Origin of the sequence: Parasediminibacterium schistidii (genome assembly GCF_046546515.1) — a bacterium.
GTDB lineage: Bacteria > Bacteroidota > Bacteroidia > Chitinophagales > Chitinophagaceae > Parasediminibacterium.
Genome location: NZ_JBKHKJ010000004.1, coordinates 1 through 57,671 on the forward strand (window position 1 = coordinate 1; position 57,671 = coordinate 57,671).

Here is a 57,671-nt window from a genome sequence, read left to right on the forward strand (position 1 = left end):
AGCCGGGAGAGTAGGTAGTTGCCATATTTATTTAGCCCCAAGCATTTATTTGCTTGGGGCTTTTTTTGTTTTGTAATATGCCAAAATAGTTAAAACTGTTGATGGCTATAGGTAGAAGAGTAGTGAAAAGTATTAAATCGGCTTTTTAAATGTCCCCTGTTATTTCTAGAGTTTTATTTTTAGATATTGCCATAACAATCGCTAAGGTACACCCACCTATATCTTTCTTTATTTGATGCTCCCAAAACCTTAGGACGGTATAACCTTTAGAAAATAAGTATTCATTGCTTTCTTTGTCCCTATCTATATTCCTTTCAATTTTTTGTATCCAATACTCAGCATTTGCGTTTAGTTTCTGCTTCTTTTCTGCCCATTGGTAACCATGCCAAAACTCGCCATCCACAAAAACAGCCACTTTATAGTTTTGGAAAACAATATCGGGACTGCCTTTTAGTTTTTTTACATGTATCCTATACCTAAACCCAAGTTTCCACAACTCTTTTCTTAAAGCCAGTTCCGGCTTTGTATGCTTGCTCCTGATTTTGCCCATTAGTTTAGAGCGTTCGGCAGATGTATAAAAATTGAATTTTGCCAATGGGGTAGTAATTTATTATCGCCACAAAGTCTTGAAGACGCAAAAACACTAAGAAATATAAAGAAAAAAGTATGCTAAAATAGATTGATAAATAAATTTTAGCTTTTTTTTTTACTTTATAATTAGTCTTTTAAAACTTTGTGCATCTTTGTGTCTTAATGGTAGATTAACGAAACTTTCACTTAATAGTGACAATTTTTTTATTGCCCACCCCGGTGTTCTTCGGGGCGGCCACTTACATTGCCATGTGGAGCTGGCATTTGTGGGCGAGGTGCTTGTTGTTGTGGATGATTTGCAGGAGCTACAGGTCGAGGCATTTGCTGAGGGTGTTGTGGCTGTGGAGATTGTGTTGTAGGCCTTGGCATTTGCTGAGGGCGTGGTGCCTGTGGCACTGCTTCATGGGGTGTTTGTGTTACAACATGCGGCTGTGGTGGTGGTTTAATACCACCGGTAACATGCTGGTGATTATTGCTATTACCATTTGGTGTAGTACCAAAAACTGCTGGTCTGTGCGGATTCCCATTTGCTTGTGTATTTGGGTTTGCCCCAACTTGTGTATGTGGCTGGGCAGGCTTTGGGTTATTGACATGAGCATTTATTGGATGCCCTTGCTGGTTAAATGGCCTGCCTCCAATCCTGTTCATGGCAGGCGTTTCAGGCTTGCCATGATTCACGGAGGCAAACAGGCTTTTATCTTGCCTTGCCATTTGCTCATGCGAGGCCTGGCCTGTAGTAGGGTTTATATGATGTTCCCGCATGGCATGTTGCTCGTGTTCATTTGGTGCAGCATGAATGCCTCCACCACCGTTATAACTTATATGGTTGATGGTAGTATGGTTTATAATTACTGTTTTATCTATATAAGTGTTGTGTACTACAGTCCTGTTTACGTTTACCACGGCTGTATTGTACCTAAAGGCATTGCCCTCCCACCGACCTCCGCTAAAACCAGAACCCCAATACCCAAAGCCATAGTTTACACCGCCATAAAAACCAACCTCCGATCCCCAGTACCCACGGTGCCAACGATAAAAGCCGTCTTCATACCCCCAATAATTGGGTGTCCATAAATAACCTATATGCGGTGGGCGTACCCATACTCCGGGCACCCAGTAGTAATCTCCATCTTCATACGCCCAGTAACCAGGAGTCCATAAATACCCATCGGCAGGACAGGGGGGCTGCACATATTCGGGCAATTCAGGAGGTGCTGTATTGGCTGAAATATTGATGTCAACACTTACCTGCGCAAATGATGTTGAAACCAGTATAAACATAAAGGCTGCTAGGGCTAACAATGATTTTATTTTTTTCATGGTATTATTTTAAGTAATGATAAAGGGTTCGCTTTAGTGTTTTGGTAAAGAGATGCAAACTGTGTGCCTTAAAAGAATATAAATATACGGCTACTTCACTTTCAGCCTTGGGTGCTTAGTTTTAACCAAAAGGTTCACAAAATTTTAAGTTAGTGGCTATTATTATCATGGCTTGCTTTTTAATTTTAAATCAGATAATAAATTTCTAACTTTTATTAAAAAATCTTTCCCGGGGTCTTCTTTTTCCGTCAAATAGCTGGGGTTTGTTTCTTTCCATAAACTGGAATACCTAAACGCTACATATTCAGAATGCCCAATCAGATAGGTTATTTTGTATTTGGAACACAAAAGCCTAACCAACCCTTCGTTTGCCTTTACTTGCTCGTTGGTAAGGGGTTCTTCTTTGCTGCCAATATTTTCAATGCCTATTGCACAGTAGTTTAGCCCAATGATATGCCGGGCAAACAAAGTATCGGGCATTAAATGATAAATAGTCCCGTCCCTGTCTATCAAATACTGGGAAGAAACATTTAGCCTGCTTTCTTTTTTATTGAACGGCCTTCCATTTTCTATAGTGCTGCTGTTGAAATAATTGAAAATACTGTTTACGGTGCCTCCGTCCGTGAAGTGCAAAACAATAATTACAGGCTTAATGGTTGGCCTGTCTTGGATAATGCAGTGCCTTTCTTTTAAGTATTGCAAGCTTAAAGCCTCCCTTTCCTTGGGATACGCCAATGGCTTTTCAATAATATGTATCGAATTGGTATCTGCCGCTTTTGATAGTGTAGGGGTTGATAGGTACTTAATCTTGGCTTGACTTCTTGCACAAAAGCTACAAAGCAACCCTAGTATAAAAGCCATTAATATTTTTTGCATTCCTCCCTATCTTTTGATGAAGATAAGAAGGCATTTGTAGATAGCCCAAAATTGGGGAAGTAGTTGAATTAATTGTTTATGCAATAGTTCTGTACCAGTTTGCAACTGTAAAAATTCCAGCCATTTATGTATGTACCACGTGAACAGAATGCACGCCCAACTGCATTTTTTCAACAGGTATTATATATTTCGCAGATTTATTTGTACCTTGCACTTAGCGTATTACAAGCCTTGCGTTATTTAGGTATTTGCAAACGGTAGCCATATTATTTCAATCATTTTATTTTTTTTGTAATGCAGTACAAAACATCAACAGGGGACGAAAAACAATTCAGGTGGTCCAACGAATGCGAGCCTCACAAAATGCGGACAAGGGAAATTATTAACGACCATCCCGAAATAAGGGGGTTGATAGGGCGCAACCCTTATACGTTTCTAGTAATATTGCTTTGTATTGCTGTGCAAATTGGGTTGGCTATTGCTTTAAAAGACGCTGCATGGTGGTTAGTAGTACTAGCTGCCTACTGCATTGGGGCGTTTGCTTGTCACACGCTTTTTGTTTGCATACACGAATGTGCGCACAACCTGTTGTTCAAAAAAAGGATACTCAATACACTTGCCGGCATACTGGCCAACTTTCCATTGGTTTTTCCTAGCTCTGTTTCTTTTCAAAAATACCATTTAAAGCATCATGCTTTCCAAGGCGTGGAAGCCATGGATGCAGACATGCCCTTTAGATGGGAAGCTAAGCTGATAGACAATTCGGCTTTAGGAAAGGCTATTTGGCTATTGTTCTACCCAATATTCCAAGTGATGAGGCCTTTTCGCCTTACCAAAGAAATATCACTTTTTGATGAGTGGACGGTTGTAAACTGGGTAACACAAGTTGCATTTATGGGTGGCATCATTTATTTTTTTGGTATGCACGCCGCAACCTACCTTATCGCAAGTTTTTTCTTTTCTATAGGGCTGCACCCATTAGGCGCACGCTGGATACAGGAGCATTTTCTTACCCACGGCGATGAACAGGAAACCAAAAGCTATTATGGCCGTTTAAACAAGGTAAACCTAAACGTGGGCTATCACAACGAGCACCACGATTTTCCATCCATACCTTGGAATAAACTGCCGCAAATAAAAAAGATGGCTTCAAAGCATTACGACAACCTAGGTTACCATACCTCTTACACAGCATTGCTGTTCCGCTTCCTGTTCGATAAAAATCTTTCCGTTTATTCACGCACTGCCCGCACTAATAGGGGCAAGCAGAAGAAAGAAACTGCCAATATTTCTTCAAAAGCAATTGTAAATGCTGGGCAAGCGGTTTTGTAGTGTAAACACCCTGTTTTGTGTAAATCCATACAGCAGCTCAAATCACTGAAAGGTTCAGGGCATAAAAAACATCAAAATCCTCTGCATCCTTTGGTATGGATGGCTAACAGGTGCATAAAAATCTCCCAATAAGCAACTGATGGTTAGCTCGAAACAATCAATTTATATATAATTAATGCTATTTATGCATTCATTTTAAATTGGTTGAATACGCAGAGGTGCTGCTGTACAAGGCTTTAGTCTAGTAGTCTTTCTGGGCAAGATGTTAACGAAACGTATCTTGCCTGAACAGATTACTTGATTTCATAATCCGCTGCCACACGCCCAAAAAGAATGGCTGTTAATGCATGCCTGTGGCGTGTTCCCTTCGCTCAGCTCTGGCAGCCATTTCCAGTATTGATTTCCACAGCTAGGCACAAAATTCCAAATTGCTTCTCTTCTAAACAGAAAAATAAAAGGTACTACTCACCACATCGAATATTCTTTTTTAGCCACGAAGGCACAAAAATACAAAGAGGTACGAAGAAAAAAGAAGTTTAAAAGACATTGATAATATAATTTTTCTTCTTTTTTCTTTTCTACTTCTTCTCTTAAAACTTTGTGCCTCTTTGTGTCTTCGTGCCTTCGTGGCAGATGAAACAAACTTGCACCTGAGTAGTAACAAATAAAATTCATCTAATCCCAAACCACACAAACCAACTTTATTTAGCTGTACCATAAAAGCAGCTTTTTATCAATATTCCAGCTACTTTTTCTTTAAATCCAATTGATGAAAACAATCATCCACACTGGTACATAGTTTATAGGGTTTGCCATCTGGTAAGGATGGTATAGGGTTCCATGCAGTTGAAAGAAATGCCATCGTCCAATCATTATGCGTTGTGCAATAAGGTAATTTGTCGCTAGCCGATGAGGGGTCTATCCAATAGCGGGTAGGGCAATATTCATCTCCTCCAAAGCTATCGTCTGGTCCATGGTGATGATGTATGTGAGTGGCATGTCCCAACTCGTGCGTTACAGATATAATTAATAGTCTGGAATTTAAGGTAGTTACATTCTGTTTTATTGTGTTGCTTAAAGTTGCCGCATCTATATGGTAGTTATAGTTTGTATTAGCATGTGCTATATGTTTTATCATGCCATGCTCATAACAAACATCGGGTGCGCTTCCATCTTTCTGTGCAGGATTGCAGAGCGGGTGTACTCGCTTTGCTGCGGTTAATATCTCTAATTCTTCTATTTCCTTTTGTTGGATAAAAACATAGTTTACATCTGCAGGAAAGAAAGCACCATCATGTGTCTCATCAAATTTTTTATCATACAATGATTTTGTGTACCCTAGCGAGCCAATTTTTACTATAGGTCCAGTATATACATCTATTACCACTGCAAAGGTTTTATGTTCTAGTGGGCTATTAAAATTGATCCAACGGCGGTACAAAGAGGTGGCACCTGGTTCAAAGGCGGCATATTTATCGTATAAAAAATGATATGTTTTTATATGGTTGAAAGTAGTGTATCCTTCTACTCCCTTGCGTACCTCATCGCTATATTCATTTTTGGCAGCAATTGTAAACAGCTCTTTATCATTGGGCGATAAACGCTTGTATAGCCAATTATCGTCTGCATCCTTTACTGCAAAACCGCGGTATTCATCAAACAGGGCAATATCATCTCCATCATTACCATTAATTGGTTTTTTATCTTCATCCCATTCTTTATACAGTTTGCGGTCATATATATTTATATCTGGCCTTTTCTCCCAGGCATCGGCTATTTGATTGCCATTTTTATCAAAGGGAATAGTGGCAGTAAAGCCATTGTCGTAATTATTTACAGCCCTTAGTTCTTTACCATCTTCCTGAAAAGTAACATCCGCAATCAATTCGCCGAAGGCACCATAATCTTCACTTTTTACTACCGCAACTACATTAGCGCCATTGGTTGCTTTTGAGCTGATGGTATTTGATTGTATATCCAGATTATCAAAATCTGCTTGGTGTGCGGTAAGCGAATTATCCCACAATAAATCTTTTTTGGTATCAGGATTATTGCTTAAAGTAGGGTAGTTACTACAAATGCCTTTATAGTTAGATACATTTACCAATGAATATTTTACCTTAAATGGGTGGCTACTACTAACATCTACCTTAGGGTGGGCTTTATCTACAATAATGGTTTTAAAGCTAGTGGTGGCTATGTTTTCTGGTGGGGTAGTGCCTATTTGGCTGCCTTGCGGTATCCAGTTTTCATAATCAGTTTTAACTACTGGAACAATGTAAGCAATATACTTAGAGGGAACAGGGTTGCCGATGGTGCAGTTAAATGATTGTGTTACGCCATCAAAAGTGCCTGAATAGCTGATGCTAAAACCATTGGCTGTTTTGGTACACTTGCATATATTAACATGATCATTAGTTTTATTAGGTTTTTCGCCGCCGGGCGTTGTCCAACTTGCAGGGTCGTTAGATCCACCAAAATCAAGCATTGATACACCTCTTTCCGAAGGTTTATCTTGAGGGTTTATAGTACCTGCATCTGCCCCAACTACAAATTGGTTGGATAATGGGTTGTAATAAAAATTAAAAATGAAAGTGTTGTTAGATACGCCTTTAAAAGTGCCCACATGTTCCTGAACGGTAGTAGAACTTGCAGAACCAGAAAGGTTATGATAAGAGCCAACTGCAAGCTGATTATTACCGCCATCTGGCAGTTCATTACAAACTACCCGTACAATGCCATTTTGTTTAAACATATACGCAGTAGCAGTAGAACCCTGAAATTGACTACTAAAGTGAACGTTTGGTTCTGTTCTAGTAGTGGTACAGCTAAAGGATACAGACACTTGCGATGTATCAATGTGGGCAAAAGGGTCTATCGATAGTTGTGCCGCATAAGGCAAGTTAACTAAACCTGGTTGCAGTACAGGGTGCTTGCTTCCTTCTTTACTGGCATTTATTATTGCTTGGTCTTTGCCCATCATCTGTAAACGAAACTTATTTTTATCTTCTCTAGAAGTAGAAGTATCCATGCTTTTTTTCAGTTGCTTCAATTCTTCTATCTTCTTATTTTTCAGTTTTTCTGCGTCTGCTGGGTTTGTTGGTAGGCTACCGCCAGTTGCTGGGTCCATTGTTGATTTGCCTGTAATTATTTTTTGTAGTTCAAGTGCATATTTTATCTTGTCTTGCGGGTTGGTGGCCTCATCAATCAGTTTCTTATACTTTGCAACTGTTTCTTCCATTTGTGGGCTCATTTGTGCATTTGTTTTTGTAAACACAAATAGTAGCAGGGTTAATAAAAGGAGTAGTTTAGACATAATTTACATGATTTTATATTTGCCGATAATGAATTAGACCAAATAAATGTACTACTTTTTACAAAAAGTTGGTTTGAAGCTATCGTTAAGAAGCGTTCAGCCTTAACTTAAATCTGCCTACTCAATCCTATGTCAATACATAGCTGCTTATGAATATAAGAATAAGCCATAATTATCTTAATATAATTCAAAGCGGGATTGGTTCTTGCCCAGCTAATGCAAGTCAAATAATCGGGGTTCCCTCCTCTTAACTACGGTGCCTTCACAATTCCCCTCACGAGGGGTGGCCTAAGGCCGGGGTGGTTACTCCGCTACGATAACCCATCCAACGCACAAAGGCAATAATTCATTTTGGCAGGTTGCCTGCAAACAACAGAAATACTACATTTCGGTTAGGGTTCTCCTGCGTTGAAAGAACGTGGAGACCGAAGCGAAGGCACACGCGGCACGCCGTGCGCCAGCAAACCTAATTATTTCGGCTCGTGCGCTAGCGGGGAGGGCGGAGGTTTATTTTTTTCTATTTCCCTTTTTTTGCCTATAACTTATTGATATTCAATCTTTTATAATTTTTTAGCCTCGTTTTTTATGATAATTTAAGTGAATTTTATGATAATGTATTGATAATGGAATGATAGTTTTATGATAATAAGCTAATAATTTATGGATAAGAAACTATTAAGATTTGGATGGTGGATTATCATTTTCCCTAGCCAACCATCTGATGCAAGAGGCAAGGCCAAGGTGCCGCTTACTGTAAAATTGGCATGAATAGGTATATAGCCCAAAATTAAAATCCTATATGGGGGAAATATGCCCCCATGAGCATCCAAAAATGCCCCCATATAGGATACTGAGCGAAGGCTAACAAAGGCAGCCAAATTCCCCTCACGAGGGGTGGCCGCAGGCCGGGGTGGTTACTCCGCTACAATAAGCCATCCAACGCATAAAGGCAATAATTCATTTTGGCAGGTTGCCTGCAAACAACAGAAATACTATATTTCGGTTAGGGTTCTCCTGCGTTGAAAGGACGGGGAGACCGAAGCGAAGGCACACGCGGCACGCCGTGCGCCAGCAAACCCAAATTATTTCGGCTCGTGCGCTAGCGGGGGGTGGTGGTTTATTTTTTTTCTATTTTCCTTGTTTTGCCTATAACTCATTGATATTCAGCTGTTTATGTTTTTTTAAGCCTCGTTTTTTATTATAATTTAAGTGAATTTTATGATAGTTTATTGATAATGGAATGATAGTTTATTGATAGTAAACTGATAATTTATGGATAAGAAACTGATAAGATTTTGATAGTGGATTATCATTTTCCTAAGCCAACTACCATCCGATGCAAGAGGCAAGGCCAAGGTGCCGCTTACTGTAAAATTGGTATGAATAGGTATATAGCCCAAAATAAAAATCCTATATGGGGGAAATATGCCCCCATGAGCATCCAAAAATGCCCCCATATAGGATACTGAGCGAAGGCTAACAAAGGCAGCCAAATTCCCCTCACGAGGGGTGGCCGCAGGCCGGGGTGGTTACTTCGCTACGATAAGCCATCCAACGCAAAAAGGCAATAATTCATTTTGGCAGGTTGCCTGCAAACAACAGAAATACTACATTTCGGTTAGATTTCTCCTTCGTCGAAAGCGCGGGGAGACCGAAGCGAAGGCACACGCGGCACGACGTGCGCCAGCAAACCCTAATTATTTCGGCTCGTGCGCTAGCGGGTAAAACTTCAAGGTTATATACGCAAAAAGCAAATAAAGCATTGCGAATAAAACACAACCACCCTAACAACAACCGCAATCCACTAACATACGTATTTGCAATATGGCTGGCTTGACGGAACACACTCGGCTTTTATACCTTCTTTAAACTTTTGTTCCCGCAGACAGTACAATATTGGTCAGTAGGTTATATATTTGAACTTTAGGAGCAAGTATTAAGCTTTAGTTTTCGTCTGACCCAGCGCTATTTTCAGCCACAATCGCAAATACCTGTTTGCTATGATGCTATTACATACCAAATAAACAAAACATGAAACTTAGTGTATTCAAAAAAGCATTTAATAAAGATATTAATATTATAAGAGTGTTATTTGTGGCTCTTTTTGTGGGTTCTATTGGCTTGTCATTTTGGATTTCGAAGAATAAATACGCTGAAACAGCTGAAGTAGTTAAAGTTGCATTTAAACTCCGTGACAGTGTAATTGAAAAGGCTATTCTTGCTGATACTTCAAAATCACAGCCAATAACTAAATTAAGGGAGCAATATTTTGCAATTGCAGAAATTAAGAAACCATATTTTTTTATGGCACAGCGATTCACTTCATATGGATATACTTTTACAATTTTCTTTGCATTGTCATCAATTTTATCAGGAATCTTGGGTTTTCTTTTAATAAAAAAAGGATGGGACAGTACAGAGAGTTTTTACTTAAAAGCATCTTTTCTAATAATTTTCTTTTGCTCAACCCTTTTTGGAATTTTGCCTAATGTTTTTAACACAAAAGAAAATACCAAAAATAATTTAACCAAGTATAATTATTTTAGTGGGCTTCAATTAGATATTTATGATTTAGTAAAAGATAATCATGGGTTTATTAAAAGAAATACACCAGGGTCATTAGATAGCCTTAATTTAACCATATCCTCAATCACAAAAAGTATAAAGGAAAATCAGGATTTGTATTTTGATACTTATATTGATAAAATACCGACAGATGTTAAACCTTTAAAGTAAAAGCATACAACAATCAATTTTAGTTATAGGGGCAGACAACAACGGCGAGGAACGGAGGGAAGACTAACAATGGCAAAAAATATTTTTCAGGAAAAGTATTTTTCAAAGCTAAATTTTCTATATTCGTTTTAGAAAAGCCTTTACAGCAACACTAATTATAAAAACCGATAACCCAAAAACTGCTTTAGAAATATGGCAACATTTACAACAAACCAATCAACTGGATATTCTTTTGCAATTTCCCCTATTACAAATAGACATGGCACTGTGGCAGGCTCAATGGAGTTAAGCGTTGCCAACACTGGCTACAGCCACCACGTCAATATATTTGCCTTCTGTAATCCCCACTTTGGTATCACCCCCAAAGACATAGACGACTCAACAGCCAAGCATCACCCTCACTGGCCTACTCCATCTCCGCCGCCTACAAAAGCAGCTACTATGATTTGGTTTGGGGCAGTATTGTGAGTAAGATGGTGGGGATTAGGAATTTGTAGTAACAAATCAGGAGATTTGTAAACACAATGGCGTAGTCGGGAGACTCTACGCCGAGCGAGGACGATAACAATTTTATTTATACCACAGCAACAATAGAAGATGAATTTGCTTTAAGAAAGCTTAACTATAATCTGAAACGGTTATATAAATTTAAACAAGCAAATAGGTTTTAATTATTGAGCAGATAAACTCTTCTAAATCCTGTAAGGGCCGGCATTGTTGAAAAAGAAGAAGCATATTTAAATAGTAGTGCAGGTGATTTTTTGGGTATAAGAAAAGGGAAATTAGCACTGAACTATTATGAATAAATGGTTGATAGAAGTGTTTATAAGGATTACAAATCCTTTGATAGGGGTTCGTGATTGCAAATCACGAACAGCGGGTTACATCAATTAAAAAATTGGAATTAGTTATGAATAACATACTCCCCGAATTTTATGCAGATATAAAACAAATCTCTAAAGCAATTAAAGCAAATAAGTTGGTTGTTTTTGTTGGAGCTGGTGTTTCGATGAATGCAGGAGTACCCAGCTGGGTTCAGTTGATAGAACAACTCAAAAAGGAACTACCTGAAAATAAAAGTGAAAATGACTATTTAAAAATTGCTCAACTATACAAACTTTCTAGAAAGCCAAAGGAATATATTGAACGTGTCAGGGAAATATTGAAATATGAAAGAACAACTTATAATGAATTGCACAAAGCAATTTTTGATCTCAATCCTTGCCATATAGTCACAACAAACTATGATGATTTGTTAGAACAATGTGCCTCATCAAATAATTTATTCTATTATCCTATTATAAGAGACAGAGACTTGCCTTATGCAACCGTTGAAAATTTTATTATCAAAATGCACGGTGATTTATGTGAAGGGAATATCGTATTGAGTGAAGATGAATACTTAAATTATGAATTAAATTTTCCATTAACTGAAAATTATGTAAAGTCTTTATTTTCAACCAAATTGATACTTTTTGTTGGGTTCTCTTTTAGTGACCCAAACCTTAAAATTATAACAAACAAAGTAAAAAATATTTTAGGCAATCATTTTCAACCAATGTATCTTCTGAGTACTGGAGGGGTAGATAATTTACAATTAAAGTACTATGAGGAGAGGGGCGTTAAAATTGTTGATTTTAGTCATGAAAGCATCAAAGAGGTTATCTCGAAAAAAGATATAGATACAGGTAGTCTAAAGGATGAAAGAGGCAAACAACTTTATAAAATGCTACATTTCATTTCTTCATTTGACATTGTAACTAATGAAACAAGTCACCAACCTTTTTTTGAACAGTTTATTTCTTTGTACGATTATAATTTCTCGGAATTAAATTTTGTTGGTAAAAGTGAACTAGTAAAACTTTTACCAAATAACCCAGATCCACTTTATTTAGATTCACTTTTCCCTTTCACATTATTTATAACCAACAATGAAGCCCGCCCATTACTTGAGCGTATAAAAAAGATTACTGAAACTAAGCTGCATCCAGATTCATCTGATATGAATTTCTGGCCATTTTTTTTTAATATAGTTAAGAAAAATTTAGTTTTTGATATTCGTTTTCCTAGAGATGAGAACAGCTTGAATAATGATTTTGAATCAATTGATTTAAGAAATCTTTTGGATGACAATAAGCAAGATTCTATTGATGACTTATATGAGCTAAATTTCGACAAAGTAAAAAAGAGAATTGAATATTTACAGGTAATTCAAGTAAATGAAGTTTCAATTACGCATTTAGAATTACCCTTTTTATTATACAAGTTAGGTAAATATTATGAATCATATTTGATTTATAAAACCATTGCTAATAAATACTGGAAGCAGAAAAAGTACGTTCTGTTTTTTCTAAGCATGATAAATATAAAGAATCTAAAGGACAAGATTCAACATAGGTCTGTAATTGATGGTATCCTTAAGCAAAAGATTTTAAAAGAAATTGACAATATTGATTTAGATACTTTACTAAGTCGCTTACCAATAAATAATCCCAAATTAGAAAAAATATTAAGAGGGATTTTAACCTATAAATTTGTTTTAGATACTACAAACGAGGTAACTAAACTTAAAGAAAAAATTCTTGAAAGTAAAAGGCTAAATGAAACTCCAGGGAGTTTTTCTTTAAATAATCATGATTTGGAATTGTATAGCCAAATTGGTAATCTATGGACTTTTTGTAATAGCAATTTTGTTATATCAGAACATTTCTCAGAAAACGTAGAGGCTTATAAAAATGCCGCAGCAGCATTTCTGATTAAGAATAGTGTAAAACCAGCCAGTGGAAATGGGTTAGCTGATAATGCCGAGATATATAATGTATTTAATCAGTTTCATCTTTTATTAATTTCAATCTACTTAGAACCTAAGGAACTTATTAATTGCTTTAGAAAATATGAAATCACTAAACCTAAGTATAATGAAAAAGCGAAGGAGTTTTTGCAAAACGTAATAAAAAATGGATTTGAAATCATCATTAAGAATCCAGTAGATACATTTGGGTTAGAAAGAAGTAGTTATCTTTATATTCAGCTACAGAATGCACTAATCCTAACATCAACTTCTGAAATAAATAATGATGAGATAATAGAGATATATTCAAAAATATCGAAACTAAGTTACAGGGAATTTCATTCAATTATAGACGGCTTAACTTATTATTCATATAAAACGCTTGGACTTATTGATAGTATACCTCTTTTAGAAACTCTTTTGACCAATATTTTCAGATATGGTCTCTTACCTTCTTATAGAAATCATGAAACTATTATAATAAATCTACTCAACAGAATTTATGAAATTGATAATGAGTATAAATTGAGTTCAAATTTAATATTGGATGAGCTATTTTCTATACATATGTTATCAAATACCTATGAAACTCAATTTCTCTTTAAACTTTTAAAGGTATTGCCAGAAGCGAGGATCGAATTCTTATTAAATAACGTTACACAAAGGTTAGAAGAAAAAATGGACTACCACCTGTTTCATTTAGCAATTGCTTATGAAATAGGATTAAATCCTGAATGGGAAAAAAAGTTTATTGCTGAATCTATAAACAAATTCAACAGTAGGAATATTAAAGAATCGTCCTCACAAGATGAATGGCATTTATTTTCTTTATTCAAGATGTGGAAGAAATATAAAGATTCAGATGATTTAAATGATGTACTTGAATTATCGGCTAAGTTTCCCTTTCTTGCGTTTTTAATTGACCCACAAAATTTTGACTATGAGGTTAATACATTCCAGTTAGATTGGTTATGGTATTTAGCTGATGACAATAATGAAACTATAAAACAACTAATCAAGCTTCCTAAGCTTAAAAACTATTTGAAGAATAACTTAAAAGAATTAGAAAGAGATAAAGAATTGATGAAGGTTGTTTTGGATACCATCTAGTGGTGTTGTGTTTAGATAGTCCACGTCAATCGCTAATATTTACTAGGGCTAGCGCCCAGCTAGTCCACGTTAAAAGTCGTTTCGCTGGTGCGCCCAGCTAGTCCACGTAAAACTTCGTTTTGCTGGCGCACGCCTGTGGCGTGTGCCATTTGCTAAGGTCGTTCTCACTGCGAGAGTCCACATGAAACCTAGTTTTGCCGTGCTGGGCAAGATGTTAGCGAAGCGCATCTTGCCTGAACAGATAAATGGGATTTCCCGTGCTGGGCGCCATGTTGCGAAGGGCATGTCGCCTAAACAGATAAAAAGGATTTCTTAATCCAAAAAGCCATTAACTCTTGTAAGGAATATAAATGGATAAAACGATTGATCTTTTATATCTCCTTGTTTTTATGTACGCACAGTTAATAAATGCAAGTGTTTTAAGAAAAGCAATGCTTAAAAGTTTTTGCCAACCCAATATGTTTGCATAATGGCAAATAATGAATTACATAAAACATACCTTTTTATAGATGAAAGCGGAGACCCTACTTTTTATGGCAACCGCAAAAAACTATTGGTTGGCACGGAAGGCTTTCAGCCCTACTTGATAATCGGTATGATAGAAACTAGCGATAGAAAAGCACTACGCAAGGCAGTTGTCAGTTTCATGGAATCCATTAAAGCAGATTCTTTATACAATACTATTCCCTCTGTTGCCACAGATAAAGGCTGGTACGTTCATGCCCGTGGCGACCATCCAGAAATCAGGGCAAAATTCTTTGAATTGCTTCGTAATTTAGATGGTTACAAAGCGCACATAGTTATCGCAAGGAAAGACCTGAATATTTTCACTCGAAAACACAACACCAATCAAACCGAGTTTTATTTTGATGTCTTGCACCATTTATTAAATGGAAGGCTAACTGATACTAATTGCCAATACAATTTATACCTTTCTCAAAGAGGTAAAAATTCTTTACAACGTTTTCAGAAAGCAGTTGACAAAGCTTTACTGGCAACCGGATCTAAAACAAAAGAAAGTATAAAATACAATCTCGAAATTGTACCAAGCAAAGACATGCCAGAACTAAGTATTATAGATTATCTGATGTGGGCAGTACAAAGAAGTTTATTACAAGGCGAAAGCTGTTATTTTGATGCCCTAAGAAGTATATATGAAACCGTTTTGAATTTGTACGAAGAGGAGTAAAAATAAAAAAAGCTAAAAAATCTTTTTGCCCCCGTGCCAGTACTGGCAACACCCATCATGGGATGAGATATGTAGGCTCAAAACTCCTTAGCATTGCAAATATACAAAAGCTCACTGCAAATAAAAAAACAATCTTACATTTCTCAGCTTGGCGTAAACTCCTGTCTATGTCATAGCGTTTGCAAATCTCCCGATTTGCGTCTTCATAAAACCCAGACAGCTCAATAGCTTATAGCATTTGGACGGTTCATCTACCAATAGTACAGTAATAATTTTTTCAAAATACTAATATATTTAGTTTATCTTCGTGCAACATTTAGCTTAAAGCATAGAGTCAAAACAACCCAAGCCAAATTGTAGTTCTTTTTTTACTAATATTAATATAGTTGTAGTGCCAAAATTTAATGCTTCATTTTTCACTCATAAATCACTCACTTTTTCTCACAAATCACTCATAAATCACGCACAAATCACTCAAAAAGTACGCACAAATCACTCACAAAACACGCACAAAAATTTTAAGTTATTGTTGATAATCAATGGTTTACATGAATAGCATCGATTTTTGAAAAAAAACGAAAGTGTAAAAACCCCACAAAAATGGCAAAACTGAAACTATTTTAATAAAAAGCAAGATGAAAAAGATATTATAAAAAATATGTAAATGTGCTGCTCTACGAGGCTCGTAGCCCTATGCCATTGCGTATAGCAAAATTATCTGTTTTCATTTTTTTGGCAACATAGAAACTTTATCTTTGGTGCAGGTCTATAAACGGTAAACTATAAACCCAATATTGCTAATGAACGAAAAACTACTACAATTTATCTGGCAATTCCAATACTTCAATAGGGATGCTTTGCAGGTAGAAAATGGCGAAGCCCTAAGCATCATCAAAATAGGGTTGTTTAATAAAAACCAAGGCCCAGATTTTACCAATGCCTCCATTAAAATAGGGGAGGTGCAGTTGGTGGGCAATATTGAGATACATACCCTTTCGTCCGATTGGCTAAAACACAAGCATACTGCCGACAAGCAATATGGCAATATAATACTGCATGTGGTTTGGCAAAATGACGTGGCTATACAAGATATGCACGGCAACACAATCCCTGTCCTAGTATTGGAAAACCGTGTGCCCAAGCTACTACTAAGCAAGTACACTGCCTTGATGGATAACGGGGCTATCCCCTGCCATGGCCCTGCTTTCCCCGATTTGGACGAGCTTAGCTGGGTAGCCTGGAAGGAGCGGCTGCTGGCCGAAAGGCTAGAACGAAAAGCCGAGCATGTGCTTGAGTTATTAAAAGAATCGAACAACCATTGGGAGGAAGTATTTTGGTGGATGCTGGCAGCCAATTTTGGCGTGAAGGTAAATACGGCTTTATTCGAGGCTGTGGCCAAGACCATCCCCGTTAATGTATTGGCAAAGCACAAGCAACAAATACACCAGTTAGAGGCGTTGCTGCTGGGGCAGGCAAATTTACTGGAAGGTGAAATGGAGGAAGATTACCCACGTATGCTTCAAAAGGAATATGCTTTCCTGCTAAAGAAATACAAGCTACGCACCACCACTATCCAGCCCAATTTCCTACGGATGCGGCCTGCAAATTTCCCTACTGTAAGGCTGGCACAGTTGGCAATGCTGGTGCAGGAGTCGTCGCACCTGTTTTCCAAGATAAAGGAAATGGATAAGTATGCAGATGTGCTGGCATTGTTTACCGTAACGGCGAATGACTATTGGCACTACCATTATCGGTTCAATCAAATAACAGAATACAAGCCCAAAGCCTTGGGAACTAGCACTATCAACAACATTGTAATCAATACCATTGTACCTGTGTTGTTTGCTTACGGCATGTATGTAAAAGAAGAAAGCTATAAGGAAAAAGCAATCAATTGGCTTACGCAAGTAAAAGCAGAAGAAAATAATTTGACCAAAAGCTGGCAGGGGTATGGAACTAAAAACAAAACCGCTTTTGATTCGCAATCGCTGATTGAGTTAACCAACAATTACTGCCATCAAAAGCGGTGCTTAGATTGTGCCATAGGCAACAAAATTTTACGGGCAAGGTAAAATATTATTTTTTTTGCCACGAAGGCACGAAGACTCAAAGCGACACAAAGTTTTAAAGAAAGAAGAAAAAAGAGAAAAAGAAGAAGATTTATGTTATCACTACGTTTTAACCTTCGTTTTCTTTGTGGTTCTTCGTGTTTTTGTGCCTTTGTGGCAAAAATGCCTATCTTATGCAGGCAAAGCAGCCTGTTCCAAAATTTCGTCTAGGCTAATGCCATAATGGCTTTCATCATAAATACATTCCCCATTTTTAATTACCAAAACCTGTGGCGATTCGTGGTGTACCTGAAATACTTCTGCTATCGCAGAAGAAACAGGCCGATACTTAATAAGGTCTAAATAGTAAAAGTCTATACGCGTTGGTATTGTAGCTTTGTCTAGCCTGTTTTTGGCTACGCTGCTAATACTGCAAGATGTACTATGCTTAAAAATAACCTGTGGCTGCTGGAACGATGCTGTTTTAATATCGTCCAATTGTTCCACCGTTGTCAATACTTTCCAATCCATAAAATATTTTATATTGATTAACCCCTAAAATACCTTGGATTAGTAGTTGGGCAACCTTTGCCATAACGAGAAGACGAACAAGAAGAAACCATCAAGGTAACCCCCAAAAGAATGGCAAACAAGAAGAATACTTTCTTCATAAAAAAAATTTAAAAATGAACACTAAAAATAAATTAAAATATAGCATCTAATGAAACAAACCAATGCAATATAAATGTTTCGCTGAACATTTAACTAATTGTAAATATATGGACAACAAGAATGCCAGTTATTAAAAAGCATAGCAATTGTTACAATTTGCTTATCAATTCCTTTGCGGCACGCACAGCATCATCATTTTTAGCTGTTATGGCCAGCTCTATACATTTTTGTGCGCTTGTTTTGGCACTTGCCTTGTCGCCCATTTCTTTTTCTATCTTGGCTTTTAGCAAATAAGATCCAAAATTTGGCTGCTTGGCATTGCTGATGCTTTTGGTGATATACTCCAATGCTTTTGCATTGTCTTTTTCTATGTCAAAATAATAGTTGGCCATTGAGCCATAGGCGGGCTTGTCGCCATCTAGGCTTTTTTGTATATCAGCTTTCACCCGTGCTTTGATATTGGTAACAATAGGCAGGCTTACCAGCGTATTGCCCCACATCAATTGCAGCTCACAGGTTTCAGGAGTAATATTTGCAAACTCCATAGTAAACAATTCTACTTTCTCGCTCAATTTCATAATAGGGGCAGAAAAACGTACAATATCATTGTCTGGCTTGTAAAGCGGTGGTTGGTTCACAGTTAAATCGCTTGTGATAATCAGCGTAAATGCTTTTTTGCCGGGGATACTTAGCAAACCATATTTGCCAGGCTTGATGGCTACGTTATTAATAATAACATCGTCGCTAAAAGTGATTACAGTTGCACCGTTTGCACCTGTACGCCACACTTTGTCTATGGGCGCAAGCTCGCTGCCTTCTTTAAACACATTCCTGTTTTTCAATGCAGGGCGGCTATAGCTAAGTTCTATAGAGCCAAGGCCAAAATTTTGCTTGATGGTTTGCGTGGGGCTTGGTTGAGGCAAATTTACAGCTTGCGCAAAAGCACCAACAGTTGCAAATAAGGAAAGGATAAGCAATATACGTTTCATAAATATTTTTATTTGTGTGCAAACCTAAGCTATCAGTTTGTTTCGATAGCTATTTTAATGGTTGATTATTAACCAAATACGAAATTAAAAGTAAAAAGGTTGCCGTTCGTTATGGCAACCTTTTTGCTTTTAACAAGCAATTTCAAATACATTTATACAGTAGCAGTTAAACTAGAAATAGCATATTCCTGGTTTAGCCGGGCAATGTTTGTCAAAGAAATTTCCTTAGGGCAAGTAGCTTCGCAAGCACCTGTATTGGTACATGCACCAAAGCCTTCTTTGTCCATTTGGGCAACCATGTTGGTAACACGAGTGTTTCTCTCAGGATCGCCTTGTGGCAAAAGGGCAAGGTGCGATACCTTGGCACTCAGGAACAGCATGGCACTGCTATTTTTACAAGCTGCCACGCAAGCCCCGCAGCCAATACACATGGCTGCTGCAAAAGAAGCGTCTGCTTCATGCTTGTTGATAGGCAATGAATTGCCATCAACTGCATTGCCCGTGTTTACGCTGATATATCCACCAGCTTGTATAATACGGTCGAAAGCAGTACGGTCAACCACCAAGTCCTTGATAACAGGAAAAGCATTCGCCCTCCATGGCTCCACGGTGATGGTGTCGCCGTCTTTAAAGGCACGCATGTGCAGCTGGCAAGTAGTGTTTGCCTGCCAAGGGCCATGTGGTTTGCCATCAATATACATAGAGCACATGCCACAAATACCCTCACGGCAATCATGATCAAAGGCAATAGGCTGCTTATCTTGGGTTATCAGTTGTTCGTTCAATACATCGAACATTTCCAGGAACGACATTTCTTCCGAAATATCGTTTACCTTATAGGTTTCAAAATTACCGTTCGTTTTTGCATTTTGCTGCCTCCAAACTTTCAATGTCAGGTTCATGCCTTTATGTTCCATATGCTATATTTTTTCAGTAATAACTTTTGTTTTGTAACTTAAATGTTGTTTTCCACCTATTGTATTTATCAACTTTTTGAAATTCGTGTATCTTAAAGATTCAATTCTGTTCCTATCCTCAATAAACCTTCCGAGTACAATCCTTGCCTTGTGCTGGTAACCTGAAAACCCTTCAATATTTTTTATAGAAGAATATATCTGCAAACAGGCATCGTCCAAATCTTGATCTTTTAATTCAATCCAAAAACAAGTTTTGCGTTCTTCAATTATTATCAAATAATCGCACTTGCTGCCATCCGAATGTTTTAAAACACAATCATCTATTTTCCATTTGGAAATTGCAAATCCTGATTCATTTTGCAATTCAAATGTTAGATTATTTTCTGTTGCAACAGCTCTACTTACTATCTTTTCGTATTCCTTGCAACCCTCAAAATCCCTAAGCAGTTTCATGGACTGCAAATTTTATATCTAAAATCCTATCATAATCAGCATTCAATGCTTTACTTACCTCGTCCATTTCCTCAACCCTTATTTCCTTTAATTCCTCATCAATAATATTCCTTGCAGTTCCATCACTAAGCAACCTATAAGCACTTACATCTTCAGGATTTATCCAGTATTTTTCTTCAATTATTTTACTTACTTCTTCCTTGTGCTCCTGACCAACCTGATAAGCGTACATTAAATTGTTTAATGAAATAAGGATGTAGGGGCTATGGGTTGTTAACAAAATACTATTACCGTAGTTCATTGTCTTATCCACCAAAAACTTCATTAATTTATTCTGGGCAGATGGAAACAAGTTTAACTCGGGTTCTTCGATAATAAAAGTTTTTGCTTTCTTTCTTATTTCAGTATAATATTTAATTAACAATACAACTGGTATTGTTGATTGATAGCCACTTGCTCCATTCGATAAATTTATAAAATCATGATCTTTGTTTTTTATCAAACTCTTGCCATATACATTTTTATAAGTTATTTCTAATGGTTCAATGACTGTTTCTGATGAAAAAAAATCAAAAAATATATTCGCTGTTTTATCAAAATAATTGTATAAAAAATTGGAAATATTCGGGATACTATCTTTTCCCAATGAGAAAATTGATTGTAATCCCCTTTCTGTTGGTAAATAGAAAGGATTGTCCATAACGCTTGCCACATCGTTTAAAAAAAAACTTGTTGGTATAGCTCTTTTCATTTGAGGATAATCAGAACTCTCTTTAGGCTTAGTTATCCTTTCTAATTCAGATAAAAGGTTGGTAAATTCATTAGATATAGCTTTAAGTTTAGGCATAAAACTATAAATAGTATCAATATTAGAAATTCCTTTACCAGGGATATTTTCAGTTATTTTGATAGGTTTTTGCTCAATTACAACGGAATAATGCTTGCACTTGTAATAAATATAACTATCCTTTTTAATAGAATCATTTAAACCCCATGCACTTAGCCCCTCACGAAATTTAGCCTCACCTTGATTAAAAGGGGAATCAATTGTAATATACGAAAAATACCTGCAAACAGCCAACAACTTTGCCACGGTACTTTTACCCGTCCCCTGCTCACCAATAAACACATTAAACCTGCCAAGTTCTAGCTCGACAGATTTAATAGGTCCAAAGTTTTTTATAATCAGTGTTTCTTTCAAAAAAGCTTGTCTTTATAAAAGCAATTATACTCAAAATTACTTATAATTCCTTTGGCTTGGCTTGATTACATCATATACCAAAGGTTCCTTGTGCAGGTTCCAGTTGCTTTCGCCAGCATATTCCCAAGCGGCCACATACATATAATTTTCATCGTCCCTCAATGCCTCGCCTTCTGGTGTTTGGTATTCTTCCCTAAAATGACCACCGCAGCTTTCGTTGCGGTCAAGGGCATCTTTGCACATCAATTCGCCTAGTTCTATAAAGTCAGCAACACGATTTGCCTTGTCCAGTTCCGTGTTCATTTCTTTAATGCCACCGGGTATTTTCACATCGCTCCAAAATTCTTTTTTCAGTGCCTGTACTTCTTGTATGGCTTGCTTCAATCCTTCCTCATTGCGAGCCATGCCGCACTTGTCCCAGATTATTTTGCCCAAACGCTTGTGGAAACTTTCAACACTTTGCTTGCCGTTGATGTTTTTCAAAGTGGTAATCCTATCACTAACTGCTTTTTCTGCTTCTACAAATGCAGGGTGGTCTATTGAAATAGGTTTGTTGTAAATCTCATCTGCCAAATAATTACCTATAGTGTAAGGTATCACGAAATAGCCATCTGCCAAACCTTGCATCAACGCACTTGCACCTAAACGGTTGGCGCCGTGGTCGCTAAAGTTGGCTTCACCCAAGGCATAAACGCCGGGCAGCGTCGTTTGCAACTCATAATCTACCCACAAGCCACCCATTGTGTAATGCACGGCAGGGTAGATGCGCATAGGTACTTCATACGGGTTTTCACCTGTAATCTTTTGGTACATGTCAAACAAGTTGCCATATTTCTCTTTTACCACATCCTTGCCCATGGCAATAATTTGGTCTTCAGGAACATTGTCATTGCCTTGCTTGCTGGCTTCTATTTTACCATAACGGATAATAGCCGCTGAATAATCTAAATAAACAGCTTGCTTGCTAGTACCTACACCATAGCCAGCATCGCAACGCTCTTTAGCAGCACGGCTAGCTACGTCACGGGGTACAAGGTTACCAAAAGCAGGGTATCTGCGTTCTAGGTAATAATCCCTTTCTGTTTCAGGTATTTCGTTTGCTTTCCTGTTGTCTCCTTGTTTTAGAGGTACCCATATACGTCCATCGTTCCTAAGGCTTTCGCTCATTAGGGTCAATTTACTTTGATGGTCGCCACTTACGGGAATACAAGTAGGGTGAATTTGTGTAAAGCAAGGGTTTGCAAATGCTGCCCCTTTTTTATGTGCTTTCCAAGCAGCGGTAACATTGCTACCCATTGCATTGGTTGATAAATAAAATACGTTGCCATAACCACCACTGCACAATAATACAGCATGACCAAAATGGCGTTCTAGTTCTCCGCTAATCAAGTCACGGGCAATAATGCCACGGGCTTTGCCATCTACCATTACTATGTCCAGCATTTCATGGCGTGAATACATTTTTACATTGCCCAATGCTACCTGCCTTTCTAAAGCCTGATAAGCACCAATCAACAATTGCTGACCCGTTTGGCCTGCTGCGTAAAAAGTACGTTGAACCTGTGTACCACCAAAACTACGGTTGCTTAGCAAGCCGCCATACTCCCTTGCAAAAGGCACGCCTTGCGCCACGCATTGGTCAATGATGCTACCGCTTACTTCAGCTAAGCGGTGCACGTTTGATTCCCTAGCGCGGTAGTCGCCCCCTTTGATAGTATCGTAGAACAAACGGAAAATGCTGTCCCCATCATTCTGATAATTCTTGGCAGCATTGATGCCGCCTTGCGCAGCGATAGAGTGTGCCCTGCGTGGGCTATCTTGAAAACAAAATGCTTTTACTTTATATCCTAATTCGCCTAATGTAGCAGCCGCAGAAGCACCTGCCAAACCTGTACCTACAATAATGACTTCCAATTTGCGTTTGTTTGCTGGGTTTACCAGCTTGCAATGCCCTTTATAATCCTTCCATTTGTCGTCTAATGGCCCTGCTGGAATCTTTGCGTTTAGCATCGTATCTAAATATTTAAAATTGAAATACTATAAATGAGGTGGAGTTGATAAAACAAATAAACTGTAGGGTTTACTTAATTTAACCAATGAAAAAAGAAGCTTAGCGGCATCATTATAAACGCCAATGTTATAATAATAGAAAAGCCGTAACCTAAGCTGGTTAGCATTATATTATAACGTTTGTTGTGTACGCCAATAGTCCTGAATGCGCTTTGGAAGCCATGAGCAAGGTGATACCCCAAAGAGATGCAACCTAATACATATACAATCACTACCCATGTTTCGCTGAATTCTTCTTTCATCTTGTCATATAGATTGATTTCCTTACCTAATAAAAAGCCTTGATTAGCACGGTTAGGGAACCAAAAATCTGACAAATGGATAATTAAGAATATAAGGATGATAGTGCCTAGCAAACCCATACTGCGGCTGTACCATTTACTACCCCTGTTGCCATAGCTAACAGCGTACCCGATACTCCTTTTTTTTCTATTGGATAGTTCAAGCATCAAACCTTGGATAATGTGTAGCAACAGACCTGCGAACAAGCCTATTTCCAATATCCGGGGAACCACGTTTGCACCCATGAAGTGGGCACCTTTATTAAACATTTCCCCGCCATCGTTTGCCCATATACAGGCATTTAAACCAGCATGTACTATCAAGAATAAAATCAGGAAAATTCCGGTAAAACTCATTACTAGTTTTTTACCAATAGATGATGTGAAGGTCTCTTTCCAGGTCATTCAGCAAGTGTTTTTAGTTAACGTGTGCAAATGTAACGATACGATTAATCCTATCAACAGTTTAGTTGATGTTTATTTTCTACAACGATGCTGGGAATAATAAACTCGGCATTTTTAGTTAAACAAATAAAAAATAAAAAAAGTTGAGTAATGGAGAAAATTACAAAAATTTATAAAATATGGGGTAAGTAGTCAGTAGTCGGTCATCTGTCGTCAATTATTAAAACCCTGAAAGTGTGAAACAACTTTAGCCGCGGGTGCAACCCGTTGTATAGGCATAGTAGGGGTTTTTGATTTGGCAGATTCCCAAAAGTTGCCAAATCTCTATTCAAAAAATACTACCCCTTATACTCCCCAAATTCCTTCCTTAGCACATCCGATATTTCGCCGAGTGTGCAAAGGCTTTCTACTGCTTCTATTACTACTGGCATCAAGTTTTGGCCACTTTTGGCTGCTTGGCTAATATTGGCTAGGCAAAGCATGGCTTTTTCATTGTCTCGCTTGTTTTTGATGGCTTCAATCTTGGCTGTTTGTATTTTCCGGATGCTGTCATCTATCCTGAAAACGGGCGTATCATTTGTTTCCAAAGCTTGGAACTTGTTTACTCCAACCACAATCTGCTCCCCGGTTTCTACACCTTTTTGAAAATTGTAGGCACTCCGTGCAATTTCATCCTGCATAAAGCCTTGTTCTATGGCGGTTACACTACCGCCCATGGCATCTATAGTATGGATGATTTGCCATGCCTTTTCTTCCATCTCGTTGGTAAGGCTTTCTACAAAATAAGAACCCGCTAGCGGGTCTGCCGTGCCTGCTACTCCGCTTTCAAAAGCAACAACCTGTTGGGTACGCAGGGCTATCTGTGCTGCTTGTTCTGTGGGCAGGCTTAGTGCTTCGTCATAGCCATTGGTGTGTAGGCTTTGCGTGCCGCCCAAAACGGCAGCAAGTGTTTGTATGGTTACACGGGCAATATTGTTTAAAGGTTGCTGTGCCGTAAGCGTGCTGCCGCCCGTTTGGGCATGGAAGCGGAGCATCATTGCTTTGGGGTCTGTTGCCCCGAGGTCCTTCATAATTATTGCCCACATTTTCCGGGCGGCTCTAAACTTGGCTATCTCTTCAAAAAGGTTATTGTGTGCATTAAAAAAGAAGGAAAGCCTTTTGCCAAACACATTAATGTCCAGCCCTTTGCTCAAAGCGGCTTTAACGTATGCTTTGCCATTGCTAAGCGTAAAGGCGACTTCCTGAGCGGCTGTGCTGCCAGCTTCCCTGATGTGGTAGCCAGAAATAGAAATGGTGTTCCATTTGGGCAAATTAGCTGCGCACCACTCGAAAATATCGGTGATGATGCGCATGGAAGGCTTAGGAGGGTAGATATAAGTGCCACGGGCAGCATATTCTTTCAATATATCATTTTGGATAGTGCCGGTAATTTTTGTCAAGTCTGCGCCTTGCCGTTTTGCCAAAGCCACGTAAAACGCCAAGAGTATAAAAGCGGTGGAGTTAATAGTCATTGACGTGGATACTTTTTCTAGTTCTATCCCCTTGAAAAGTTCCTGCATGTCTTCCAGCGTGTCTATGGCTACGCCTACTTTGCCCACTTCGCCGTCTGAAAGGGCATGGTCGCTGTCGTAACCAATTTGCGTGGGCAGGTCAAATGCCACGCTAAGCCCCATTACCCCCTGTTTTAGCAGGTAGTGGTAGCGTTTGTTGCTTTCCGCTGCAGTACTAAACCCTGCGTACTGCCGCATTGTCCATAGCTTGCCACGGTACATGTCTTCCTGTATACCACGGGTAAAGGGGTACCGCCCAGGCAATGGGGGAGGGGCAATGCCCACGATAGACTCGGGGGTATATACAGGTTGTATTGCGATGCCGCTTTCTGTTTTCATAATCCCCTCCGCCCCTAAAGGGGACTTGTGGCACTTTAACTAATTGAAAAATAACTTATTCATAATAACCTTCTCCTTTTATCGGAGGTTTTTCAGTTCCCCATCAGGCGCGCAGGGGTACTACAACAACTTCTTAGCTTCAAAGCTAATCACCTCGCTTACTACCTCGTGCAGGGTTCCTCTTTTGTCGTTCATCAGGAATTCTAGCAATGACCTACTTAGGTCTATGCCGCTGGCAGTTGGCGGATGTATAGAAGCCAATTGGTTTACCAGCAACAGGTTTTGTTCTTTCAGGTTTTTTACTGCATCCCAAGCCTCTGCGCTAACGTATATCTGCTGTGTAATGTTATAATTAAATTCCTCGTTGATGCTTTGCACAATAGCCCGTTGCATATCCCTAGCTGTGAACTCAGGGTCGCTAACACGGCTGATAACGTTAGACAATGTAATCCTATCTATTAATAAAGCCAACCTTTCATAAGCTTGTAGCTGCATTACTTTGGATCCTTCTACTTTTTTTCCTTCCTCCGCCGCAGCCTTGCGCTGCAAATAAATGAGCCAAGCCACAAAACCAGCGATAGTAACGGCTACAAAAACGATGCTTATTAAACTATAATCCATGTTTATATTATTGTTTGCAAGCAAATGTAATGGTTTTACATTCTACCTTTTTATTGGCTGTTTAGCAAGGGTGCATAAAAGTTTTTCGCTTTGCCCTTTGCCTTTGTTCCTGCTTACTCTCCTTTTGCAGAGGGCTGGGGTGAGGTCTGGGTTTGGGTGAGGTTTAACTAAAAATGCAAAAAACTTTTATACACCCTTTTGCAATAAGAACAAGCTATTGGCTGCTTGTTGAGTAAATAGGTTATTGAGCTAAAAAACAACGCATTAACAAGTAAATTAAACAAATAATTGGCAGTATTCTATTGATATGTATATTGCATTGGCAATAGTTGAGTATTGCCAACGCTTTTTTATGGACGCACCTTTAGGATTGTTGGAAAGAATAAAATTAAAATGGATAAACAGGGGGCCGGCTTCAAGGTTTGTCGTCAATGCTGCATTGTGCGTGGTAGCTTGGAGGTCATTATATGTATATATATTGCAGCCAATCCAATTTCCAGATAAAATACTGACCCGTTTTATTGGGCATGGCACATTATTGATTATCAATTTTTTTAAAGCATCTTCGCTCCCGGCTGCTTATTGCATGGATGCCAGATTCGGGGATGGGGTGGTATTGTTAAGAAACCAACATGCAATATTAACAATTGGCAACGCCTGTAATGGGCTGGAACTGATGATGATTTATGCAGGCGTTATTGCTTTATTGCCCGGTAAATTTACTGTAAAGGCTAAATACATTTCTATCGGTTTTTTAATGCTGATGCTTGCCAATATGATCAGGTGCGCTGGCTTGGAATGGATTTATGAATTTTATCGGTCTATGTTTGAGACAACGCACCATTATTTGTTCACGCTAGTAATGTATGTAATAATATTTGCGGGCTGGGTTATGTATATCAACAAAGTAAAGAGGGATGCAAAAGGATAGTTTTTTTTGGGTTTGCATGGTGTTGAATATGGTGCTGCTATTGTTGTTTGTGATGCTTAAGCCAGCAATACATTTGCTGCCGGGTTTTGCCATGTATATACTTATAAAACTAGAACTAATAGTGCAAATTGCATTGGGGTTCTATGGCCTAAGTGTAAGCATAAACCGGAGCTTGTTTGCTTTTTTTACAAAATTATATGTCATATTGTTACTAGTGTATATACTATTGAAAATTCCAGCCTTGGCGTATTTAAACGACTACTATATTGTCGTGCCAAGCATGTTTACCCCGCTACCTTTCGTTGTTGCTTGGTTGCTGAACAAAGCTTTTTACGAAAAGCAAAATGAAGTATAACGGGAAAGGCTAACAGCTGTGAATAATTTTAAAGTATATTTGTTGTTAAGCAGCATTCAAAATCATGGAAATAGGGAGTAAAATTAAGCGGAGTTTTTTTCAATATACCATTACGGCTATCTATTTTGCTGTGTTGTTGGCAGAGTGCTATTTTTTATACAACCGAAATTATTATACTAGGGTTTATGTGCGGCCATTTTTAATGCCAATATTAATGTTGGTGTACATCCAGCAAATTATTTCGAGGAACCATTTATTATTAATTGCTGCAATGATAGCCGCTTGCCTGGCAGACACGTTCACGATACGTTTTGTGGTTTTTCATCAATGGATGGGGCTTGGCTTATACGCACTCTCTTTTTTCATGATGGCCATTTTATTCTTTAAGTTAGAATGGTTTTCTTTCAAAACCAGCAAGCTGGCATTGTTTATTTCATTGGTTGGGTTGCTCACATATATAGGCATAATGGAATACTTCATTAATAGCAGGAACCTGCTTATTTCCAACGTAAATGTAATTTTTATCTATGCTGGTTGCCTTGCCTTGCTTAGCCTTGCTGTGCTGAATATTTATTTTAACAACAAGACATACAATTTCACGTTTGCAGTGGTGGCAGTTGGCCTCTTGATTCTCGGCAATATTTCTTTTGAAAGCAGCCTTTTCGTATTTCACCGCAGGCATACATCGGTAGATGTAATTACTGCATTTTGCTACGGCCTTTACCAGTTTATCATGGTAGGAGGTATTATCAAGGTAAGGGACAAAATAATGGGTGCAGATTATTTTACCCATGAATAAACATCATTACAAACAAAAAATTTAGCCAGTTATATGGTTGTGTTGTCAAAAATCACTTGCAACAATTACAATCGCCTAGTGAATTGTAATTGTTAGTTCCAGTTTTGCCTATTCGGCTTTGCCCTTTTTGGTTAATGTTTCAAAAGCATCCGCAACTTATAAATCTACAAAAGTCTTTACATGCGGCTCATTCTTAGCTTGGCCAGCCAAACGATTTGCCAACTGCAAGGCTTGGCTGGCCTGCTGGCATTTTTGATGTATAGCCGCCAATTTTCTTTTTGCCATTTCTCGTTTCCTTTGGCTTTGTTGTAGCTGGGTTGCTGATAATTTACTGCCAAAGCATTATCAGCAACTTGCTGTGCTGCTACTAGAGCCGCTAGATTACTAGATAATGCCCTTCTTTCACAAACTGTTTCTGCCGCAGCATAGCCGCCTTTGGCAACTCCTACAATTTTTTCTCGGCTAATGCAACTGTGCTTTGCGAAAGAGAAAGGTAAAAAGCAAAATTTTCTTGCGGCCAACCATGTTTCTCGCGCAATTCCTGCAACTAATTCATGTTGTAATAATTTATTTGTAATAATGTTATTTATTCATTATTTTTTATTACAAAGTTGTAATAAAAATTTTGCAATAATCCTATTTATTACAAGAAAATTATTACAAGTGGAAGACAGCTATTTTTTGAAGGATTGGCGGAATTGAGTTGCATTTATTTATGAGCTAGCAGAAAACGGAACATAGCAAAAAGGTATCGAGGCCTATAATCAAGCAATCAAATTATATGAAAAAAGTTTATATAACAATGGCATTCACGCTTTTAATTTGTTTAGCAGTTAAATCGCAAACAGTAACTGACTATGACAATAATAGTTATCAAACTGTTGTTATTGGCAATCAAACTTGGCTAAAATCAAATCTTAAATCTACCCATTATGCCGATGGTTCTGCCATTGCAAATATTTATAGCTATAATAATGACACAAGCAATGCAACAACTTATGGCAGGCTTTATACTTGGAACAGTGCCATGAAGAATTATAGTGCAGAACTAAGCCAAGGTGCGTGCCCTTGTGGCTGGCATTTGCCATCGAACAAAGAATGGGAAGATTTAGCAGTTTATGCCTCTACACAAACAGGGCTAGGCCATTGGCACCCAAACTTGGGCAGGTAGCAGTAAATTTCTGCTGGGCTTTACTATGTATTCCGACAAACAGCGTAAAGCATATTAGCCATTTTATCTTATCCTAACTTAAGGTTTAGGTTCTTTCTTTTTTTGATATATAGTAGTGGTTATATGTCCATTCACATCTGTATATGTAAAATTGTACATGCTTGAATTATTCCAGTTATATTGTACTGTTCCCTTTTTACCATTCAGTATATAAGTCAGCAAATAACCATTATCCCCTACTGGCTGGCAGCTTTCTATAATAGCACCACGCAAGGGTGTTAATGGCGGTCTAACCGGTTTGGCATTTGGTTGTGGTGACACCTGATTTTCAGGTGCAGGCTTGCCGGCATCCACTTGTACTTTGCCTTTCATCGCCGCTATTAAATATGGGTAAGTATTGGTGCCATGATAATGATAATCTCCATTAGCTGTTATATGGCCATGGCATACATCAAGTGGCTGCATTGGCTTTCCATCTGGCTCCAAACTACCATATATAGCAAAGCCATCCAAAGCATAGGCAATAGGCAACTTGGCACTTGTTTGCAGATGCATAGGTGCTACATGGTAATGATAGTCATCGGCTCCACCGCAATGCCCTCCCCAATTATCCAATTCACCTGCTAGGTAAGCATCGTCACCTCTGTTGTTCAATGGATTAAAAATGGGCACGCCATTTACGGCCAAAGCTATGGCTCCACGCATGAAATTGGTTTGGGTATTGATGGGTTCATCTGCAAATACTGGTTGCAAGGGTATGCTCCATTGGTTATTGCCTGTATAGGTTTGCGGCAAAGGCACGTGCTGCTGCCAACTTTTTATACCCGCCATCATAGAATGATTGGGGATGCCATTGGATGCAACATAAAAAGAACTACTGTCCCAACTTGTTTTTACAGCAGGTTTATAAGCGGCAAACGCAGCATCCATAAAACTTGTACCGTTCTTTGGCGGAAGCTTTTTTACTGTTTTTACAAATGCATATGCACATAGTACCAATAAAATGCAACCTATTGCTACAGGAAAGCGAAGTTTGCGAGAATATGTATTCAATAAATGCTTTGAAACAAGTAAACTAACTATTAAAAGAAGAATTATCAAATAGAAGGGATTGCTACTAATCAACTCCTTATTATTGGTATTTGGCAAAGGGGCATTGTTTTGAACCAAATCTTGATTGTATTGCAATAATTTTTTTACTTTAAACCTGGCAAGTAATTGGTCTTGACAGTTGAGAGATTGAATTGCAATGCTACAGTGCATTCCATTCAATTGTTCCAAAACAATAGTGTCTTTGTTTCCTATTAGGAAATTTCCGTTTACTTGTTGGCCGTTCATCATTTGCCAAGTATTTAATTCATAGGCTTTATTGTAATGACCTCCTTCATGAGCAAAAATTGTACAAATAGAAAGATAAAAAAGTAGGGTAAGGGCAATCTTTTGGCTCAACGCTTTCATAATGGCAATAGTATTAACAAATAGACTATTTCTTTATTGCAAGGTTTAATAAAACTAATAAGTACAAGAACACTACCCCAATGAGAGCCAATTATTACCTCTTATATAATTATTGTCAATTAGGCCCGTCTTTCATAAGTATGACTGGTATCTTCACAATAAACCAGTTTACAACTGGCTTTCGCATCGTTCTTCCCGTCATTTCCAGGCACGGGCAACTTCCCGAAAATTATAAACTTTCGAGAAATTTGAATAGCTGCCCCGCTGACATCAACAAACAATATTTTGCCGACCTTTGACAAATGAAAGATTTGTTTCCATTTTACACTATCGGACACTTTATAAATCAACCATCAAACCAAACTGAATTTGAAATAATGGAGTTTGACAAAATGGAAGAACCTAACGTGGACGACATTCACAAACACATTTTTTACGAAATCCTTTGGACTGAAAAAGGCATCAGCAAACAGACTATCGACTATAAAGAATACGAAGTTTTACCAAACAGTTTGTTTTTCATTTCACCCAACCAAGTGCATCAGTTTGAAGAATGGAAACCATTAAAAGGTGGTACCATTCTTTTTACAGAAGACTTCTTTTTGCTAAACCATAACAACAAAAACAAACTTTTTGAGTTGAGCTTTTTAGATAACTTTTATGCAAATCCTTGCATTCAATTAGACAAGGCAAATTTTGCACAAATTAAGCAAACGATTGACCTGATTTCAAACGAGCAAAAACGAAAGGACAAAAGCCCAACCATCACCCAATCTTATTTGCATATTTTGTTGTCTCAAGTTCAGCGTTGTATTGACACTGAAACGGAAAAGCCAGTTTCAAAAAAATATCTTATTATCTTCAAGCAATTTAAAACCCTTTTGGACAAGTATTTTACTGAAAATAAAACGACTACTTTTTTTGCACAACAGTTAAATATCACTGCGCATCATTTAAACATAATTACTAAAAATGTAACAGGCAAAACCGCAAGCGAAGTTATCAGGGCAAGAAGCATTTTAGAAGCCAAACGATTACTAACTTTTGCCGATTTTACAGTTACTGAAATTGCAACACACCTCAACTATTTTGATAGTTCTTACTTCTCAAAACTCTTCAAAGCAGAAACCAACAAAACGCCAGCAGCATTTAAAAACGAAATGTCCGAAAAGTACCGAATAAGGTAGCTTCTGTTATAACAGCAACCTTTGCATTCACATCATCTTTGCATTGTCAATAGTGACACAAAATATAAAATTTTGAAAAGATGACAGAACAACAAATTCAAACTTCCGTTGAGGAAATTGTAGCATTAGCCCTTTCGGGTAAAGGAGCAGAAGCTTGGGAAAAATTCTATCACCAAGATGTAGAAAAAATTGATTTAGATGGGGCTATTATCCAATCGAAAGAAAAAGTTTTAGAAGCCAATCATTCGTTATTGAGCAACATTACTGATGTAAGAACCTATGCGCATGGCGGTACTTTGGTAAAGGGTAACCGAAGCTTTATTGTTTGGGATGTAGATTTTGATGTGAAAGGTGTTGGAACAATCAAAACCACTGAAGTCTGCATACAAGATTGGGAAGAAGGTAAAATTATTAAGGAACGTTTCTTTGCATAAACCAAACTATTATGACACAAAAAATCTGGTTTATCACAGGTATATCAAGCGGATTGGGCAAGTGTATTGCCCAATCCGTAATTGATAGTGGCGATTTTGTAATTGGAACCTTTCGCAATCAAATACAGGCAGACTCTTTTAATAACTTACACAAAGACGAAGCCTTTGCTTTGACTTTAGACATTACAAAACCTAACGAAATAGAAAAGGCATTTAAACTGATAACTGATAAATTCGGTAAAGTTGATGTGTTGGTAAACAATGCAGGTTTTGGTTTTGCAGGGGCAATTGAAGAAACAAGCACAGACGAAACAAGAGAAATTTTTGAAGCAAATTTCTTTGGTACTTTGCAATTAACACAAACTTTTTTGCCATTATTCAGGCAACAAAAAAGTGGACACATTATTCAAATTTCTTCTCATGGAGGTTTTAAAGCATTCCCAGGTTTTGGTATTTACAATGCCAGCAAATTTGCGTTAGAAGGTTTCAGCGAAGCATTGGCAATTGAAGTTGCACCACTTGGTATAAAATTAACCATTGTAGAACCTGGACCTTTTAGAACAAACTTTGCAGGCAGTTCATTTAAACAAGCCAAAAGAATTATTGAAGATTACAAATCAACAGCTGGCGTATTTAGAGAAAGAATGAAACAAGTGGACGGCAAACAAGAAGGCGACCCAATAAAAGCAGCACAAGCCATTATCGACATTGCCAAACTTGATACACCACCACTAAGACTGCCATTAGGAAAAATTGCAATTATTTCTCTAACAACAAAGTTAGACAGCGTACAAAAAGACATGAACAGTTTTAAAGACATTGCAGAAAGCGCAGTATTCGCATAATAGGCAGACACAAAGCCACTACGCCCAATATTGGTATTGCCGCAAGCAGGTCGTGACGGAATAAACTTCATCTTTTTCATCTTTATTTGGCTTTACTTCCAGCGTGATGTTTTATTTCTAGCTAAGGAAAAAACATCGGCAATATTGCAATAAGTGGGATTCGGTTACGGGCTGACAGTTACGAACAGGACAGGAACTTAACCCAATGAAAGCCAATTATTACCTCTTATATAATTATTGCCTTGTTTAAATATTGTATAGGGTTTGTCTTGAAAGGCTAAACCTATATTTGTCTATCGGCATTTACATTTACTTAAGCAATGAACAAAAAGCAACAACATATCCCAAGCCTTCTACGGAAATTGTCCGTACTGGTTTTGTATGCCAGTTTTTTTGTTGCACAATTGTCTTTCAATTATAGTATTGGCAGCCAGCTATATGCTTCTTACGTTCAAGCAAATACGAAGAATTCATCTACTGCTTCCATAAAGCAGGTAGATAAGCATAACGACACTAAAGTCAATATCCGTTTAAACAAACGTTTCCAACCAGAAAGCTTTGTATTGGGTGATGTTCCCGTTGCACCTGCACCTATCAATGTATTGCTTTCAAAACCAGTTTTTGGTTATACCACTCCTATCATACTACATAGCCAACTTATTGTTGGGTACTTGCGTGGGCCACCTGCTATGCATCTCTTCATCGCATAGATACAGGCATACAGTTAGGCTTATAAAGGAGTAATGTATAGTTTCCCCTTGCCTACATGCCCATTCCCTCATTTTTACATGATTATTTATGGCTTCTTTTCAAAAAGGGAAGCGGTGGCACTTGCTGGCTATTTGGCTATGCCTGCCCACACTATCCCTATTTGCACAACAAAAATATACACTGCCCAGCTTGATAGACAGTGCAGAACATTACCTGCCTTTACTGCAACAAAAAACTGCCATTATAGGGGCGACAAAAGCACAAGTTACAGATACCAAGCATTCCTTCTTGCCACAACTGAGGGTAGCAGAACAATTGAATATAGGTTCAGACAATTCATTGGGCGGCGGCTATTTCCCATTGGGTATTGTGCCTTCCACATCTGGCGGCATAAGGGCAGACAATAGTTTTCAGCCTGCCACAGGCAATGTAGCTGTATTGTATGGCGAGTATGATTTGGCCACTTTTGGCTTGAAAAAAGCTCAGGTAGATAATGCCATTGCTTATACAGGCCTTGCCAATGCAGACCTGCAAAAAGAAAAATACCTGCTCTCCTTAAATATTGCCCGGTTGTACCTCAATATACAAAAAAGCCTCTACCGCCTAAAGGCCGATGAACAGAATGTGGACAGGTATCAAAGTATTTATACCGTGATACAGGCACTTACCCTAAGCGGCATAAAGGCTGGGGCAGATTCATCGTTGGCAAAAGCAGAATTGTCTAAAACCCGCATTGGTTATAACCAGACGTTGGGATTGATCAACCAGCAAAAACAGCAATTGGCTTACCTCACGGGTATCCCTGCCGCAAATTTGATGTTTGATACATTGGTAAACAAAACAGTCAATACCAATTTGGCAATCAACTTTCTGGCAATGGATACCTTGGGCAATCCGTTGATAGATTTCTATGCAAAAAGGAATGCCATTTACAATGCGAATGAGCGGGTAATTAGAAAAAGCTATTTACCTAAAATATTGCTGGCAGGTAGTACCTGGGGCAGGGGCTCCAGTATTCAATATAACGACCAGTACAAAGGTTTGCAGGAAGGTTTGGGTTACCAGCGGTTTAATTATATGGTGGGCGTGGCTGTTACATACAACTTGTTTGACGAGTTACACAAAAAAGACAAACTGGCCATTAACCATTTTCAGCAGCAAGCGGGCGATTACGAATTGCAGCAGCAGAAATTAGCCCTTGCTTCTGCCAGTTTACAGGCAGACAATGCCTTGCAAACCACAGAAGCCAACCTGCGGGAAATACCTGTGCAATTGGCATCGGCTGAAGCTACTTATCAGCAGAAAGTGGCACAATACAAAGCAGGGTTGATTTCATTGATAGACCTTACCAATGCCTCTTTTGTGCTCTATCGCTCACAAACGGACTATATAGAAACCCGTAGTGATTGGTACTTGGCACAGTTGGACAAAGCCGCTGCAACTGGCAACCTGAATCAATTTATACAGACAATCAAATAGTTTTTTCATTATAAACGCATTGTAAGCAATTCAAGCAGGTGAAATACTCTTTGCCTCCTTGCCCATTGCCTCTTTGCCTCCTTAAATTATTATTATGGTACGCACAGCATTGCAACGCCCCATCACCATCCTCGTGCTATTCGTGGGTTTGTTGTTGTTTTCGGTGATGGCCATACGCACCATCCCGATAGATATTTTTCCCAAGTTAAACTCCCCCACCATCTATGTAATAGAGCAGTATGGTGGTATGAGTGCCAAGCAAATGGAAGGCTTTTTTAGCACCAAAATGCAAGACCAGTTCCTGTATGTAAACGGTGTTAAGAATATTGAAAGCAAGAATATACAGGGCTTGACCCTATTAAAGCTCACTTTTTACGAAAGCACAAACATGGCCGAAGCCACGGCGCAGGTAGCTTTACAATCCAACAGGATGATAGCGTTCTTTCCACCGGGTTCTTTACCTCCAACGGTAGTGCGGTTTGATGCTTCTTCCTTACCTGTGGGTGAATTGGTTTTTAGTAGCCCCACTAAATCGCTGGAAGAAATGTTTGATTTGGCTTTAACCCGTGTAAGGCCACTATTCGCAACCGTTCCTGGCCTTTCCGCAGCCCCAGCTTTCGGTTCCAATGCACGGACAATCGTGATAAAAGTTGACCCACAAAAGTTAAGCACCTACAATGTAAGTGCCGATGAAGTGGTAGATGCCATTGCCAAAAACAATTCTGTAAGCCCATCGGGCAATTTGAGGGTAGATAGTACCATGTACATTACTTCCGTAAACTCGCTGGAAAATAAAGTAAGCCAGTTTGAAAACATTTCCATTAAAAGCAATGGCACATCCTCCGTGAATATAAGCGATGTGGCAAAAGTAGCAGATGCTGCAGACATCACCGTTGATTACGCACTGGTAAATGGTAAGCGTTCTGTATATATCCCCGTGGTAAAAACAGCCGATGCTTCTACATGGGATGTTGTGCAGAATTTGCGGGCAAAGCTGCCCGAAATGCAAAGCCTGTTGCCTGATGATGTAAAAATTAGCTATGAATTTGACCAAAGCGTATTTGTAACCAATTCTGCCAAAAGCCTGATGACGGAAGGTATTCTAGGGGCGATTTTAACGGGGCTGATGGTGCTACTGTTCCTGCGGGATTGGCGGAGCAGTGTTGTGGTAATTGTTACAATTCCTATTGCTATCATGAGTGCTGTTTTCTTCCTCAACCTTGCCGGGCAAACCATCAATATCATGACCTTAAGTGGATTGGCATTGGCTATTGGGATATTAGTGGATCAGGCAACGGTAACTATTGAAAACATCCACCAGCACTTAGAAATGGGTAAGAATAAAAAGCAGGCTATTTTAGATGCTTGTGAAGAAATATCATTCCCTCTGCTCCTTATATTGCTTTGTATCCTGGCTGTGTTTGCACCAGCATTGGTAATGAGTGGTGTTCCTAAAGCCATGTTCCTGCCCTTGTCATTGTCCATAGCGTTTGCAATGATTGTGTCCTATATCGCAGCGCAAACATTGGTACCAGTAATTGCCAACTGGTTATTGAAGGAAGAAATGTACCAGTATCACCACAAGGGTGTACATGCCCACGCAGGCCTCGATTTGGATAAAGAAGAAGCAACACAAATAAGTGAACATAATAAAGAGGAACATGCACATCCCGAAGAAAATGGGTTCTTCCAAAAACTCAAAGTAAGCTTGGGTAATTGGTTGGAAAAGTGGATGCCCAAGCGCAAATGGATAGTAATAGCTTATCTGGTATTTGCTTTTGGTGCAGCAGCTATTTGTTTTGTAGTCATCGGAAAAGATTTGTTACCTAAAACAAACAATGGGCAATTGCAGCTTCGCATCCGTGAACCAGATGGCACGAGGCTAGAGGTAACGGAACGCACTACAAAATCTGTATTGGATATTATTGATTCTACCGTACACGGTCATGTGGAAATTACATCTGCTTATGTAGGGTTAGTACCGAGCAATTTTGGCACAAGCAACCTGTACATTTTCAATAGCGGCACGCATGAATCTGTAATTCAGGTAAACCTGAAAGAAGAGTACAAAGTAAAAATGGAAGATTTGAAGGAAGAATTGCGCAAGCGTATTGCTGTTGCATTCCCTTCTATCAAAATCTCTTTCGAGCCAATAGAATTGACAGAAAAAATCATGGCACAAGGTGCTTCCACCCCAATTGAGGTAAGGGTATCTGGAAAGAATATGACGGACATAAAGAACTATTCTGCCTTGTTATTGAACAAGTTAAAAGGTATTGATTTCCTGCGGGATGTACAAATAGCACAGCCCTTGCATTTCCCAACGATTAATATTACCGTTGACAGGCAGAAGCTCTCACTCATGGGGTTGTCACTTGACAATGTTTCCCGTAGCATTACCGCCAGCACATCTTCTAGTCGGTATACAAGCAAGAATTTCTGGTTAGATAGTAAAACTTCTTACACATATCAGACGCAAGTGCAAGTACCTGAATATATTATGAACTCTGTGGAGGAATTGCAATCAACCCCTTTGGTAAAAGGGCAGGCTAGGCCTGTATTGTCCGATGTGGCTATCCTATCTATTGACAGCCTTCCCGGAGAATATGACCGTAGTGGCCCCCGTAGGTTTGTAACTATCAGTGCTAATATATTTAAAACAGACTTAGGCACTGCCACCAATGCCGTACAAAAAGCCATCAATGAAGTAGGCACACCGCCGCTTGGTTTAATTACGGAAGTAAAAGGCATGTCTTCCCTGCTTACGGAAACTTTAGGATCATTACAAACAGGACTATTGGCAGCAATTGTGGTAATTCTCTTACTACTTGCCGCTAATTACCAATCCTTTGGTGTGGCAGTGGTTGTACTTAGTACCGTGCCTGCGGTGCTACTTGGGGCAATGCTTTTGCTATTGGCAACAGGTGCAACGCTCAACCTGCAATCCTATATGGGCATCATCATGGCGGTTGGCGTATCAGTGGCAAATGCTATCTTGATTGTTACCAATGCCGAGGCATTAAGGCTGGAATACAAAGACCCATTCAAAGCTGCCACGGTGGCGGCAAGTGTTCGTCTCCGCCCCATTTTGATGACCAGCCTCGCCATGATAGCAGGCATGATACCCATGGCCAGTGGCATGGGCGAATCTGGCGACCAGTCAGCCCCATTAGGCCGGGCAGTTATTGGCGGTTTGGCTGCTTCCACCTTTGCCGCATTGTTCATCGTGCCTTTGGTTTATGGTTGGGTGCAACAAAAAACCTCTTTTAAATCGGTGTCGTTATTGCCGGAAGAAACATTCACCACAAAGTAATTTTTAACCACAATGAACACAAAGTAAAGCAACCATTATTCGTGCTTATTCGTGCATTCGTGGCAAATAAACTCATGCTCTTAATGGCAAAAAAACAAAAAACATCAATTATGAAATATTATATCATCCCAGTTTGCTTAGGCTTACTATTCGCAGCCTGTTCATCAGACAAAAAAGAAAAAGAGGAAAAGGTGGTTACCAAACCCACTACCCCCATTTATCCCCTCGCATCAGTGGAAAAAGGTGGGGTAGCCACGGTATTAAAACTTCCCGCGCAGTTAGCGGCTTACGAGGAAGTCAGTATTTTTCCCAAGGTAAATGGTTATGTAAAAAGCGTATTGGTAGATATGGGTACAAAAGTTACGCAAGGCAGTCTACTCATGGTATTGGAAGCCCCCGAATTGGAACAAGCCGCCCTGCAGGCCAAAGAAAGATATGCCCGTAGCCGGGCAGATTTTTCTATTGACAAAGAACGCTACCTCCGTTTGCAGGAAGCCGCAAAAACCGCAGGTGCTATTTCGCCGTTGGACTTGTCAACTATCAAGGCAAAAATGGATGCCGACAGTGCCCTGTGCAATGCAGAACATGCCAATTGGCAAATGCAGCAAACCATGTTGGGCTACCTGCGTGTAACCGCACCGTTCACAGGTGTAATAACAGAAAGGAATGTTCACCCCGGAGCATTGGTAAGTGCTTCCGCCAAAGACAAGCCCATGCTGGAACTGAAACAAATAGCCTACCTCCGTTTGCAAGTGGACATACCCGAAGTAATAGCCGCCAACCTAAAAAGCAAGGACACGGTTTCCTTTTTTGTAAATGCCTTCCCCGGTAAGAAAATGACAGGCTTTATTACCCGCAAGGCAGACAATATCACAGCCCAATACCGCAGTGAACGGATGGAAATAGATGTGTTGAACGTAGATGGCGCATTAAGTCCAGGAATGTTTGCCGATGTGGTATTGTATTCAAAAGGCAATGCTAGTGCCATGTATGTACCCAAATCGGCCGTGGTTACCTCCACCGAGCGCAAATATGTATTACTGGTAAAAGACGGTAAAACCCAAAAGATAGATGTAAGCACCGGCAATGAAACCCCGGGAAAAATAGAAGTCTATGGCAATTTACAGCCCGGCGACAAAGTGATTGCCACAGGCAGTGATGAGATTAAGGAGAGTGGGATGTAGTTTTTTGGCTTACGCATGCTCAATGTTACAAGCAAAAACGGTGAAGTAAGCTACAGCACTCTTTCAACTGCAATAATAGGAAAGGCAGCAGCAAGCATTGCAGTTTATCCTAACCCGTTAGTGGGCAAGGCACTGAATGTTGCATTCAACAACTTGGGTGCAGGCAAGTACACTGTTGCTATCTACACTGTCCTAGGCAATAAGGTATTTGAAAAGTCAATTACCCACAATACGGGAACTTTGGTTAAGCAATTAGCCATCGGCATTTACCTTGCCTCTGGTACTTATACAGTACGTGTAAGCAAGCCCTGACGGCATTGTATAAAGCAAATGTCAAATCGTTGTCCATAATGGGTCTGCCTAGAAAGGCAGCCTTTTTTTGTGGTCATTTTTATGCTTGGTTTTTAATAGTGCCAACTAGGTAGTATACTTCATTTTGAAATAGAAAGTTATTTTAAAAGTATTACTTGGTTAGGTTTTTTGTTTGCAGCCCATATAGCAACAAAAAAAGCAAAGTGATGCCAATACCTATGTAGGAAGCAAAGCCCGATAAAAAAGAAGAGCCTACAAACAAAAACAAACCTATATAGGGCAATAAACTGCCTAGGCAATAGCTATAAAAGCCACTCATTTTCAGTTTGCGCATTTCTATTGCCCCAAAAATGCACAGCAAATACCCTAAAATAGACAAAGTGTAAACAGGCACTTTATTTGCATCCATTTTTTGTGCAAGGTCTAGTGCTTCAGGGCTAAACATTTTCTTTGCAAAATCAGGCATTTTTTCAAACTCTGGCTTGCTAATGGTTTCCTGCATTTTTGCAAGGTTTTCACTACTTTTTAAATAGCCATATATCCCGAATACTGTCAATAATCCACTGCCAATAAAGGTGAGGATAGTCAGTGTATTAATACCGGAAGGCAACCTGCCTTCGTCCATTTCGCTTTCAAAGCTAGATGCCATGATGTTTAATTTTTTTTGGGTTAACTATAGGGTAAAGATATTAATCAGTTCATAATATTCAAAAACTTATTCACTTTTTTGAATGTTAACCCACAAAGTATTTTATTGCATTATGGATGCTCCCCAAAGAATTATAATTAAGGATAATCACTTTTGGCTATCTGCCGATAAATCTGTTTATTGGGAAGAACAGCGAGCTTTGATCGTTAGTGATTTGCATTTTGGCAAGTCAGGCCATTTCCGGAAGGCTGGCATCCCTATACCAACTAGTTTATACAAAGAAGACTTGCAGTGCTTGCTTAGTAACCTTATGTATCACAAAGCGGCTCAATTAATAGTAGTAGGGGATATGTTTCATAGCATAGCCAATAAGGAGTTGGAGCTGTTTAAGCGTTGGCGCAATGATATGCCTAGCGTAGCGGTTCATTTGGTAAAAGGCAATCACGATATCCTTAGTGCTGAATGGTACAAGGAAGCAAATATTTTCATTCATAACCCCTCGCTTCTAATAGATGGCATTAGGTTTATACATGATCTGCCATTATCAGAAGAAACACATTCGGCATATTACAATTATACTTTCACAGGGCATATACATCCTGGTATCCGGTTTAGCGGGGGCAGTAGGCAAAGCCTAGTTTTTCCTTGTTTTTATTTTGGGGAAACCCATGCCATATTGCCCGCTTTTAGCCGTTTTGCAGGTGCGGTTTGCATTAAATCAAAAAAAACAGACACTGTTTTTGCAATTGTGAATAATACTCTTATAAAAGTGTAAAGTTTTGCCCCTCGTCTTTGTTCTTGCCCCTCTCCGAAGGAGAGGGGTTGGGGTGAGGTCTCTAAAATAAATAGTATTAACTTAATTAGGTCTGAATACTTATTACTATCCTGCTGCCTAAAACTGGTACAATACATTCAACCCAATAAAATCTGCCTCGTCGGAGTGTGCACGGAAGCAAAAGCCGGGTTGCCAATGCTTGTTTATCAAATACCTGAAACTATGCTGGTGGAAATAATCATTGTAAAATGCAGGATGCGTTGTTAAGTATCTTCCTATTACTTGGCTAATAATTACCCGCCCTAATAAAAACTCGTGTCCTATATACAACCCAGCAAGCGTTGACGAATGTTTGTTGGGGTCTATTGAAAAACCTGGAATTGGGGGGTCCACAAGCAAGTTATTATAATATACCTGGAGGCCTGCAACCAACCCGTGGATGCGCCCTATTTGTTTAGCTGCCTCTACAAAGCCTCCCGTAGCATAAGTTCGCTGATAGCCCATGGTAGCACCTGCATAATCTTGCTTGGCAACATACAAAAGCCCGAGGCGATAATCTATCGGCCTTCCTTTCCAATATTTATCGTGTACCCTGTGGTATTTGGGCAGTATGCTGCCTTCTGGGCTATAAACAACAGTTGCTGCGCCTGTTATCCAGTTTAGCCCACGGTTGGGCCTTTTGATATTGCCGTTAGAGATGTGGTTCAAAGCACCATTTAGTTCCAGCGATATGTGTTTAGAAAGGCGTAAACCCCAGCCGCCCCCTAGTTGCAAATATGGGTTGATATGCAGGCTGAAATTTTGGTTGAGTGTATCTATTGGAGAGTTTGGGTCAAAAGGGTTATCGGAATAACAGAAGCCAATAGTAGCCCTGAAATGGAAGGAAAGGAAATTGTTGACACGGTAAACGGGCTGCACAAAATACGCCGCCATGAAAGAATTGCCCAATATGGGGGTGCCATAATGGAAATATTCCAACTGCAAACCCATCCGTGGGTATGCACTGCAAAGGTGGTAGGTGGCAGAGTCTTTTGCTTGCTTGCTTATCTCAAAGCCAAAACCAATGGGGTGTGCACCGCCAATAGGCCGCACGGCGGGTGTGTGTACTACCGTGTTGCCATAATCTACTTTTAGGGCAAATACAGTTGCCGCAGGGGTGCTTTTTTTATATTCAGGGGTTAGCTGGGCAAAACTTGCTATGGCAAGAATGGTAAAAAATGAAGATAGCAGTAGCGGCTTGTGCATGATAAATGTAAACTTTTATTGCAGTGTTTTAGTAATTGAATAATATATGATGCTTGTTTATATCAGTTTGCTGTTTCGCCTCTACTATTTGGCGTAAATGTGAAATTCTTTTGTGCCACATAGCTAAATGCCACCACAAACACAGTTGTCAATAGCTTGGAAGGCAAAGGGCTCCATCGGAAAGTATCTATAAATAATTTCAAAAAGCCATAGTTCAATACTAGGCAGAAAAGCACCACGGAGAAATATTTGAACAACTGTTTCGATTTTTTTACCGATGTTTCTTGGAAAACAACATACCTACTTAAATAAAAGCCGGTTGGGAACGTAACTAGGAAACCAGTAAGGAATGCAGCAATATGCGCACTGATAATAAGGTTGGGGAATATAGACGGGAAACTAATGGGCTGTGCCTTGAAAATATAATTGTACGACACGAAAAAAACGGTAATGTCAAGCGAAGTATTGAAACCGCCACAGGCTGCATACCTGAATGTTTGCAGCGGCATAAATTTTTTGAATAATGGGTACAGCAAATCTATAAACGACAAAAGAAAGCCACGGGTTGTGTTGTGTAATTTTTGCATAAATGGCGGCGAAGTTAAGGGTTAAAAACAGTTAGTTTTGCAGCCCACAAATGTTAAAAGAGCAATGAGCATAGCACAACAGATAAAGCAAGCCACCGCAAAAGCCATAGAAAGCCTATACAATGTATCGTTGGCTGAAAATGTTATTTTAGTAAATGCCACGCAACCTGCTTTTGAAGGCGACTACACAGTGGTATTGTTTGCATTTGTAAAACAATTGAAAAAATCGCCCGATGCACTGGGGCAGGAACTTGGTAGTTATTTAGTAAGCAATTACCCACAGTTGTTTACTGGGTTTAATGTTATAAAAGGCTTTTTGAATATTTCGGTTAAGGATAGCTATTGGCTTGTTTTTTTGCAGCAGCAATACCAAAACCCGCAATACGGCATGGCAGAAAAGAAGGGGGGTAAGGTAATGGTAGAATATTCATCGCCCAATACCAACAAGCCGCTGCACCTCGGGCATTTACGCAATAATTTCCTAGGCTGGAGCATTGCCGAGATATTAAAAGCCAACGGCAATGAAATAGTGAAAACCTGCATCGTAAATGACAGGGGCATACATATTTGCAAAAGCATGATTGCTTGGCAGTTGTTTGCCAATGGGGCAACGCCCGAAAGCACAGGCATGAAAGGCGACCATTTTGTGGGAGATTACTATGTGAAGTTTAACGATGCCTACAAAGCCGAGGTTGAAGCACTAACAGCTCAGGGTGTAGCAAAGGAAACTGCTGAAAAGCAAGCCCCCATTATGCTGGGGGCACAGAAAATGCTGCTTGACTGGGAGAAGGGCGACATGGGCGTGATGGCACTCTGGGAAAAAATGAACGGCTGGGTATATGCTGGCTTTGCCGAGACCTACAACAAAATAGGAACCGACTTCGACCGTACTTATTACGAAAGCCAAACCTATTTGCTGGGTAAAGACCTTGTGGACAAAGGATTGGAAAAAGATGTTTTTTACCAGAAGGAGGATAGCAGCGTTTGGATAGACCTTACCCAGGATGGATTAGACGAAAAAATTGTGCGCCGGAAAGACGGCACTTCTGTTTACATAACACAGGACATTGGGCTGGCCGTTGACAAATACGAAGAATACCATTGCGACAAAAGCATTTATGTGGTAGGCGATGAGCAGAACTACCATTTTAAGGTATTGAAACTGATATGCCAAAAACTGGGCTTGCCATCTGCCAATGGTATTTTCCACCTTAGTTATGGCATGGTGGAACTGCCTACGGGCAAAATGAAAAGCAGGGAAGGCACTGTTGTTGACGCTGATGATTTGGTAGCTGAAATGATTGCCATTTCCAAGCAAAAAACAGAAGAATTAGGCAAGGTAAAAGATTTTACCCCAGCGGAGTTGACGGAACTGTACAACACAATCGGCCTTGGTGCTTTAAAGTTTTTCCTTTTGCGGGTTGACCCTAAAAAGAAAATGGTATTTAATCCTGAGGAAAGCATAGAATTTCAAGGTTTCACGGGGCCATTTGTTCAGTTTATCCATGCAAGGATAAAAAGCATCCTGCGGAAAACAGTTTCGCAGGGGGAAACAATACCAGCCATAGATACAAATGGCACTTTGTTGCCACTAGAAAAAGCCATCATAGTAGAATTGGAATTATTCCCTTCTATTATACATGATGCAGCCACAGAATACGACCCTTCTAAAATTGCCATTTATGTGTATGGGCTAGCAAAAACATTCAGTTCCTTCTATTCCGAATTGTCCATTGCCAATGCCGAAACGGTGGAAAAGAAAGCATTGCGTTTGCAGTTGGCACAATTAACCGCACATGTATTAAAAACAGGCATGGAATTGCTAGGGGCAGGCGTGCCAGAAAGGATGTAAATAAATTGCTACCTCGCTCGGTATAGGGTTCCAAAATAAAAAGTGATGCTTGGCGTTGTTGGGAGGCTAGGCCGAGCGGGGGAAATTGAAGACCTAAGCTAATATTTGAAATGTTTTTTTTCTGCATTTTTCGTGATTTATTTTTTTTAAAAACAGTCTTTTTTGCATATAACTCATTGATATTCAGTTGTTTATGTTTTTTTGAGCCTCATTTTTTATTATAATTTAAGTGAATTTTATGATAGTTTATTGATAATGGAATAATAGTCTTATGATATTAAACTGATAATTTATTGATAAGAAACAATTAAGATTTTGATGGTGGATTATCATTTTCCCAAGCCAACCATCCGTTGCGAGGATAAAGGTCAAGATACCCTAGTTCCTCATTTAATGTAAAATTGGCATGAATAGGTACATAGCCCAAAATAAAAATCCTATATGGGGGAAATATGCCCCCATGAGCATCCAAAAATGCCCCCATATAGGATTCTTGTTGAGCAGCAAACAGCAAGGCATTTAATTAAATATTTCCTGCTTCTGCCAAATAGAAAACAACAAAAAACGGAATTTTGAAACGCACCCCCCTCCTGAACTAGCTAATCTGCCATCGGTTCGTTGTTTGTCGGAGACAACGTCCTAGGAAGGGAGGGCACAAGCGACACGCTTGCGCCACCAACGAGGTTTGTTTAACGCGGACTAGCTGGGGAAAATTATTTTGACAACGTTACAAAGACACAAGTGGCCAGCTAAAGCTTAACAATTGCGCCAGTGGAATCTTATTTATTCCCATCTTCCTTCTCCTTCAATTTCAGCGTATTTGTTTTTGGGGGATAGGCGGGCTGTTCCTCTGTGTCAGGCTTAAAAACACCTTGGGGCTGTGCGGGGTTCTTTTCATTGTATCCTTTTTTTACTTGGTCTTCGGTTGTGGTTTTCTTGGGGCGTGGCATATAATAATGTTTTTAGGTAATGCCATTAAATCCGTGCCAGCATTTTTTTTCCTGCTTTTTTTTATCGCAAGCCAGGGTTGGATGAAAATGTTATCCCGTGTGTGCAGACACCGCTAGTGCACTTCATAACTTCGTGATGCAGGCGCAATCGTGTCGCTTGTGCCTTTCAATTGCTTATTTTGAGATATTAGCCAAAGCAAACCCGCCACAGGCGTGCCGCAGCAAACCCTATATCGCTTGGCGTAGCGTTCCAAAATAAAAAGTGGTAATCGACGAGTCGGGAGACTACACCGAGGGGGAATAATTTCAAATTGAATAAATGGAAGTAATGCTTTCAATCTGTATAAGCGAAAAATTGTGAGCAAACGCCAGTAATTATATTACTATTTGCAGTTAATGTTAAACTAATAGGTAACTTACATAAATATTAATAAAAGTTTATTGTGTGGCATAAGTATGAATTGATGCTTCCTATTAACCAATAGACAAGTCAGTCCAACCAAAAATTTTCCTGTTTTTTTTTAATTTCTTAATCTTAATGGTATAACAAACCGCTATTGTATGAATAAAATTAATCCAAAAAAAAATGCTGCTCATCATAAGCAATTACAAAAGTGCCCAACCGGCATCAAAGGTTTTGATGAAATTACCGAGGGTGGTCTTCCGAAAAACAGGGCCACTTTAGTCAGTGGGAGTGCCGGCTCTGGAAAAACACTTTTGGGGATTGATTTTTTAATTAATGGTGCAATCAAATTTAAAGAGCCAGGCGTCTTTATGTCATTTGAAGAGACAGAAGATGAACTTTATACAGACGTGGCTTCTCTCAACTTGGATTTGCAAGGGCTTGTTTCACAAAAAAAAATTTTAATAGAACATGTGCTTTTGGAGAAAAAAGATATTCAGGAGACCGACTTTAACCTTGAAGGGCTATTTGTTCGTTTAGAACTTGCCATTGATTCCATTGGTGCCAAACGGGTTGTTTTAGATTCTATTGAATCTATTTTTGCAGGCATTACAGATGTCGGCATTCTTCGGTTAGAAATAAAAAGACTTTTCAGGTGGCTTAAAGAAAAACAAGTTACTGCAATTGTTACCGGCGAGCCGCTACAAGAAACGTATACCCGCCATGGCTTGGAGCAGTACATTTCTGATTGCATCATTTTATTGGATAACAGGGTTAATGAACAAATTGCCATCCGCAGAATCCGGATAGTTAAATACCGTGGCTCAAAACATGGAACAAATGAATATCCTTTCGTAATTGATAAATATGGTCTTTCAGTAATTCCCATCACTTCGGCTGGTCTTGATCAACCAGGTACAGGTAAAAAAGTTTCCACAGGAATTCCGTCGTTAGACAAAATGTTCAGGGGGGGTAAACCAGGTTATACAAGAGGGAGTACGGTACTTGCTTCAGGTACTGCAGGCACCGGAAAAACAAGTTTAGCTGCTTCATTCGCATTAGCAAGTTGTAAACGTGGAGAACGCTGTCTTTTCTTGTCCTATGAAGAATCGGCTGGGCAACTCATTCAAAATATGGGTTCTATAGGTCTTCATTTTGAACCAATGATAAAAAAAGGGCTCTTAAAGATCGTATCTACTAGGCCTTCGTTTTTTGGTTTAGAGATGCATTTGCTCGATTTATATAAACTCATTGCAGAATTTAAACCAAAAGCAGTTGTTATAGATCCTCTTACAAGTCTTATTGGAGAGGGTGACCAGCGTGAAATACGATCCATGATTACCCGTATGATTGATCTTTTAAAATCAAATGGTATTACCAGCTTTTTTACAAGCCTTGTTTCATCAGCTGCACAAAATGATACAAGCGGAGAAATCGGGGTATCCTCTTTAATCGACACCTGGATAGTAGTAAGAGAATTAGAAGAAGATGTAAGCAAAAAACGTATTCGTGGACTTTTTATTGTTAAGTCTCGTGGCACGGGCCACGATAGTGATGTACATAAATTGATTTTAAGTGATGATGGCATTAAATTAATGCCAATGGAAGGTGAATCTATACAGATAGCCAATAAGGAAAAGAAGGTTGGTAAAAATGTTTCTGAAAGTCAAAAATTAACCAAACAAGATAATGGTGAATAATAAAAAAAAAGGTGGAAGGTCAGCCGAAGATATAGGAACATTGCACCCTACATTGATTGTTGGCATTGGCGGCTCAGCCGGAGCACTTAACGCTTATAAGGCTCTGCTGGACGCAATGCCGGCTGATACAGGTATGGCGTTTGTCATTATCTCTCACATGAACCCTACTGCCAATAGTCAATTAGCTGAGATTCTGTCTCGGCATACGAAAATGCCGGTAAAAGTGGCTTCTATGGCGATGCCGGTTCTTGCGAATCAGGTTTACGTAATTCCTCCAGACGCTGATATACTCATTGAAAATTACACCTTCAAAGTCATCTCTCCCCGCTCTGTTGGGCACAAGCAAATAGATGTATTTTTTGTTTCTTTAGCAGAAGCAATGGGCGTGCGTGCAATTGGCATTGTCCTTTCTGGGTATGATGGCGATGGTACTGAGGGCTGCAAACACATCAAGGCAAATGGAGGAAAAACCTTTGCCCAAGACATGTCTGCCGAAATTGACTCCATGCCGCTCAGCGCCCAGGCTTCAGGCTGTGCTGATTTCGTTCTGCCGCTCGACAAAATTCCGGATAAATTAAAAAGTTTGGCAGTTGCGCTTAAAACGTAGTAATACCTATCCAACAGTAAAATAATTTGAAGAAAAGTACGAACCGCTAATATTGGTATTGCCGCTTAGCTTTTGTACTGGCTTGACGTTATAAATTTGGCTTATGAATAAAACATCGGCAATATTGCAATTAGTGGGCTTAAGTCCCTAGCTTACCCATCGCTATTGCCTTGCCGGCAGGCAATATCCTGCTCGTTATAGGCAATGCTTACGCCTCTCTCGATTGACCGTTACTGCGAACTCAAAACGACATCACTCCCAACTTTTCGCCAAAAACGTTTGACTATCGCTTCTGCAAAATAAAAAGATAGCAAAACCAAGCACAAAAAGTGCACGCAATCTTACCTACGAACCTGTCCCAATTGCCCCCGAGATTTTACCCCACCGCACCCCTTTGAAGCAACTATTTTGCTTTATTAATGGCTACTACAAGATTAAATTACTAACTTACGCCATGATTTCTGAAAACATCAACATGCCGTTTGCTGATTACGATAACAACGATAGCCTTCTTCTGAAAGAAGTAATAGAAGAGTTGTCTGTATCTACCGTTCATAAAACCCTACATCATGGTGAAAAATTGATTAAAGCGACTAACAAAAAAGCAAATAAGTTTCGCGATGTTCCTTTAATTGACCTTCATACGTAACGCAAAATCGGTTTCGCATCTTCACGAGAAATAAAACGCAGTGGCGCACTCCAAAAAATTCCATTTATTATATTCTCTAATGATTCGGATGTAGAAACGGTTAAAAATGTTTTCAGAATTTCAGTTCGCCATTACATCTGCAAGTTTGCTGATTTTTCGCAACTGAAAAAAGTAATTTATGAGGCACTTACGCTAATAATGCAGAAAAATAATTCCCTTCCACTCCAAGAGAAATTTATGATAACAGGCGATTATATAACTATCCCAATTAAAAAATGAAAGCAACTTCAACTCCAAAAAAATCGACTGCTGAAAAAGAAACAACAGCGCTTCTTGAAAAAGAAAACAAACAACTAAGCAGCTTTCAAAATTTGCTGTTGCAAACACCTGTTGCTATTGCTATTTTTCGTGGCAGTAAGTATATAGTTGAGTTAGCCAACAACAAGGCTTTAGAGGTAATAGTTAAAGACAGTAGCTTTATAGGCAAGCCACTTTTTGACGCCATGCCCGAATTGGAAAACCCGATAAAAGAAATTTTTGATAAAATAATGCAAACTGGCATTCCTTTTCAAGCTGATGAAATGGAATTGCCATTGTTTAGGAATAGTAAAACTAAAGCCGGTTGGTTTAATGTAAATTATCAACCTATCCGCGATGATGACAACACTATTTCGGGCATCATAGCATCGGCCAATGAGGTAACCGAACAGGTACTTGCCCGTAAAAAAGTGGAAGAAAGCGAAAAGCGCTACAACATGCTGCTGATGAAATCGCCTTTTGGGTTTGCCGTTTTTAAAGGTAAAAATATGGTGATAACCCTTGCCAATGATTCCATAAAAGAAATGTGGGGCAAAGGCAAAGATGTGGTGGGAAAACCATTGTTTGATATAATACCAGAATTTAAAGATTCTGCATTTCCGGGCTTACTTGATAAGGTGTATACCACCGGCATTCCTTATTATGGGGATGAACTTCTTGCCCCGGTTTTTCGCAATGGAAAACTGGAAGATGTGTATTTTAATTTTGTTTATCAACCCTATCTGGAAGCAGACGAAACTATTTCGGGTGTTACGGTGATTGCTTACGAGGTAACCGCTTCGGTAATTGTAAAAAAAGCATTAGAAGCACAGCAAGCGGCAGAGCAAAAAGCATTGATATTGGTGGAAGAAACCAATAAACGCTATTATTCTATGCTTATGGAATCTCCATTTGCTTTTTCTGTTATGAAAGGAAAAAACATGGTGATTACCCTTGCCAACGATTTGATAAAAGAATTTTGGGGCAAAGGGAAGGATGTGGAAGGTAAAGCATTATTGCAACTATTGCCCGAACTTATTGACCAGCCATTTCCCGAAATGATTGAGAAAGTTTATACGACAGGTATTCCAGTGTATGCCAATGAATTACTCGGAAAAGTAACCTACAATGGTCAGCTAAAACATAAGTATTTCAACGTTGTTTTCCAAGCTTACTATGAAGCAGACAACTCCATTTCTGGTGTTACACAAATAGCGTATGAAGTAACAGAAATGGTGATGGCACGCAAAAAAATAGAAGAAAGTGAGGCTCGGTTTAAGTCGATTGTAATGCAAACACCTGTGGCAATAGGTATTTATAAAGGCAAAGAATATATTGCAGAAATAGCCAACGAACACTGTTTGCAAATGCTTAATAAAGGTATGGACTTTGTAGGCAAACCCCTGTTTCACATATTGCCCGAACTAGAAACACAAGGGTTTAAAGGTCTTATGGATAACGTAATGGAAAGCGGAACAACGTTTTACGGAAATGAATTGGCATTTAATATCCATAAAAACAACATAAGCACACAAGGGTTTTACAATTTTATTATTAAACAGTTGAGAGCCGATGACGAATCCGTAACTGGAATCGTTGTGGTTGCCAGCGAAGTAACTGAACAGGTACTAGCCCGCCAAAAAGTAGAAGAAAGTGAACTGCGTTTTCGCAAACTTATTTATACTTCTCCATCAGCCATTGGCATTTTATTAGGCGAAGATTTGGTTATCACTACCGCTAATGAACCTATTATTGAAATTTGGGGAAAAGGGAAAGAGATAATGGGTAAGAAATATTTTGAAGCGTTACCCGAACTGGCAGAACAGGGATACAAAGAAGTTTTTAACCAAGTGTATAAAACGGGGATACCTTTTAATGCAATAGAAACGCCTGTAAGCATTTTGCAAAATGGAGTAACAACCCTAAAGTATTATAATTTTATTCTCTATCCGCAAAAAAATATAAATGGCGAAATAAATGGCATTGGCATTATAGCTACAGAAGTTACATCACAGGCAAAATATAACATACAAATTAAAGCAAGTGAAGAACGTTTTAGGCTTCTGGTAATGCAAGCACCAGTAGCCATTTGTGTATTGCGAGGAGAAGATTTTATATTCGAAACCATGAACCAAGAAATGGCTAATTTTTTGGATAGGAAAATAGAAGATTCACTAAACAAACCACTATTTGATGTATTAACTGAGGTGAAAGACCAAGTTTATAAAGAACTTTTGGATACGGTGTACAGTACTGGTAATCGTTATGTATCGCAAGAGCTTCCCCTCGTCATCAATCGAAACGGTAAACTGGAAGATGTATTTGTAAAATTTGTGTATGAACCCTTGCGTGAAGCCGATGGAACCGTATCTGGGGTGATGGTTTTAGCAGATGAAATAACGGATCAAGTAAATGCTAGAAAGGCTGTTGAAGTAAGCGAGAAAAAGTTTCGTCTCTTAACCAACAATATGCCGCAGAAAATAACCAATGCAGATGCCGAAGGCAATGTCATTTTTTTTAATCAGCAATGGATAGATGATACGGGCCTCACATTTGACGAATTAGTAAACTATGGTTGGGTTGAAGCCATGCACCCTGATGATTTGGAGCTTACCGTAAATAATTGGAAACATTCGGTTGCCACTGGCGAAATTTTCGATATGGAATGTCGCATTAAAAACAAGGAAGGTGGTTATAGGTGGAATTTAAGCAGAGCTGTGCCTATTAAAGATGAAACAGGCAAAATAATTATGTGGGTTGGCAGCAATACAGATATTCAGGAGCAAAAAGAACAAAATGAAAAACTGCAGCATGCGGTGGCAGTAAGAACACTGGAGTTATCGGAAGCCAATGAAGAGCTTATAAAAATGAACAAAGAATTAGAAGCATTCACTTATGTTTCAAGCCACGATTTGCAAGAGCCCTTGCGAAAAATCCGTACCATGGCAGGAAGAATATTAGAAAATGAAGAGCAAAACTTATCCGATACTGGAAAAAATCATTTCCGCCGTATGCAAAATGCAGCAGAAAGAATGCAAACACTTATTCAGGATTTATTGGCCTTCTCCCATTTAAGCATGGCAGATAGAAAATTTGAAACCACCAACCTTAACATTATTATTGAAGAAGTAAAGAGAGAATTTCAAGAAGCAATGGCTGAAAAAAATGCCGTGATAGAAGTGAGCGAAATCTGCGAAGCAAAAATTATTCCCTTCCAGTTTCGCCAGATCATACACAACCTCATTGGCAACGCTCTCAAGTTTTCAAATCCAACAATTCCACCGCACATCATAGTAAAGAGCCACATCATACAATATAATAAAATAAATGCTGCCAACCTTCCACCGCAAACAGCATATTGCCATATTTCCGTTTCTGACAACGGCATCGGATTTAAAAAAGAATATGCCGAAAAAATATTTGAAGTATTCCAAAAACTTCACAGCAAAGACGAATATGCAGGCACAGGCATTGGACTTGCTATTGTAAAAAAGATTGTTGATAATCATAATGGCGTTATTACAGCCACAAGCGAACTAAATAAAGGAACAACATTCAACATTTACATTCCTGCATGAAAAAATAACAACAACCAACGAAAACAGAAGACGAAAATAAAAATCCTGGCAAACGTTCCTGCTCGGCGGAGTCTCTGACTACGTCGGAGTGTGTGCAAATCTCGTGATTTGCGTCTTCATAAAACCCACATAGCGCAAGAGCTTAAACATTTTAGAGGCTTCATCTACAAATAACCCAAGAATAACTTTTCTGAAATACTAACATATTTAGTTTATCTTCGTGCAAAATTTAGCTTAAAGCATTGGAGACAAAATAACCCAGGCTAAATCGTAGTTCTTTTTTTTATAATATTAAAATAGTTGTAGTGCCAAAATAAGGTTTTGTTTTATGGGCATAAAATCACTCACAAATCACTCACTTTTTCTCACAAATCACTCATAAATCACGCACAAATCACTCATAAATCACGCACAAATCACTCATAAATCACGCACAAATCACTCATAAATCACGCACAAATCACTCACAAAACACTCATTTTAAAAAATACAAAAACACTGTATTTCAATGAGTTATGATGAAATAAGGCCTAAAAAATAAATTCAGGGCACCAAAAGCCAGAAAAATCAGGGTAGCAATGCCCCAGAAAATGGGTCATAAAAGTTTTTGGCTTGCCCTAATCAAGGTTGGCAATTGCTAGCACCTCAAAAAAAGAATTAGCCCAAATATCGACATTGTTTTTTCTATGGGATTTAAAAAATGCACTCAACTTGTGGAATATTTCCCGCCCTGTATCTCAATAGCAATAACAATTTAAAAAACGAGTTTATGGCAGAATTAATGGCATCCAACGAAACAAAAGGCAAGAAAAGAGGCACAAGGGGGCATAAAAAATCCACCCGTGTTGACCTTACCCCAATGGTTGACTTAGGTTTCCTGCTCATTACCTTTTTCATTTTTACAACCACCATGGGAGCAAACCAGGTAATGGACTTGAATATGCCAGCTAACTCAAACGATAAAACACCCGTACAAAACAAAGGTGCACTGACTATTTTATTAGGCGATAATAACCGTATGCTATATTATGAAGGGAAGTTGGAAGAAGGCGGTACCAATATCCACCCATCTTCTTTCAAGGATATAAGGAATGTACTTATAGCAAAAAAGAAAGCTGTTGCGGCAGAAGACCTCTTTGTCATCATCAAACCAACGGATGACAGCAGTTACCAAAACGTAGTGGCCATACTAGACGAAATCTCTATTAACGTAATTACCAGGTATGCAATTGACGAAGTAACTACAAACGAAAATATACTAGTTGCAGCTAAGGATAAAAACCCAATCCCCTCACTTAATTAAAAGATATTTATGTAATTATGTTTCAAATCAATGACTTATGAATGGAATACTGTTATTTAATGTTAGATAAAAGGGTTGTTTTTACAAATATTTATACCCCTTCTCTATTCTGTCTGCCAGCAGTTTTGCCTTTTCCTTTTCTGCCAAAGCAGCCGTTGCAAAGGTTTTTATTTGTGTTTGCCCTTTGGTGCCAGCTTTCCCAAAACGGGTAATTAGCTTAGCCCCGTCAATAGCTGCTTCCCAAAATTTATGGCTTTTTTCATCCTTAAAGAAGATGCTGGTGAAGGATAGGTGGCTGTATGGCGTATTTTCAGCCTTTTCTGCCTCATCCTGGGCGAATAATTGCGTTTGGCTGTACTTGGTTGTTTCGGTATTTTTTGCGGCTAAAAATAGGCTTTTTTCGTCTTTTTCGGTTTCTGCCTCCGTTGACGATGCTTCCTTTAACCTTTTCAAGATTAAATTGATTACTCTTTTAGGCTCTTGTAACCAGTCTTTGGCCGTTACAAAAATCATCTTCCAGCCAAAAGTTTTCAATATGGCTGGGCGTTGGTAATACAACTCCAGTAAGTTATTGCTTTGATAGTGTTCTTCGTTGTCTATCAACACACAAAGTGTATATACCTCATCTTCTTTGTTCAACTTAACAGCCAAAGATACCTTGAAATCAGACTGCCCTATTTGCATGTCTGCTGAATAACCCAAACCCTCTAGTTGTGCCTTTATCTCGCTGGATATAATTGAAGTATAATTACTGCTTATATTCTCTTTATTATTGATAGACAATGACGTTAGTATAGTTTTCGCCATTTCCATGTCGCCATTGCTCACTAACTCTGCATATTGAAGGAAACGTTTAAAGTAATTGGCCCCTTCGTTATACTCGTTGGTTATATGGTGATGTTTGATACTGCTAACCATTGCCATATGCTTTTTAGCCCTACTGAAAATTACATTCAACCTATTCTCACCACCTTTCTTGTTGATAGGACCAAAATTCATCAGCATCTTCTTTCGGGCATCAAAGCCATAGCACACACTCATAATGATGATGTCCCTTTCATCCCCTTGTACATTCTCTAGGTTCTTTATAAATAACCCAATAAATTGATTATCAATGCTTTTGTTATAGGCTTCTTCTAATTGTTGTTCAAATAATTTGTCCTTTTCTGCCAATGTAGCTAAGGCATCTTCTATTGTATTTTGTTGTTCCTGGCTAAATGCCACAATGCCAATGCTTTCATCGGTTTGCCTGTTCAATAATTCCCTTACTAGGTGAGCTATATAGTTGGCTTCCCCTTGGTTATTGCGGTGTTCGTATACGCTATTGGGTAGATAATGGTAGCTCATGCTTCTATCAAATAAAGCATCTGCATAGCTTGTTGCATCTGTTGCTCCTAGTACTTCTATCTGGCTTTTTGCTGTATGGTGGATGGTTTTGTCGGGGATAGTCAGTAAACCTGCGTCATAAAAAGCATGGTTGCTGTAGCTAATCAAGGTTTCATAATGGCTACGGTAATGCCAGCCCAGCATCACGCTACTAAGCTTTTTTGCCCCTTGTGTCAGTAAGCTGTCTGCGTCATTGCTTAATATTTCGTCGTCCATTTCATCAACATCAAAGTCCATATCATCCGGGTCTTCTGCTTTGGCAGAAAAGAAATTGGTCGGCGGCATTTGCTTTTCATCACCTACGATAATGGTCTGCGGTGCCCGATATAATGCAGGTATACCCTCTTCTAAAGTTATCTGGCTTGCCTCGTCAAATATGATGATGTCAAATAAATTGTTGTCCAGTGGCAGGCTATCGCTTACACTTAAAGGACTCATTAGCCAAACTGGCTTGATATCTTTCAGCACCATGCCGCTTTCCTTCGCTGCCAATTCTCTGATGCTTTTAAACCGCATCGATTTAGAAAACTCATTCTCTACTATTTTCCTCCCTTCGGTATAGTTCTTTTTAAAAAGCTTTTGGTCTGGGTTCAATTGACTCACAGCCGTATTGCTAATTTCCACATTGGTCAAGAACCGTTTACGTACAGATGCCCGGATATGGTTGGCGTTCAGGTTGAGCAATTGTGTATAGCAAACCTGTA

General features: G+C 39.0%; 46 protein-coding genes (1 of these 46 running past the window's edge). 25 read left to right on the forward strand and 21 right to left on the reverse strand.

Annotated features, from left to right (window positions below; genetic code table 11):
- Nucleotides 1-145 precede the first annotated feature (145 nt).
- From ACHFIY_RS03060 to ACHFIY_RS03070, 3 genes are all read right to left on the reverse strand, one after another.
- Nucleotides 146-595, reverse strand: coding sequence for a very short patch repair endonuclease (locus tag ACHFIY_RS03060; RefSeq protein ID WP_410844585.1), 450 nt, complete (start codon nt 593-595; stop codon nt 146-148).
- A gap of 200 nt (nt 596-795) precedes the next feature.
- A complete protein-coding gene (locus ACHFIY_RS03065; RefSeq protein WP_410844586.1) occupies nt 796-1,911 on the reverse strand; it encodes a YXWGXW repeat-containing protein in 1,116 nt (371 codons plus the stop codon).
- 165 nt (nt 1,912-2,076) lie between these two features.
- Complete coding sequence (locus ACHFIY_RS03070) at nt 2,077-2,787, reverse strand: N-acetylmuramoyl-L-alanine amidase (RefSeq protein ID WP_410844587.1); 711 nt, start codon at nt 2,785-2,787, stop codon at nt 2,077-2,079.
- 294 nt (nt 2,788-3,081) lie between these two features.
- On the opposite strand from ACHFIY_RS03070, the gene ACHFIY_RS03075 reads away from it, so the two are divergent.
- The gene (locus tag ACHFIY_RS03075; protein ID WP_410844588.1) at nt 3,082-4,119 is read left to right on the forward strand and encodes a fatty acid desaturase; all 1,038 of its coding nucleotides are present in this window, start codon (nt 3,082-3,084) and stop codon (nt 4,117-4,119) included.
- A gap of 745 nt (nt 4,120-4,864) precedes the next feature.
- Here ACHFIY_RS03075 and ACHFIY_RS03080 read toward each other — a convergent pair.
- On the reverse strand, nt 4,865-7,435 hold the full coding sequence (locus ACHFIY_RS03080) for a hypothetical protein (RefSeq protein WP_410844589.1): 2,571 nt from the start codon (nt 7,433-7,435) through the stop codon (nt 4,865-4,867).
- A 2,031-nt stretch (nt 7,436-9,466) separates the two neighbouring features.
- Here ACHFIY_RS03080 and ACHFIY_RS03085 point away from each other — a divergent pair.
- The 5 genes from ACHFIY_RS03085 (at nt 9,467) to ACHFIY_RS03105 (ending at nt 17,333) form a co-directional block, all read left to right on the forward strand.
- Entirely contained in the window at nt 9,467-10,171 is a 705-nt protein-coding gene (locus ACHFIY_RS03085; protein WP_410844590.1) for a hypothetical protein, read from the forward strand.
- Nucleotides 10,172-10,363: 192 nt separating this feature from the next.
- Entirely contained in the window at nt 10,364-10,639 is a 276-nt protein-coding gene (locus ACHFIY_RS03090; RefSeq protein ID WP_410844591.1) for a hypothetical protein, read from the forward strand.
- A 442-nt stretch (nt 10,640-11,081) separates the two neighbouring features.
- Nucleotides 11,082-14,072: an SIR2 family protein gene (locus ACHFIY_RS03095; RefSeq protein ID WP_410844592.1), complete on the forward strand. Its 2,991-nt coding sequence runs from the start codon at nt 11,082-11,084 to the stop codon at nt 14,070-14,072.
- 469 nt (nt 14,073-14,541) lie between these two features.
- Nucleotides 14,542-15,261 (forward strand): DUF3800 domain-containing protein, encoded by a 720-nt coding sequence (locus tag ACHFIY_RS03100; protein WP_410844593.1) that lies wholly within the window; start codon nt 14,542-14,544, stop codon nt 15,259-15,261.
- An 800-nt stretch (nt 15,262-16,061) separates the two neighbouring features.
- Entirely contained in the window at nt 16,062-17,333 is a 1,272-nt protein-coding gene (locus ACHFIY_RS03105) for a DUF2851 family protein (RefSeq protein WP_410844594.1), read from the forward strand.
- 168 nt (nt 17,334-17,501) lie between these two features.
- On the opposite strand, the gene ytxJ is transcribed toward ACHFIY_RS03105, so the two are convergent.
- The 10 genes from ytxJ to ACHFIY_RS03155 all read right to left on the reverse strand — a co-directional run bounded on the left by ytxJ (nt 17,502) and on the right by ACHFIY_RS03155 (nt 26,807).
- Nucleotides 17,502-17,840: a bacillithiol system redox-active protein YtxJ gene (gene ytxJ, locus ACHFIY_RS03110; RefSeq protein ID WP_410844595.1), complete on the reverse strand. Its 339-nt coding sequence runs from the start codon at nt 17,838-17,840 to the stop codon at nt 17,502-17,504.
- A gap of 17 nt (nt 17,841-17,857) precedes the next feature.
- Complete coding sequence (locus ACHFIY_RS03115; protein WP_410844596.1) at nt 17,858-17,980, reverse strand: hypothetical protein; 123 nt, start codon at nt 17,978-17,980, stop codon at nt 17,858-17,860.
- A 150-nt stretch (nt 17,981-18,130) separates the two neighbouring features.
- A complete protein-coding gene (locus tag ACHFIY_RS03120) occupies nt 18,131-18,970 on the reverse strand; it encodes a DUF2911 domain-containing protein (RefSeq protein WP_410844597.1) in 840 nt (279 codons plus the stop codon).
- Nucleotides 18,971-19,122: 152 nt separating this feature from the next.
- A complete protein-coding gene (locus tag ACHFIY_RS03125) occupies nt 19,123-19,887 on the reverse strand; it encodes a succinate dehydrogenase/fumarate reductase iron-sulfur subunit (protein WP_410844598.1) in 765 nt (254 codons plus the stop codon).
- Nucleotides 19,888-19,890: 3 nt separating this feature from the next.
- Nucleotides 19,891-20,340: a hypothetical protein gene (locus ACHFIY_RS03130; protein WP_410844599.1), complete on the reverse strand. Its 450-nt coding sequence runs from the start codon at nt 20,338-20,340 to the stop codon at nt 19,891-19,893.
- On the reverse strand, nt 20,327-21,541 hold the full coding sequence (locus ACHFIY_RS03135) for an AAA family ATPase (RefSeq protein ID WP_410844600.1): 1,215 nt from the start codon (nt 21,539-21,541) through the stop codon (nt 20,327-20,329). Before ACHFIY_RS03135 ends, ACHFIY_RS03130 begins: the two co-directional genes overlap by 14 nt.
- Before the next feature lie 36 nt (nt 21,542-21,577).
- Nucleotides 21,578-23,551 (reverse strand): fumarate reductase/succinate dehydrogenase flavoprotein subunit, encoded by a 1,974-nt coding sequence (locus ACHFIY_RS03140; protein ID WP_410844601.1) that lies wholly within the window; start codon nt 23,549-23,551, stop codon nt 21,578-21,580.
- Between the two features lie 74 nt (nt 23,552-23,625).
- Nucleotides 23,626-24,297 (reverse strand): succinate dehydrogenase cytochrome b subunit, encoded by a 672-nt coding sequence (locus ACHFIY_RS03145; protein WP_410844602.1) that lies wholly within the window; start codon nt 24,295-24,297, stop codon nt 23,626-23,628.
- Between the two features lie 338 nt (nt 24,298-24,635).
- On the reverse strand, nt 24,636-26,186 hold the full coding sequence (locus tag ACHFIY_RS03150) for an acyl-CoA mutase large subunit family protein (RefSeq protein WP_410844603.1): 1,551 nt from the start codon (nt 26,184-26,186) through the stop codon (nt 24,636-24,638).
- Nucleotides 26,187-26,306: 120 nt separating this feature from the next.
- A complete protein-coding gene (locus tag ACHFIY_RS03155) occupies nt 26,307-26,807 on the reverse strand; it encodes a DUF7935 family protein (protein WP_410844604.1) in 501 nt (166 codons plus the stop codon).
- A 352-nt stretch (nt 26,808-27,159) separates the two neighbouring features.
- On the opposite strand from ACHFIY_RS03155, the gene ACHFIY_RS03160 reads away from it, so the two are divergent.
- From ACHFIY_RS03160 to ACHFIY_RS03170, 3 genes are all read left to right on the forward strand, one after another.
- Complete coding sequence (locus ACHFIY_RS03160; protein WP_410844605.1) at nt 27,160-27,738, forward strand: exosortase/archaeosortase family protein; 579 nt, start codon at nt 27,160-27,162, stop codon at nt 27,736-27,738.
- Nucleotides 27,725-28,093 (forward strand): hypothetical protein, encoded by a 369-nt coding sequence (locus ACHFIY_RS03165; protein ID WP_410844606.1) that lies wholly within the window; start codon nt 27,725-27,727, stop codon nt 28,091-28,093. Before ACHFIY_RS03160 ends, ACHFIY_RS03165 begins: the two co-directional genes overlap by 14 nt.
- Before the next feature lie 64 nt (nt 28,094-28,157).
- The gene (locus ACHFIY_RS03170) at nt 28,158-28,892 is read left to right on the forward strand and encodes a hypothetical protein (RefSeq protein WP_410844607.1); all 735 of its coding nucleotides are present in this window, start codon (nt 28,158-28,160) and stop codon (nt 28,890-28,892) included.
- A gap of 176 nt (nt 28,893-29,068) precedes the next feature.
- On the opposite strand, the gene ACHFIY_RS03175 is transcribed toward ACHFIY_RS03170, so the two are convergent.
- Nucleotides 29,069-29,413, reverse strand: coding sequence for a hypothetical protein (locus tag ACHFIY_RS03175; RefSeq protein ID WP_410844608.1), 345 nt, complete (start codon nt 29,411-29,413; stop codon nt 29,069-29,071).
- A 260-nt stretch (nt 29,414-29,673) separates the two neighbouring features.
- On the opposite strand from ACHFIY_RS03175, the gene ACHFIY_RS03180 reads away from it, so the two are divergent.
- Entirely contained in the window at nt 29,674-30,063 is a 390-nt protein-coding gene (locus ACHFIY_RS03180; protein ID WP_410844609.1) for an FISUMP domain-containing protein, read from the forward strand.
- 78 nt (nt 30,064-30,141) lie between these two features.
- On the opposite strand, the gene ACHFIY_RS03185 is transcribed toward ACHFIY_RS03180, so the two are convergent.
- On the reverse strand, nt 30,142-31,404 hold the full coding sequence (locus ACHFIY_RS03185) for a YHYH protein (protein WP_410844610.1): 1,263 nt from the start codon (nt 31,402-31,404) through the stop codon (nt 30,142-30,144).
- 419 nt (nt 31,405-31,823) lie between these two features.
- On the opposite strand from ACHFIY_RS03185, the gene ACHFIY_RS03190 reads away from it, so the two are divergent.
- From ACHFIY_RS03190 to ACHFIY_RS03225, 8 genes are all read left to right on the forward strand, one after another.
- Entirely contained in the window at nt 31,824-32,708 is an 885-nt protein-coding gene (locus tag ACHFIY_RS03190) for an AraC family transcriptional regulator (protein ID WP_410844611.1), read from the forward strand.
- 80 nt (nt 32,709-32,788) lie between these two features.
- Nucleotides 32,789-33,142: a SnoaL-like domain-containing protein gene (locus ACHFIY_RS03195; protein WP_410844612.1), complete on the forward strand. Its 354-nt coding sequence runs from the start codon at nt 32,789-32,791 to the stop codon at nt 33,140-33,142.
- An 11-nt stretch (nt 33,143-33,153) separates the two neighbouring features.
- A complete protein-coding gene (locus ACHFIY_RS03200) occupies nt 33,154-33,987 on the forward strand; it encodes an oxidoreductase (RefSeq protein ID WP_410844613.1) in 834 nt (277 codons plus the stop codon).
- A 320-nt stretch (nt 33,988-34,307) separates the two neighbouring features.
- Nucleotides 34,308-34,697 carry a hypothetical protein gene (locus tag ACHFIY_RS03205; protein WP_410844614.1) on the forward strand — a complete coding sequence of 130 codons (390 nt, stop codon included), beginning with the start codon at nt 34,308-34,310 and terminating at the stop codon, nt 34,695-34,697.
- An 88-nt stretch (nt 34,698-34,785) separates the two neighbouring features.
- Entirely contained in the window at nt 34,786-36,177 is a 1,392-nt protein-coding gene (locus ACHFIY_RS03210) for a TolC family protein (protein ID WP_410844615.1), read from the forward strand.
- 94 nt (nt 36,178-36,271) lie between these two features.
- Nucleotides 36,272-39,490 carry an efflux RND transporter permease subunit gene (locus ACHFIY_RS03215; protein WP_410844616.1) on the forward strand — a complete coding sequence of 1,073 codons (3,219 nt, stop codon included), beginning with the start codon at nt 36,272-36,274 and terminating at the stop codon, nt 39,488-39,490.
- A 110-nt stretch (nt 39,491-39,600) separates the two neighbouring features.
- A complete protein-coding gene (locus ACHFIY_RS03220; protein ID WP_410844617.1) occupies nt 39,601-40,674 on the forward strand; it encodes an efflux RND transporter periplasmic adaptor subunit in 1,074 nt (357 codons plus the stop codon).
- Nucleotides 40,675-40,689: 15 nt separating this feature from the next.
- Nucleotides 40,690-40,986, forward strand: a complete 297-nt coding sequence (locus ACHFIY_RS03225) for a T9SS type A sorting domain-containing protein (protein WP_410844618.1) — start codon at nt 40,690-40,692, stop codon at nt 40,984-40,986.
- 151 nt (nt 40,987-41,137) lie between these two features.
- Here ACHFIY_RS03225 and ACHFIY_RS03230 read toward each other — a convergent pair whose 3' ends face one another.
- On the reverse strand, nt 41,138-41,635 hold the full coding sequence (locus tag ACHFIY_RS03230) for a hypothetical protein (protein ID WP_410844619.1): 498 nt from the start codon (nt 41,633-41,635) through the stop codon (nt 41,138-41,140).
- A gap of 112 nt (nt 41,636-41,747) precedes the next feature.
- Here ACHFIY_RS03230 and pdeM point away from each other — a divergent pair, with 112 nt between their 5' ends.
- Nucleotides 41,748-42,410 carry a ligase-associated DNA damage response endonuclease PdeM gene (gene pdeM, locus ACHFIY_RS03235; protein WP_410844620.1) on the forward strand — a complete coding sequence of 221 codons (663 nt, stop codon included), beginning with the start codon at nt 41,748-41,750 and terminating at the stop codon, nt 42,408-42,410.
- 117 nt (nt 42,411-42,527) lie between these two features.
- On the opposite strand, the gene ACHFIY_RS03240 is transcribed toward pdeM, so the two are convergent.
- Both ACHFIY_RS03240 and ACHFIY_RS03245 read right to left on the reverse strand, forming a co-directional pair.
- Nucleotides 42,528-43,655, reverse strand: coding sequence for an acyloxyacyl hydrolase (locus ACHFIY_RS03240; RefSeq protein WP_410844621.1), 1,128 nt, complete (start codon nt 43,653-43,655; stop codon nt 42,528-42,530).
- A gap of 62 nt (nt 43,656-43,717) precedes the next feature.
- Entirely contained in the window at nt 43,718-44,242 is a 525-nt protein-coding gene (locus ACHFIY_RS03245; RefSeq protein ID WP_410844622.1) for a GtrA family protein, read from the reverse strand.
- Between the two features lie 64 nt (nt 44,243-44,306).
- Between ACHFIY_RS03245 and argS the strand changes: the two genes are divergently transcribed.
- Nucleotides 44,307-46,094, forward strand: a complete 1,788-nt coding sequence (argS, locus tag ACHFIY_RS03250; protein ID WP_410844623.1) for an arginine--tRNA ligase — start codon at nt 44,307-44,309, stop codon at nt 46,092-46,094.
- A 779-nt stretch (nt 46,095-46,873) separates the two neighbouring features.
- On the opposite strand, the gene ACHFIY_RS03255 is transcribed toward argS, so the two are convergent.
- A complete protein-coding gene (locus tag ACHFIY_RS03255) occupies nt 46,874-47,044 on the reverse strand; it encodes a hypothetical protein (RefSeq protein ID WP_410844624.1) in 171 nt (56 codons plus the stop codon).
- A gap of 561 nt (nt 47,045-47,605) precedes the next feature.
- Here ACHFIY_RS03255 and kaiC point away from each other — a divergent pair.
- The 5 genes from kaiC (at nt 47,606) to ACHFIY_RS03280 (ending at nt 55,581) form a co-directional block, all read left to right on the forward strand.
- Nucleotides 47,606-49,147 carry a circadian clock protein KaiC gene (gene kaiC / locus ACHFIY_RS03260; protein WP_410844625.1) on the forward strand — a complete coding sequence of 514 codons (1,542 nt, stop codon included), beginning with the start codon at nt 47,606-47,608 and terminating at the stop codon, nt 49,145-49,147.
- The gene (locus tag ACHFIY_RS03265; RefSeq protein WP_410844626.1) at nt 49,137-49,754 is read left to right on the forward strand and encodes a chemotaxis protein CheB; all 618 of its coding nucleotides are present in this window, start codon (nt 49,137-49,139) and stop codon (nt 49,752-49,754) included. The genes kaiC and ACHFIY_RS03265 overlap by 11 nt, the downstream gene beginning before the upstream one ends.
- A 454-nt stretch (nt 49,755-50,208) precedes the next feature.
- On the forward strand, nt 50,209-50,403 hold the full coding sequence (locus tag ACHFIY_RS03270) for a hypothetical protein (RefSeq protein ID WP_410844627.1): 195 nt from the start codon (nt 50,209-50,211) through the stop codon (nt 50,401-50,403).
- Between the two features lie 275 nt (nt 50,404-50,678).
- Nucleotides 50,679-54,278, forward strand: coding sequence for a PAS domain-containing sensor histidine kinase (locus ACHFIY_RS03275; RefSeq protein ID WP_410844628.1), 3,600 nt, complete (start codon nt 50,679-50,681; stop codon nt 54,276-54,278).
- A 769-nt stretch (nt 54,279-55,047) separates the two neighbouring features.
- On the forward strand, nt 55,048-55,581 hold the full coding sequence (locus ACHFIY_RS03280) for an ExbD/TolR family protein (protein WP_410844629.1): 534 nt from the start codon (nt 55,048-55,050) through the stop codon (nt 55,579-55,581).
- A gap of 81 nt (nt 55,582-55,662) precedes the next feature.
- Here ACHFIY_RS03280 and ACHFIY_RS03285 read toward each other — a convergent pair whose 3' ends face one another.
- On the reverse strand, nt 55,663-57,671 hold the 3' end of the coding sequence (locus tag ACHFIY_RS03285) for an AAA domain-containing protein (RefSeq protein ID WP_410844630.1). The gene runs 3,406 nt beyond the window's last position; 2,009 of the gene's 5,415 nt are visible here — the last part of the coding sequence; its start codon lies beyond the right edge, outside the window; its stop codon occupies nt 55,663-55,665.

Excerpts from the sequence above, each read along its gene's own strand:
- ACHFIY_RS03065 (WP_410844586.1), bottom strand. The coding sequence starts at position 1,911 with ATGAAAAAAATAAAATCATTGTTAGCCCTAGCAGCCTTTATGTTTATA.
- ACHFIY_RS03070 (WP_410844587.1), bottom strand. The coding sequence starts at position 2,787 with ATGCAAAAAATATTAATGGCTTTTATACTAGGGTTGCTTTGTAGCTTT.
- ACHFIY_RS03075 (WP_410844588.1), top strand. The coding sequence starts at position 3,082 with ATGCAGTACAAAACATCAACAGGGGACGAAAAACAATTCAGGTGGTCC.
- ACHFIY_RS03080 (WP_410844589.1), bottom strand. The coding sequence starts at position 7,435 with ATGTCTAAACTACTCCTTTTATTAACCCTGCTACTATTTGTGTTTACA.
- ACHFIY_RS03085 (WP_410844590.1), top strand. The coding sequence starts at position 9,467 with ATGAAACTTAGTGTATTCAAAAAAGCATTTAATAAAGATATTAATATT.
- ACHFIY_RS03090 (WP_410844591.1), top strand. The coding sequence starts at position 10,364 with ATGGCAACATTTACAACAAACCAATCAACTGGATATTCTTTTGCAATT.
- ACHFIY_RS03095 (WP_410844592.1), top strand. The coding sequence starts at position 11,082 with ATGAATAACATACTCCCCGAATTTTATGCAGATATAAAACAAATCTCT.
- ACHFIY_RS03100 (WP_410844593.1), top strand. The coding sequence starts at position 14,542 with ATGGCAAATAATGAATTACATAAAACATACCTTTTTATAGATGAAAGC.
- ACHFIY_RS03105 (WP_410844594.1), top strand. The coding sequence starts at position 16,062 with ATGAACGAAAAACTACTACAATTTATCTGGCAATTCCAATACTTCAAT.
- ytxJ (WP_410844595.1), bottom strand. The coding sequence starts at position 17,840 with ATGGATTGGAAAGTATTGACAACGGTGGAACAATTGGACGATATTAAA.
- ACHFIY_RS03115 (WP_410844596.1), bottom strand. The coding sequence starts at position 17,980 with ATGAAGAAAGTATTCTTCTTGTTTGCCATTCTTTTGGGGGTTACCTTG.
- ACHFIY_RS03120 (WP_410844597.1), bottom strand. The coding sequence starts at position 18,970 with ATGAAACGTATATTGCTTATCCTTTCCTTATTTGCAACTGTTGGTGCT.
- ACHFIY_RS03125 (WP_410844598.1), bottom strand. The coding sequence starts at position 19,887 with ATGGAACATAAAGGCATGAACCTGACATTGAAAGTTTGGAGGCAGCAA.
- ACHFIY_RS03130 (WP_410844599.1), bottom strand. The coding sequence starts at position 20,340 with ATGAAACTGCTTAGGGATTTTGAGGGTTGCAAGGAATACGAAAAGATA.
- ACHFIY_RS03140 (WP_410844601.1), bottom strand. The coding sequence starts at position 23,551 with ATGCTAAACGCAAAGATTCCAGCAGGGCCATTAGACGACAAATGGAAG.
- ACHFIY_RS03145 (WP_410844602.1), bottom strand. The coding sequence starts at position 24,297 with ATGACCTGGAAAGAGACCTTCACATCATCTATTGGTAAAAAACTAGTA.
- ACHFIY_RS03150 (WP_410844603.1), bottom strand. The coding sequence starts at position 26,186 with ATGAAAACAGAAAGCGGCATCGCAATACAACCTGTATATACCCCCGAG.
- ACHFIY_RS03155 (WP_410844604.1), bottom strand. The coding sequence starts at position 26,807 with ATGGATTATAGTTTAATAAGCATCGTTTTTGTAGCCGTTACTATCGCT.
- ACHFIY_RS03160 (WP_410844605.1), top strand. The coding sequence starts at position 27,160 with ATGGACGCACCTTTAGGATTGTTGGAAAGAATAAAATTAAAATGGATA.
- ACHFIY_RS03165 (WP_410844606.1), top strand. The coding sequence starts at position 27,725 with ATGCAAAAGGATAGTTTTTTTTGGGTTTGCATGGTGTTGAATATGGTG.
- ACHFIY_RS03170 (WP_410844607.1), top strand. The coding sequence starts at position 28,158 with ATGGAAATAGGGAGTAAAATTAAGCGGAGTTTTTTTCAATATACCATT.
- ACHFIY_RS03180 (WP_410844609.1), top strand. The coding sequence starts at position 29,674 with ATGAAAAAAGTTTATATAACAATGGCATTCACGCTTTTAATTTGTTTA.
- ACHFIY_RS03185 (WP_410844610.1), bottom strand. The coding sequence starts at position 31,404 with ATGATGAACGGCCAACAAGTAAACGGAAATTTCCTAATAGGAAACAAA.
- ACHFIY_RS03190 (WP_410844611.1), top strand. The coding sequence starts at position 31,824 with ATGAAAGATTTGTTTCCATTTTACACTATCGGACACTTTATAAATCAA.
- ACHFIY_RS03195 (WP_410844612.1), top strand. The coding sequence starts at position 32,789 with ATGACAGAACAACAAATTCAAACTTCCGTTGAGGAAATTGTAGCATTA.
- ACHFIY_RS03200 (WP_410844613.1), top strand. The coding sequence starts at position 33,154 with ATGACACAAAAAATCTGGTTTATCACAGGTATATCAAGCGGATTGGGC.
- ACHFIY_RS03205 (WP_410844614.1), top strand. The coding sequence starts at position 34,308 with ATGAACAAAAAGCAACAACATATCCCAAGCCTTCTACGGAAATTGTCC.
- ACHFIY_RS03210 (WP_410844615.1), top strand. The coding sequence starts at position 34,786 with ATGGCTTCTTTTCAAAAAGGGAAGCGGTGGCACTTGCTGGCTATTTGG.
- ACHFIY_RS03215 (WP_410844616.1), top strand. The coding sequence starts at position 36,272 with ATGGTACGCACAGCATTGCAACGCCCCATCACCATCCTCGTGCTATTC.
- ACHFIY_RS03220 (WP_410844617.1), top strand. The coding sequence starts at position 39,601 with ATGAAATATTATATCATCCCAGTTTGCTTAGGCTTACTATTCGCAGCC.
- ACHFIY_RS03225 (WP_410844618.1), top strand. The coding sequence starts at position 40,690 with ATGCTCAATGTTACAAGCAAAAACGGTGAAGTAAGCTACAGCACTCTT.
- ACHFIY_RS03230 (WP_410844619.1), bottom strand. The coding sequence starts at position 41,635 with ATGGCATCTAGCTTTGAAAGCGAAATGGACGAAGGCAGGTTGCCTTCC.
- pdeM (WP_410844620.1), top strand. The coding sequence starts at position 41,748 with ATGGATGCTCCCCAAAGAATTATAATTAAGGATAATCACTTTTGGCTA.
- ACHFIY_RS03240 (WP_410844621.1), bottom strand. The coding sequence starts at position 43,655 with ATGCACAAGCCGCTACTGCTATCTTCATTTTTTACCATTCTTGCCATA.
- ACHFIY_RS03245 (WP_410844622.1), bottom strand. The coding sequence starts at position 44,242 with ATGCAAAAATTACACAACACAACCCGTGGCTTTCTTTTGTCGTTTATA.
- argS (WP_410844623.1), top strand. The coding sequence starts at position 44,307 with ATGAGCATAGCACAACAGATAAAGCAAGCCACCGCAAAAGCCATAGAA.
- ACHFIY_RS03255 (WP_410844624.1), bottom strand. The coding sequence starts at position 47,044 with ATGCCACGCCCCAAGAAAACCACAACCGAAGACCAAGTAAAAAAAGGA.
- kaiC (WP_410844625.1), top strand. The coding sequence starts at position 47,606 with ATGAATAAAATTAATCCAAAAAAAAATGCTGCTCATCATAAGCAATTA.
- ACHFIY_RS03265 (WP_410844626.1), top strand. The coding sequence starts at position 49,137 with ATGGTGAATAATAAAAAAAAAGGTGGAAGGTCAGCCGAAGATATAGGA.
- ACHFIY_RS03270 (WP_410844627.1), top strand. The coding sequence starts at position 50,209 with ATGATTTCTGAAAACATCAACATGCCGTTTGCTGATTACGATAACAAC.
- ACHFIY_RS03275 (WP_410844628.1), top strand. The coding sequence starts at position 50,679 with ATGAAAGCAACTTCAACTCCAAAAAAATCGACTGCTGAAAAAGAAACA.
- ACHFIY_RS03280 (WP_410844629.1), top strand. The coding sequence starts at position 55,048 with ATGGCAGAATTAATGGCATCCAACGAAACAAAAGGCAAGAAAAGAGGC.